General features: G+C 39.7%; 47 protein-coding genes (2 of these 47 cut by a window edge). 19 read left to right on the top strand and 28 right to left on the bottom strand.

Going from position 1 to position 57,671, the window contains the following annotated elements; translation table 11 throughout:
• From hpsL to glmM, 3 genes are all read right to left on the bottom strand, one after another.
• Window positions 1-951, bottom strand: the 5' portion of a protein-coding gene (hpsL, locus tag V7K55_RS24425) for a hormogonium polysaccharide biosynthesis protein HpsL (protein ID WP_334835388.1). 705 nt of this gene lie to the left of the window's left edge; the window shows 951 of its 1,656 coding nt (coding positions 1-951); its start codon is at window positions 949-951; the stop codon falls past the left edge of the window.
• A gap of 36 nt (window positions 952-987) precedes the next feature.
• Window positions 988-1,755, bottom strand: a complete 768-nt coding sequence (locus tag V7K55_RS24420) for a glycosyltransferase family 2 protein (protein WP_334835387.1) — start codon at window positions 1,753-1,755, stop codon at window positions 988-990.
• A gap of 399 nt (window positions 1,756-2,154) precedes the next feature.
• A complete protein-coding gene (gene glmM / locus V7K55_RS24415) occupies window positions 2,155-3,627 on the bottom strand; it encodes a phosphoglucosamine mutase (RefSeq protein WP_334835385.1) in 1,473 nt (490 codons plus the stop codon).
• Window positions 3,628-4,194: 567 nt separating this feature from the next.
• Between glmM and V7K55_RS24410 the strand changes: the two genes are divergently transcribed.
• Window positions 4,195-4,911, top strand: a complete 717-nt coding sequence (locus tag V7K55_RS24410; RefSeq protein WP_334835383.1) for a biliverdin-producing heme oxygenase — start codon at window positions 4,195-4,197, stop codon at window positions 4,909-4,911.
• A 219-nt stretch (window positions 4,912-5,130) separates the two neighbouring features.
• On the opposite strand, the gene V7K55_RS24405 is transcribed toward V7K55_RS24410, so the two are convergent.
• The 3 genes from V7K55_RS24405 to V7K55_RS24395 all read right to left on the bottom strand — a co-directional run bounded on the left by V7K55_RS24405 (window position 5,131) and on the right by V7K55_RS24395 (window position 10,014).
• On the bottom strand, window positions 5,131-5,241 hold the full coding sequence (locus V7K55_RS24405) for a helix-turn-helix domain-containing protein (protein WP_334835431.1): 111 nt from the start codon (window positions 5,239-5,241) through the stop codon (window positions 5,131-5,133).
• Between the two features lie 106 nt (window positions 5,242-5,347).
• Window positions 5,348-8,467 (bottom strand): efflux RND transporter permease subunit, encoded by a 3,120-nt coding sequence (locus tag V7K55_RS24400; protein WP_334835381.1) that lies wholly within the window; start codon window positions 8,465-8,467, stop codon window positions 5,348-5,350.
• A gap of 89 nt (window positions 8,468-8,556) precedes the next feature.
• On the bottom strand, window positions 8,557-10,014 hold the full coding sequence (locus V7K55_RS24395; RefSeq protein WP_334835380.1) for an efflux RND transporter periplasmic adaptor subunit: 1,458 nt from the start codon (window positions 10,012-10,014) through the stop codon (window positions 8,557-8,559).
• A 560-nt stretch (window positions 10,015-10,574) separates the two neighbouring features.
• Here V7K55_RS24395 and V7K55_RS24390 point away from each other — a divergent pair.
• The 6 genes from V7K55_RS24390 (at window position 10,575) to V7K55_RS24365 (ending at window position 17,217) form a co-directional block, all read left to right on the top strand.
• The gene (locus V7K55_RS24390; protein ID WP_334835378.1) at window positions 10,575-11,456 is read left to right on the top strand and encodes an Npun_R2479 family HD domain-containing metalloprotein; all 882 of its coding nucleotides are present in this window, start codon (window positions 10,575-10,577) and stop codon (window positions 11,454-11,456) included.
• Between the two features lie 123 nt (window positions 11,457-11,579).
• The gene (locus tag V7K55_RS24385) at window positions 11,580-12,695 is read left to right on the top strand and encodes an ABC transporter permease (protein WP_334835376.1); all 1,116 of its coding nucleotides are present in this window, start codon (window positions 11,580-11,582) and stop codon (window positions 12,693-12,695) included.
• Between the two features lie 662 nt (window positions 12,696-13,357).
• Window positions 13,358-13,957, top strand: a complete 600-nt coding sequence (locus tag V7K55_RS24380) for a DUF1802 family protein (protein ID WP_334835373.1) — start codon at window positions 13,358-13,360, stop codon at window positions 13,955-13,957.
• Window positions 13,958-14,423: 466 nt separating this feature from the next.
• On the top strand, window positions 14,424-14,960 hold the full coding sequence (locus tag V7K55_RS24375; protein WP_334835428.1) for a universal stress protein: 537 nt from the start codon (window positions 14,424-14,426) through the stop codon (window positions 14,958-14,960).
• A gap of 249 nt (window positions 14,961-15,209) precedes the next feature.
• On the top strand, window positions 15,210-15,575 hold the full coding sequence (locus tag V7K55_RS24370; protein ID WP_094345886.1) for a DOPA 4,5-dioxygenase family protein: 366 nt from the start codon (window positions 15,210-15,212) through the stop codon (window positions 15,573-15,575).
• 154 nt (window positions 15,576-15,729) lie between these two features.
• Window positions 15,730-17,217, top strand: coding sequence for a hypothetical protein (locus V7K55_RS24365; RefSeq protein WP_334835371.1), 1,488 nt, complete (start codon window positions 15,730-15,732; stop codon window positions 17,215-17,217).
• An 80-nt stretch (window positions 17,218-17,297) separates the two neighbouring features.
• Here V7K55_RS24365 and V7K55_RS24360 read toward each other — a convergent pair whose 3' ends face one another.
• The 11 genes from V7K55_RS24360 to V7K55_RS24310 all read right to left on the bottom strand — a co-directional run bounded on the left by V7K55_RS24360 (window position 17,298) and on the right by V7K55_RS24310 (window position 30,060).
• Window positions 17,298-17,624: a hypothetical protein gene (locus tag V7K55_RS24360; protein ID WP_334835368.1), complete on the bottom strand. Its 327-nt coding sequence runs from the start codon at window positions 17,622-17,624 to the stop codon at window positions 17,298-17,300.
• Between the two features lie 494 nt (window positions 17,625-18,118).
• The gene (gene coaE / locus V7K55_RS24355; RefSeq protein WP_334835365.1) at window positions 18,119-18,715 is read right to left on the bottom strand and encodes a dephospho-CoA kinase; all 597 of its coding nucleotides are present in this window, start codon (window positions 18,713-18,715) and stop codon (window positions 18,119-18,121) included.
• A gap of 20 nt (window positions 18,716-18,735) precedes the next feature.
• Window positions 18,736-20,325 carry a uroporphyrinogen-III C-methyltransferase gene (gene cobA / locus V7K55_RS24350; RefSeq protein ID WP_334835363.1) on the bottom strand — a complete coding sequence of 530 codons (1,590 nt, stop codon included), beginning with the start codon at window positions 20,323-20,325 and terminating at the stop codon, window positions 18,736-18,738.
• Window positions 20,326-20,406: 81 nt separating this feature from the next.
• The gene (locus tag V7K55_RS24345) at window positions 20,407-21,636 is read right to left on the bottom strand and encodes a tetratricopeptide repeat protein (RefSeq protein ID WP_334835360.1); all 1,230 of its coding nucleotides are present in this window, start codon (window positions 21,634-21,636) and stop codon (window positions 20,407-20,409) included.
• A gap of 302 nt (window positions 21,637-21,938) precedes the next feature.
• Window positions 21,939-24,113 carry a hybrid sensor histidine kinase/response regulator gene (locus V7K55_RS24340; RefSeq protein WP_334835358.1) on the bottom strand — a complete coding sequence of 725 codons (2,175 nt, stop codon included), beginning with the start codon at window positions 24,111-24,113 and terminating at the stop codon, window positions 21,939-21,941.
• 275 nt (window positions 24,114-24,388) lie between these two features.
• Entirely contained in the window at window positions 24,389-24,991 is a 603-nt protein-coding gene (locus V7K55_RS24335; RefSeq protein WP_334835356.1) for an IS630 family transposase, read from the bottom strand.
• Window positions 24,910-25,344 (bottom strand): helix-turn-helix domain-containing protein, encoded by a 435-nt coding sequence (locus V7K55_RS24330; protein ID WP_334835354.1) that lies wholly within the window; start codon window positions 25,342-25,344, stop codon window positions 24,910-24,912. Before V7K55_RS24330 ends, V7K55_RS24335 begins: the two co-directional genes overlap by 82 nt.
• A 224-nt stretch (window positions 25,345-25,568) precedes the next feature.
• Entirely contained in the window at window positions 25,569-26,042 is a 474-nt protein-coding gene (locus tag V7K55_RS24325; protein WP_334835352.1) for a tetratricopeptide repeat protein, read from the bottom strand.
• A gap of 3 nt (window positions 26,043-26,045) precedes the next feature.
• A complete protein-coding gene (locus V7K55_RS24320; RefSeq protein WP_334835350.1) occupies window positions 26,046-27,008 on the bottom strand; it encodes a homogentisate phytyltransferase in 963 nt (320 codons plus the stop codon).
• A 452-nt stretch (window positions 27,009-27,460) separates the two neighbouring features.
• Window positions 27,461-28,969 (bottom strand): acyl-CoA synthetase, encoded by a 1,509-nt coding sequence (locus V7K55_RS24315; RefSeq protein ID WP_334835348.1) that lies wholly within the window; start codon window positions 28,967-28,969, stop codon window positions 27,461-27,463.
• Window positions 28,970-29,079: 110 nt separating this feature from the next.
• Window positions 29,080-30,060 carry a magnesium transporter CorA family protein gene (locus tag V7K55_RS24310; protein WP_334835346.1) on the bottom strand — a complete coding sequence of 327 codons (981 nt, stop codon included), beginning with the start codon at window positions 30,058-30,060 and terminating at the stop codon, window positions 29,080-29,082.
• A gap of 437 nt (window positions 30,061-30,497) precedes the next feature.
• Here V7K55_RS24310 and V7K55_RS24305 point away from each other — a divergent pair, with 437 nt between their 5' ends.
• From V7K55_RS24305 to V7K55_RS24295, 3 genes are all read left to right on the top strand, one after another.
• A complete protein-coding gene (locus tag V7K55_RS24305; RefSeq protein ID WP_334835345.1) occupies window positions 30,498-30,797 on the top strand; it encodes a hypothetical protein in 300 nt (99 codons plus the stop codon).
• A 496-nt stretch (window positions 30,798-31,293) separates the two neighbouring features.
• Entirely contained in the window at window positions 31,294-31,737 is a 444-nt protein-coding gene (locus V7K55_RS24300; protein WP_334835343.1) for a DUF4079 domain-containing protein, read from the top strand.
• Between the two features lie 724 nt (window positions 31,738-32,461).
• A complete protein-coding gene (locus V7K55_RS24295) occupies window positions 32,462-32,896 on the top strand; it encodes a tetratricopeptide repeat protein (protein ID WP_334835341.1) in 435 nt (144 codons plus the stop codon).
• A 648-nt stretch (window positions 32,897-33,544) separates the two neighbouring features.
• Here the strand turns inward: V7K55_RS24295 and V7K55_RS24290 are convergent.
• On the bottom strand, window positions 33,545-33,754 hold the full coding sequence (locus V7K55_RS24290; protein ID WP_334835340.1) for a helix-turn-helix domain-containing protein: 210 nt from the start codon (window positions 33,752-33,754) through the stop codon (window positions 33,545-33,547).
• A 434-nt stretch (window positions 33,755-34,188) separates the two neighbouring features.
• Between V7K55_RS24290 and V7K55_RS24285 the strand changes: the two genes are divergently transcribed.
• Entirely contained in the window at window positions 34,189-34,839 is a 651-nt protein-coding gene (locus V7K55_RS24285) for a hypothetical protein (protein ID WP_334835338.1), read from the top strand.
• A 717-nt stretch (window positions 34,840-35,556) separates the two neighbouring features.
• On the top strand, window positions 35,557-38,412 hold the full coding sequence (locus V7K55_RS24280) for a tetratricopeptide repeat protein (RefSeq protein ID WP_334835336.1): 2,856 nt from the start codon (window positions 35,557-35,559) through the stop codon (window positions 38,410-38,412).
• A 253-nt stretch (window positions 38,413-38,665) separates the two neighbouring features.
• Here the strand turns inward: V7K55_RS24280 and V7K55_RS24275 are convergent, their stop codons facing one another.
• On the bottom strand, window positions 38,666-40,723 hold the full coding sequence (locus tag V7K55_RS24275; RefSeq protein ID WP_334835334.1) for a tetratricopeptide repeat protein: 2,058 nt from the start codon (window positions 40,721-40,723) through the stop codon (window positions 38,666-38,668).
• A gap of 371 nt (window positions 40,724-41,094) precedes the next feature.
• Between V7K55_RS24275 and V7K55_RS24270 the strand changes: the two genes are divergently transcribed.
• Window positions 41,095-42,000, top strand: a complete 906-nt coding sequence (locus V7K55_RS24270; RefSeq protein WP_334835332.1) for a hypothetical protein — start codon at window positions 41,095-41,097, stop codon at window positions 41,998-42,000.
• Window positions 42,001-42,194: 194 nt separating this feature from the next.
• Here V7K55_RS24270 and V7K55_RS24265 read toward each other — a convergent pair whose 3' ends face one another.
• From V7K55_RS24265 to V7K55_RS24245, 5 genes are all read right to left on the bottom strand, one after another.
• Complete coding sequence (locus tag V7K55_RS24265) at window positions 42,195-44,051, bottom strand: aspartate kinase (RefSeq protein WP_334835426.1); 1,857 nt, start codon at window positions 44,049-44,051, stop codon at window positions 42,195-42,197.
• Window positions 44,052-44,277: 226 nt separating this feature from the next.
• Window positions 44,278-44,847 carry a Uma2 family endonuclease gene (locus V7K55_RS24260; protein WP_334835330.1) on the bottom strand — a complete coding sequence of 190 codons (570 nt, stop codon included), beginning with the start codon at window positions 44,845-44,847 and terminating at the stop codon, window positions 44,278-44,280.
• Window positions 44,848-44,857: 10 nt separating this feature from the next.
• On the bottom strand, window positions 44,858-44,992 hold the full coding sequence (locus V7K55_RS24255) for a hypothetical protein (RefSeq protein ID WP_334835328.1): 135 nt from the start codon (window positions 44,990-44,992) through the stop codon (window positions 44,858-44,860).
• 33 nt (window positions 44,993-45,025) lie between these two features.
• Window positions 45,026-45,874 (bottom strand): ATP-grasp domain-containing protein, encoded by an 849-nt coding sequence (locus tag V7K55_RS24250; RefSeq protein ID WP_334835325.1) that lies wholly within the window; start codon window positions 45,872-45,874, stop codon window positions 45,026-45,028.
• A 217-nt stretch (window positions 45,875-46,091) separates the two neighbouring features.
• A complete protein-coding gene (locus V7K55_RS24245; protein ID WP_334835323.1) occupies window positions 46,092-46,967 on the bottom strand; it encodes a hypothetical protein in 876 nt (291 codons plus the stop codon).
• A gap of 135 nt (window positions 46,968-47,102) precedes the next feature.
• On the opposite strand from V7K55_RS24245, the gene V7K55_RS24240 reads away from it, so the two are divergent.
• Window positions 47,103-48,020, top strand: a complete 918-nt coding sequence (locus V7K55_RS24240; RefSeq protein WP_334835321.1) for a metallophosphoesterase family protein — start codon at window positions 47,103-47,105, stop codon at window positions 48,018-48,020.
• Window positions 48,021-48,299: 279 nt separating this feature from the next.
• On the top strand, window positions 48,300-50,216 hold the full coding sequence (locus V7K55_RS24235) for a DNA cytosine methyltransferase (protein ID WP_334835319.1): 1,917 nt from the start codon (window positions 48,300-48,302) through the stop codon (window positions 50,214-50,216).
• On the opposite strand, the gene V7K55_RS24230 is transcribed toward V7K55_RS24235, so the two are convergent.
• Entirely contained in the window at window positions 50,194-51,306 is a 1,113-nt protein-coding gene (locus V7K55_RS24230) for a hypothetical protein (protein ID WP_334835316.1), read from the bottom strand. The two genes, V7K55_RS24235 and V7K55_RS24230, sit on opposite strands and share 23 nt — an antisense overlap.
• A gap of 31 nt (window positions 51,307-51,337) precedes the next feature.
• The gene (locus V7K55_RS27600) at window positions 51,338-51,541 is read right to left on the bottom strand and encodes a helix-turn-helix domain-containing protein (RefSeq protein WP_442949112.1); all 204 of its coding nucleotides are present in this window, start codon (window positions 51,539-51,541) and stop codon (window positions 51,338-51,340) included.
• Between the two features lie 411 nt (window positions 51,542-51,952).
• Here V7K55_RS27600 and V7K55_RS24225 point away from each other — a divergent pair, with 411 nt between their 5' ends.
• Window positions 51,953-52,246: an antibiotic biosynthesis monooxygenase family protein gene (locus V7K55_RS24225; RefSeq protein ID WP_334835314.1), complete on the top strand. Its 294-nt coding sequence runs from the start codon at window positions 51,953-51,955 to the stop codon at window positions 52,244-52,246.
• A gap of 52 nt (window positions 52,247-52,298) precedes the next feature.
• Here V7K55_RS24225 and pcrA read toward each other — a convergent pair whose 3' ends face one another.
• Both pcrA and V7K55_RS24215 read right to left on the bottom strand, forming a co-directional pair.
• Entirely contained in the window at window positions 52,299-54,620 is a 2,322-nt protein-coding gene (gene pcrA / locus V7K55_RS24220; protein ID WP_334835312.1) for a DNA helicase PcrA, read from the bottom strand.
• A gap of 136 nt (window positions 54,621-54,756) precedes the next feature.
• Window positions 54,757-55,458 carry a glutathione S-transferase family protein gene (locus tag V7K55_RS24215; protein ID WP_334835309.1) on the bottom strand — a complete coding sequence of 234 codons (702 nt, stop codon included), beginning with the start codon at window positions 55,456-55,458 and terminating at the stop codon, window positions 54,757-54,759.
• 460 nt (window positions 55,459-55,918) lie between these two features.
• Here V7K55_RS24215 and V7K55_RS24210 point away from each other — a divergent pair, with 460 nt between their 5' ends.
• The 3 genes in view from V7K55_RS24210 to V7K55_RS24200 are tightly spaced (at most 28 nt apart) and all read left to right on the top strand, a layout consistent with a single transcriptional unit that may run on beyond the window.
• Complete coding sequence (locus V7K55_RS24210) at window positions 55,919-56,887, top strand: sodium-dependent bicarbonate transport family permease (protein ID WP_334835307.1); 969 nt, start codon at window positions 55,919-55,921, stop codon at window positions 56,885-56,887.
• Between the two features lie 4 nt (window positions 56,888-56,891).
• Window positions 56,892-57,203 (top strand): P-II family nitrogen regulator, encoded by a 312-nt coding sequence (locus V7K55_RS24205; protein WP_334835305.1) that lies wholly within the window; start codon window positions 56,892-56,894, stop codon window positions 57,201-57,203.
• A gap of 28 nt (window positions 57,204-57,231) precedes the next feature.
• On the top strand, window positions 57,232-57,671 hold the 5' portion of the coding sequence (locus tag V7K55_RS24200; RefSeq protein WP_334835424.1) for a carbonic anhydrase. 262 nt of this gene lie beyond the right edge of the window; the window shows 440 of its 702 coding nt (coding positions 1-440); its start codon is at window positions 57,232-57,234; its stop codon lies beyond the right edge, outside the window.

The raw sequence follows: 57,671 nt of genomic DNA, 5'->3' as shown, positions 1-57,671 counted from the left end.
TAATGGGGAAGGGTCGGCGAAGCCAGTAGCAAAGGTAAAAAAGGTGCTGGAAATTAGGAACCACGCCCATTGCCAAGGGGCTACAAATGTTCCTGGTAGACGAATCACTCCTTCTTCGGGACTATATAAGAGCGCTCCACCGAAATAACACCGGGCTTCTAGTGATGTGACAAATAGGGCATTTCCTTCAAGACCTCTAGTGCCTTTACATATACCAGTTAGTAATAACAGGTATTGAATAAATCCCAGCACACAACAAACCAGTATGAGGACAATCTGGAGGCGCGATAAAAAGAGAAAATCCCGCTTATCCCGAATTAGATAGTAAGCACAACCAAGCAAGGGGACATAGCCTAAAAATACCTTCAGTCCCAGAATTCCCATACCCAAAGGTATTTCTTTCTCTGCTTTTTCCAATAGTCCCACGCTAGGCGGGTTAAACTGCTGTCCACCATTGACAAATATTAGTGTTAGTATGCTGCAACCCAAGACAATATAAAGTGGGATTTTAATGCCTTGGGGAATAATTAGGGGTAATCCCTGCTTTCGACAAGTTTGCCAAAGTCCAATTAGCGCTGGAACATAAAAGGCATCTTTAGCTAATTGGAGTATGGGACTACTGCCCAAGTAGTAAGTGATAGTACCCCCAACAGGTACGTAAATGATGAAGGCATATAGCGCTTGGCGCGGGTATTTGTAGGAAAGGGACATGATGATTATCCCCAACACAGCAGGAAGTGCTGCTTTAATTCCACCTACGAAAAAAAGTACAATCCCAACGAAGACACCGCAAGAAGTGGCGGTGGTGAGTAAACTAATGAGTTCTTTACGTGCTAGGGCTGCTTTGCGTTTTTGGGCTAACTGTTCTTTGAGGCTTAGGGTAGAAGTTTCCTTGGAACCCTTTTTTTTCGACTTTTTAGATGTCTTGGATTTTGACTTTATTTTCGGCATAGTAGCGCTGTAGCCTATCAGCATCGGGGTAATACATTATACTTGACAAATCTTTTGGGATGGCTGTAAGTTGTACAATCCAAATTCGTCCTGAACTGATTGATTTAATAATTTGCGATTAAAAATGCTAAATCTCAATCTTTTTGAATTATCAAAAAGGTTTTCTCCTGTATCCAGGATATAAACTGCTCCGGCGAATGGTAATGATTTAATAGCTTTTCCTTTGTTCCTTAAAACATCTCTAACTTTGCCGTGATCTATATAATATCTATAGTATCCGTAGCCTCGATTATATTCAGCGCTTTCGGGTAAATAGTTCAAATCATAGCGAAGAATATTACAACTACCGCACATTTTATAAAAGTTTCTTCTTTTAATATATATGTGTTCACTCCCTTCCTGATATTTATAACCTTTATTGATAACCCATCCATCAGATTCAGGATGTTGTTGAATAAATTTGGCTAAGTTTCTGCTAACACAATCATCAGCATCAATTGCCATAGTGTGAGTCGGAGAAAATTGTCTAGCATAAATCAGTCCTTTCATGATTTTACGCCCTTTATCTGTATCTCCTTTAGCTACAGGGTCAGTCTCGTAGGGAGGAGAAAAATCAACTGTAATGTATGTGATATGAGAATTGGTGAATTCTATTTTTGGCTTTTCGTGACAAACAACAATAACGTGAAAGTTAGCTGAGGTTTGATTGCAAACTGATTTAACGCATCTTTCAAATATTTGTGTAACACGTTCCCAGGAATTGGAAACTTTTGCACTTTTAAGTGGGATAACAAAAACAAGCATGATACTATCCTTGAAATAAATATAGGAATCAGCTTTGATTTCTGGAATTACTTTGCTTAACAATCAATAGGCAACTGGCAAGAAGTATTTTTGGATTATACTGAACTTTTTCAAAAATAAAATATGAGTTTTATAGCTAAGAATCTCGAAGTAAATAATAACACGCTCAGACTGATGCCAAGAATAATTATGCTGATGTGGTAAATTTTGTGGATAAGTAATTAGCCGGACATAATATAGTAAAATCCGTTTTTATTGAAAGTATTTCTTTTTACTCTCCCTCTGCGGTAATAATAAAAATACAAATGTCACAGCTTCTCCAAATTAACCAGCCTTGGTTAATTTGGAGAAACTGTGACGAAAAATTGGCGCTTGTTAAGAGCTGAGATAATAGCTAATTTAGTCCATCAGATGTTGCTGGACTTTTGAAACTAATTCATTTGTCCAGTAGTTGGTAAGTTCGGCATTGGCGGCTTCTACCATGACTCTAATTACTGGTTCTGTACCAGAGGCGCGAACCAAGATTCTGCCGGAATTACCCATTGCTGCTTCAGCAAGAGCGATCGCTTGTTGCACCGGTTCGCAATCTTGCCATCCTAAACGGCGATCGCGATCTACAACTCGCACATTCCGCAATAGTTGCGGATATGTCTGAAAGCTTTGATCTACTAATTCACCAAGAGAAACACCCGCTTCTTTCACCAAAGCCGCTATATGCAAGGCTGTTAGCAAGCCATCTCCAGTAACAGCATAATGACGGCAAAGAATATGACCAGATTGTTCGCCACCTAACATCGCCCCAGTTCGCTGCATTTCGGCTTGCACGTATTGATCGCCGACTGCGGTACGAATCAATTTACCACCAATTTGTTGCCAAGCTTTTTCAAAGCCTAAGTTGGCCATGACTGTAGATACAATCAGGTTATCTGGCAGTTGTTGGTTTTGTTGTAAATGCCGTCCCCACAGGTAAAGAATGTAATCGCCGTTAACTTGTCTGCCAGTGTTGTCTACTGCTAAAACGCGATCGGCATCGCCATCGAAGGCAAAGCCGATGTCGGCGTTGTGTTCTTGGACTGTGGCGGCCAGAATATCTAGGTGGGTGGAACCACAGTTAACATTAATGCGATCGCCATCTGCTTCGTTATGCAAGCAGATCACCTCTGCCCCCATTTCCATAAATACTGATGGTGCTAACCCGACTGCTGCACCCCACGCCAAATCCAAAACAATCTTCATTCCCTGAAGATTTAGCTCACCGTTCAAGGGTTTTTTCAACGCCTCACTATAATGCCCCACTAACTCAAAACGCGAGTAATGCCGTCCGCAATTATTGACTCTAGCGATCGGTGATATTTTCCCACGCAGTCCCGCTTCTATTTCTGCCTGCAATATTTGCGGCAACTTTCCACCATTTGCGCCAAAAACCTTAATTCCATTGTCCTCTGGGGGATTGTGACTAGCAGAAATCATCACTCCGCCGATGGCATCACTGATGCTGGTGAGATAGGCAACGCAAGGAGTGGGGCATAATCCCAAATACCAAACCTCTAAGCCTGCTGCTGTTAACCCTGCACTCAAAGCCATTGCTAGCATATCGCTGGAGTTTCTAGAGTCCTGTCCGAGAATGACTGGCCCTATTTGAGTCGCATGGTTACGTAAAACAATCCCCGTCCAAAAACCAACTTGTAATGCTAAAGGCGCACTTAATAATTCTCCGACTCGTCCGCGAATCCCATCTGTACCAAATAAGGGATTTGCTGGTAGTGGGATTAAATTTAGCCCAAAACTGCTCTCCATCCCTTTGCCTAATCCTTCAGGTTCAGAAGCAGAACCCCCAGGAATGCCCGGTGTCCGAGTTATAGATGAAACCATATATTTAAACACTCCACACAATCACACTGAAAAATAGCACTTAAGACTTTGATTCAGCAATTTTGACATGCTTTTTCTCTTTAGAAATTCATTCTAGTCAAGCTATCTTTACGTAGTTATACTGAATTACTGCCTTTAGAATTGTAAATATTCCATGAAGTCAGTATTAGTTTTTACATTATTAGCAAAGTCTCCACATTTTAGCTAATTATTCGTTTTATGCCATCCACTTGAGTTTTGATTATCTGTATTAGTTCACACTTTGCAATGCTATTAATAAAAAACAAGTTGTAATAAATACTACTTCGTTTTATCACTAGTGTTTTTCAGGAAAGCTGAGATGAAAGCGGAAGTTACCTAATAACAACAAAAAAATCAAAATACCGAAATGTAAAGTTATATTCTCATAGTCTTGCTGCGGTGTAAAAAACTACAAAATAATCGCGGCTTAAAAAATTTTAATATAAATTCTCATCAAATAGTTTTAAGGTAACGTTTTAATGGCTTTTTTAGCCGTTCGGAAATTAAAACTCCGGCAGTTACCTTTTTAAAGTTGAGAAATTTAGCATGAGCAGCAATTTAGCAACCAAATTACGTGTAGGCACTAAAAAAGCCCACACAATGGCAGAAAATGTAGGCTTTGTCAAGTGCTTTTTAAGAGGAGTAGTCGAGAAAAACTCTTACCGGAAACTAGTTGCTAACTTCTACTTCGTCTACTCAGCGATGGAAGAAGAAATGGAAAAGCATAGCCAGCACCCAATTCTTTCTAAAATAAACTTTTCCCAGCTAAACCGCAAGTATACCTTAGAGCAAGACCTGGGTTATTACTTTGGTGCTAACTGGAAAGAGCAAATCAAACTATCTCCCGCAGGTGAAGCTTATGTACAGCGCATTCGGGAAATATCTGCAACAGAACCAGAACTGTTAATAGCTCATTCATATACTCGTTACTTGGGTGACTTATCTGGGGGACAAATTCTCAAAAACATTGCTGTAACGGCGATGAATTTGTCTGATGGGCAAGGAACGGCTTTTTATGAGTTTCCAGAAATTCCTGATGAGAAGGCATTCAAAGCGAAATATCGCCAAAATTTGGATGAATTACCCCTTGACGAAGCGACAAGCGATCGCATCGTTGATGAAGCAAACGCCGCTTTTGGCACGAACATGAAGCTATTCCAAGAATTGGAAGGCAATTTGATCAAGGCGATCGGTGTAATGTTGTACAATAGCCTCACACGGCGACGGACACGCGGCAGTACTGAACTCGTCACTGCTGAGTAACTGTGTTGAGATTGCGGAGTATGGTGTGTGGAATCTAAGCCCAGATAGCCTGATGAAGGATAATTCATAGGTGTTTCTGGGGAAAGAGCGATTAAAGCTCAAAATATTTAGGGGCGATCGCCTTGTGACTGCTTTTGATATGTGAAAGCAAGCATGGGGAGATTGCCCCTCAATTATGATTAAAGGAATTAGGAGTCATTGGATTTTAATTTTGGGATTTTAAATTTTTCTTTCAATCCGAAATTCAAATTTACTAATTAATGATTGGCTACAACCTAGTTTTTGTGCTGCTTTTGAGAAGCTACCACAATGATCTACTGCTTTTAAGATTTTAAGGTATCATCTACTTGTTCTGGCAGTTGTCGCAGTCCAATCAAAACTTCGGTAAGGGTGGCGGCTAGTTGATAATCCCGCACAAACTCATCTACATCGAATATTAACGCGATGATTTCTTACCAAAGCCATAGCGGAATCTATCCATAATCCAATTCTGGAAGTTGTCAATGTAGCTAAATATGACTGGTACTACCACCAGTGTTAGCAGAGTGGAAGTTGTGAAACCGCCCATAATAGCAATTCCCATTGGTTGACGAACTTCAGAACCCGCACCAATTCCTAACGCTAGGGGCAGAGTCCCGGCGATCGTTGCTAGAGAAGTCATCATAATTGGACGCAGACGTGACACGCCCGATTCTATGAGTGCCTGACGCTGGGTTTTGCCTTGCTGCATATTTATGATTGTGTAGTCAACTAGCAGAATCGAGTTTTTGGTGACAATTCCCAACAGCAAGATGATACCAATTAGGGCATAAAGTCCCAAGGGTTTTTGAGCAACCATCAACGTTACCAGTGCGCCACCTAAACAAAAGGGCAAGGCAGCCATAATCGATAATGGATGCAGAAAGTTGTTATACAGCAGCACCAGAATTGCATAGATACACATTAATGCCAGCCCCAACGCGCCACCAAAGCGCCCGAAAATTTCTTGCATAATTTTGGCGCTACCAGAAGGTTGCTGTACTACCCCTGGTGGTAAGTTTTGCATCACAGGTAGTTTGTTGATTGTTTCTACAGCCTCTCCCAAAGAAATCCCTTGCAAGTTGGCTTCTACGGCAACTTGACGGGCGCGATCGTAGCGGTTGATGGTAGCAGGGCCGCTACCAAAGCGGATATCTGCAACTGCTATCAGGGGAATCAATCTACCATTTTGACTGGGGACTTGCAGATTTGTGATTGTGTTGATATCAGCCCTGGCTTTCGGGTCGATTTGGATGCGAATGGGGATTTGGCGATCGCTTAAATTAAATTTTGCCAAGTTGGCCTCATTATCGCCGATGGTGGCAAGGGAAGCTGTCCGAGCGATCGCTTGTACTGTCACTCCCAAATCTGCTGCCCGTTGCGGGTTAGGAATTACTAAAATCTCTGGTTTAACTAAACTCGCAGTCGAAGACACTTCTACTAATCCGGGTAGCGATCGCATCTGCTTTTCTAAGGCATCAGCAGCTTGAGTCAATGCTTGGGGATTTTCACTTCTGAGAACAATTGATAAACCTTTCCGACTGTCCCCTGGTGACTGACTTTGAAAACTAATTCTAGCTCCTGGTATTTGCTCAAAGTCAGGGCGGACTCGATCCTCAAACTGTTTTTGGGAAATATTTCGTTCTTCTCTGGGTTTGAGATTAATGGAAAGGGTTGCAGAATTGATCTCTTCTGTCGCTAGTACGCGTTCAACTACTGGGTCTTTTCGGATGATGTCAGTGGCTTGTGTGACTACCTTGTTAACATCTGCCAAAGTGGAACCAGGAGGTAGTTCTATAGATACGTTAGAAATACCGAAGTCGCCATCATCAACAAAACCTTTGGGAATCAAGGGAACCAACGTCAGACTGGCAATAAAGAAAGCTAAAGCGATCGCCATTGTTGTCAATCTATGGCGTAACGCCCACTGGAGGAGCGATCTATAAGGTTGAAAGCCTTGATGCTTTTCATCTCCAAGTTTTCTACTTCCATTGCCACCACCTGGAAGTGTAAATTTAAAATTAAAAATTTTGATTACTCCCCCTACCCCTCTCCTCTCTTCCTTTAAAAGATACGCCCCCATCATCGGCGTAACCATCCGCGCTACAAGAGTTGAAAAAATTGTGGAAACGGCAACAGTAACACCAAATGGTTGGAAAAACTGCCCCGGAATTCCACCCATAAAAGCAACGGGCATAAATACGGCAATAATCGTTGCTGAACTTGCGATTACTGCTAATCCTACTTCGTCGGCAGATTCAAAAGCAGCATCCCAAGCTGACTTGCCCATAGCGATATGGCGTTCCATGTTTTCAATTTCCACAACGGCATCATCTACCAAATTGCCCACCGCCAACGCTAATGCCAACAAAGTCATGTTGTTAAGGGTGTAACCAAGGGCTTGCTGCACCGCAAAAGTGGGAATTATTGACAAAGGTAAGGCAACAGCCGTAATTAATGTTGCTCGCCAGTCCCGCAAAAACACTAAAATAACGATGACAGCCAGCACCGAAGCTTGAATTAATTCATCAATGGTGCTTTGGTAAGATTGGCGGACAATATCAGCCCTAGTAAAAATTAAATCCAGCTTGACATCTGCGGGAAGTGTTTTTTCCAGTTCTTTAACTGCGGCTTTCACTCCTTGTTCCACTGTCACCAGAACGCTGCCAGTACTACGCAACACCTGGAAAGCCACCACAGGTTGATTATTTAAGGTGGCAGCTTGGCGCACGTCGCCAAATTTATCTTCTATCGTTCCCAAACTGGATAAGGGTACAGAACCACCTTGTGGTAAGAGGATTTCGTAAGTTTTCAAAATATCTACACTGGTGGCACTTCCTAATGTGCGGATACTTTGTTCGCTACCGCCAACTTCAGCCCGTCCACCAGGTAAGTTAATATTCAAAGTGCGGATTTGGTCGTTTACCTGGGTAGCGGTGATACCCAGAGATTGTAAGCGGTTTGGATTCAGATTAATCCGAATTTCTCGGTCAACTCCACCGATCCGCTGAATTTGCGCCACACCACGGACTCCTAATAAGGCGCGGCTAATGGTTTGATCGACAAGATTGCTTAATTCTTCTACAGAACGCCGATCTGATTTAACTGCGTAAGTAATCACCGGGCCGCCGGCAAAATCCAGACGTTCCACAACTGGATCGTTGATATCTTGGGGTAAATCTTGACGAATTTGAGCGATCGCATTGCGGACATCATTGGTGGCGCGATCGCTATCTGTACCCAAAATAAAATTGATTGTCGTCTTAGAATTTCCATCGCTAACAGTGGAAACCATAAAATCGATATTACCCAACCCCGCCACAGCATCTTCAATTTTTTTCGTCACTTGGGATTCGAGTTCTGCCGGCCCCGCGCCCGGTTGGGTGACTTTGATCGAAACTGTTGGTATATCTATATTTGGGTTAATATCAATCCCCAAGCTGATGAAGGAGAACCAGCCCACCACTGTCAAAATTAAAAATAAAACTATCGTGGGAACAGGTTTTTTGATCGACCAAGCTGAAATATTAAAGGACATGAGGAAATTTTAGATTTGTCATTTGTTATTAGTCATTTGTCATTAGTCATTTGTCATCAGTTATTTCTCCCAAATCTCCCCATTCCCTTTTACTTTGCGACTCGAACCTTATCGCCATCTTTGAGATAGCCTGCACCATCAACTACGATGCGATCGCCTAATTGCAAGCCACTCTTGATTTCTACTTTGTCATCATTTGCAGGATCTCCTAACTCTACTTTCTGGGTGCGGACTATATCTCCACTTGATAAGGTGAATACAATTACACTTGAGTCTGCTTGAGACTGGACTGCTTTTTGCGGCACTACCATCGTCATCCCAGAGTTAGTAGTAATTGCAGCATTAGCAAACATCCCTGGTTTAAGTAAAGTTGTTGGCGGTAAGTCAATTTTGACTGTAGCCTCACGCCTTTGATCGTTCACCTGTGGTTGGATGTCTCTGACTCGTCCCTGCGATCGCACGCGCCGATCGACATCTGAAGTAATTTGCACGGATGCGCCAATTTTCACCTGATTTAATTGAATTTCGGGAACCTTCGCCTGAAGTTCTAACTTTTCATCTCGGATAATCGAAAATAGCTTTTGTGTGCCACCAATCACAGTTCCCATCTGGGTTTGCGGCGGTACACCAGTCACATCACCGACTCTAGCAAGTTTCTCCGCGATTACTCCTGCAACCGGCGCACGTACCACAGTTTGTCCCAACTGAGTTTGGAGTTGTTGCACCTTAGCAGCACTGCTTTTGACATCGGCTTTGGCTTTGTTGATGATAGCTTTGGCGTTAACGATATTCGCCTGGGCGCTACCAATATTCGCCTGGGCACTACGCAGATTTTCTTGGGATAGATTCACAACTTGTATGGCAGTTTTTACGGCGTAGGAACGAGTATCGAGTTCTTGGTTACTAATCGTTCCAGAGTCAGCGAGTTGTTGATAGCGCTGATAATTCTTGGCTGCTTCTTCTAGCTTTGCCTTAGCTTGGGCTAAATCTGCTTGTTTTTGCTGGACTATGGCTTTATTTGATGCCAAATCTGCTTGCTTGGATGCCAAATCTGCTTGTTTCGATTCCACATCGGCTTGTTTTGATTCCACATCTGCCTTTGCTTGGCTAATTTGATTTTGCAGTATGGAACCATCTAACACCGCCAATACTTGCCCTTTTTTGACAAAAGCCCCTTCTTTGACATCTACCGGGATACTTTTGATTTGTAAACCGTTTGTCTGTGGTAAAACCGGAATTAAATCACTCGCGGCTACAGTTCCAGTAGTTTTAAGGGTGCGGACAACACGGGCGGTTTCTACTGTGGCGATGGTGACTGTCATCGATGGGTTAACTTTTTTATCTGCTACCGGGCTTTGTTGACGGGATGGAAGACGACTTAATACACCCATCCCACCAAAGGCGATCGCAATTCCTAAACCAGCACCCAAGAATAATGGCTTCAACCATGCCCTGGTTGGTTTTTGATCTGATTTGCTTAAAAAGCTAGCATCTTCAGAGATTACGGGTTTTTTCACCTCAACTTCTGAAATACTTTCATCGCTCACAGTCCCACCTCCACTTTCTGTCTATGCATACCAATCTTGGTATTTTCTTAAGAAAACTTGAACTTTATTTACTTCCCATCAACTATGACCCATTTCATAGCTGATGTCCTTGCTATGCAACAGTATATTATAGAACTTTTTTTCTAAGAGAAATTACCAAATATATATGTTTAAGAATTTTATGTAGATATTAGGATATAAAAATTATCCCATCTCATCTAGCTACTCCAGGTCACACACTATATGCGTTTAGATCACCGCCAACCGATGCTTAATATGAAAGACTAATAAAACTAATCTAAATTTATTTAATTACAAATTGAAAAAGCAATGTATTCTTATACACTAAAAATTTGCTCTGTCTACGCAACCCATAATTTCTCTAAAGCCTTAGTGTTGTTAGAAAGCCATGTATCCAAGCATAGATAAAGCTAGCGTTCACAGCTACACGTGAGTTACAAAAGAGCAAACTCCATAATTCCAGCCAGGGTGGCCCTGATGATGGAATTTTGAAATCAATCAAATCAATAAATAATTGGTATTTACCAGAGTAACCAGATATGTTCAATGCCACTGAAATTTTAATTGATGCCTTTGTAGATGAAATACGAGAAGGCTACCGTCGCACTTATGGCTGTTTCAAAAATGATTATCAAGACATTATCGCCTGGGCTGGTAACATGGCTTTGGAAAATATTGCCAATAGTGATGCCCTTTATCACAACGTTGAACATACCGTTCTTGTTACCCTTGTGGGGCAAGAAATCTTACGTGGCAAACACATCAGAGAGGGCGGTGTTTCTAGTGAAGACTGGTTGCATTGTATCATTTCCTTGGTCAGCCATGATATTGGCTACGTTAAGGGAGTTTGCCGACAAGATCAAGAAGCAGTAGGCTTATATTCCACAGGTAAAAATGGCAAAATGGTTTCTGTCGCTCCTGGCGCTTCTGATGCCAGTCTCACGCCGTATCATGTTGATAGAGCCAAGCTTTTTATTGATGAACGTTTTGGAGGTCACAAGTTAATAGATGCTGAGGCAATTAAGAGCAATATTGAATTAACTCGCTTTCCCGTTCCTGCGGCAGAAGATCATCAAGATACAAAGTGCTTTGCTGGGTTAGTCCGGGCGGCTGATTTAATTGGTCAACTAAGTGACCCGCGTTATCTGAAGAAAATTACTTCATTATTTTACGAGTTTGAAGAAACTGGTGTAAATAAAGTTTTGGGTTATAACACCCCTGCCGATTTACGGAATAACTACGCTAAATTTTACTGGAATGGTGTCTATCCCTATATCCAAGAGGGACTGCATTACCTGTCATTGACACAACAGGGCAAACAAATTCTGGCTAATCTCTACTCAAACGTGTTTGTTGTAGAACACGAAAAACAACAGCAAGAACAGCAGCGTTATTTAGAAAAGTTAGGAGTTGCAAGTTAGGAGTAGAGACACGATTAATCGCGTCTGTACAGGAGTTAGGAGTTGAGAATTATTAATCATGAGTTATGAATTAAGATAAAACTTTAATAACTCATAACTTATAACTCCTAGCTCCTAAATACTATGGATTGGTGGCGACGACTAAAGAGAAATCCTTTGGCACAATTTGGGGCGATTTTGCTGTTAATTTTCTACATAGCAGTAATTGCAGCAGATTTCGTGGCTCCTTATGACCCTTACGCCTCACAGCCCAATGGTTCATTGCTACCCCCAACTCAGATCCACTGGGTTTCTCAGTCAGGACAGTTTATCGGGCCCCATGTTTATCCGACGACTCAGGGAGACACAAATTTAGAAACAGGCGATCGCAAACTCATTGTAGACTTCAAAAAGCCATCAACCCTGGGTCTATTTGTCTCCGGGACAGAATACCGATTGTTACAGATGAGTTTGCCATTACCTCCGAAGTGGGATGAAGTCACAATCTTTCCTGGTATTCCCTTAAATTGGCATTTATTTGGCACAACAACTGGCGCAAAAATCAACATCTTGGGTACTGATGACCAAGGACGCGACCAATTTAGCCGCTTGTTGCATGGCGGTCGCATTAGTATGTTTATCGGGATTTTTGGTATTATCATCACCTATCCCCTCGGTTTGCTCATCGGTGGAATTTCCGGTTATTTCGGCGGTGTGACCGATAGCGTCATCATGCGTTTGGCAGAAGTGCTAATGACTTTCCCTAGTATTTATCTTTTGGTGACTTTAGGAGCAGTCTTACCAGCTGGTTTAAGCAGTACCCAGCGCTTTTTGCTAATTGTGGTGATTACTTCGGTTATTAGCTGGGCTGGTTTAGCACGGGTCATTCGGGGACAGGTACTATCAATTAAAGAGCGAGAATTTGTCCAAGCGTCACGCGCGATGGGTGGAAACCCAATTTATATCATTCTCCGCCACGTTTTGCCGCAAACGGCTAGTTATGTAGTTATCTCTGCTACTCTTGCAATTCCCAGCTTTATTGGTGCAGAGGCAATATTGAGTCTCATTGGTTTGGGAATTCAACAACCAGACCCTTCTTGGGGCAATATGCTTTCTCTCGCTAGCAATGCTTCAATTTTGGTACTGCAACCCTGGTTAATTTGGCCGCCTGCTGTACTGATTATTCTCACAGTCTTAGCATTCAACTTACTCGGTGATGGGCTAAGAGATGCCCTTGACCCCCGCAGTTTGAGAAGATAATCCTTCAACGAGTCGCGCCAGGATTCTCCGACTTCGGCGTAGCAAGTCGGGGAGGAATGGCGCTCCGGGACTCCTTGCCACACTGAGAAAATTATAGTATCGCAATAAAATACCAAAAACCTGGTCGAGGTTAACCAGGTTTTATCGAGTTCACAGGTTTCAAGTTGTTAAACTAATTTAAGTAATTGAAAGTTAATGACTAAGGTGGACTTAAAACTAACAAACTCAGCGTAATTGCGTTTTTCCGCTTTGGGATTTGGTTTTGCCTTTTACATTAGGCTTTTACCACTGGCATAAATTTATCTGCTGAAGTTTGTTTGGGTTGATGACAGGAGACACTAAGTCATTTACCCTTTTAGTTTGATTTTGTTTTGTTTGGTGTCTTACTATTTAAAATATCACCTAGTTTGGAAGTTACAACTCTTCGTTTACTAAAGTTGACGTTTTGTCAGATTTTGCAATCTAGCTCTAGATATTTAATCCCCAACTATCTTTTTAAGAGAGGTGTAATTTGGACATCATAAGTACCTAGCGTAGGCGTAGCCTCTCGTAGAGAAGCCTGTCATAGACATCGCTTTTCCATAACTACTTGCTAATTCATTTCTCTGGATAGTTTCGCACTTTATCGGTCTTAGCTTGAAATAAAATCAGAGTTACAGTAGATGCTGATGGAATTGACTACAACTTTTCATGCCCTCAAAGAATGGGCTGTCACCATAAACGCCTTAGAAAGTGGCAAAACAATTATGTTGCTCCGCAAAGGTGGTATCCATGAACGAAATGGACATTTCCAAGTTGCCCACAGGCAAATTTTGCTTTATCCTACTTATGAACATCAACAAGCTTTCATGCTGAAAGCGGAATATGCTAATCGTGTCTATCCGGTAACATCAGGTTGGCATCCTGAAACAGTTCGTATTGGTAGTTGGGCTGAAATTACCGATATTTTGCCAGTTAGTGACGAATTTATTGTCAACGCCTTGCTTCCTTTCCATGTTTGGAACGAGCATTTTATTAGCGATCGCCTCAAATGGAAATCACGCCAGCCCCTTTATATTCTCCTCCTGCGGACATATCAACTACCCCAAGAGCAAGAAATTCCTTATTATCCTAAATACGGCGGTTGTAAGTCATGGATCGATCTAGATCGACCAATTGACTTGCAAGGAACAACACCAGTTTTATCTAACTTTGCATACACCCAATTAGTAGAGACAATTCGCGGGATTATTGGCGATAAGCTGTATGCTCCATCCTTGTAATAACTAGTACCGCTTCTCTAGGAGACGCTAAGGGTTTTAGGCATTTCAAGGTAAAAATTTTTGGTCAAAAATTCCTCTGTAAGCTCTTTTCTCTGTGTTCTCTGCGCCTCTGTGGTTCAATAAAATACTTTTCTACCGCAGAGACACAGAGAACGCAGAGATTTTAAGAGTCACCTTTAAATGGCTAGTTGTATAATTTATAAGTTGACAAAAAAGCCAACAAGTGCATAAAGAGAATGCAGAAAAAACAAGCGATCGCTTCATAACTCAAGAAAAATGCTTACTTTCTTAACAAGTTCCTCAAATTGTTTTGCTATAAGTATAAATATAGGGCGAAAATCTTTAAGAAATTTAAAATTCAAAAGTCGCTAAACATAGTTGAGGGATTGATCGTTTTTGACAATCCAACATCTGGAAACCCGAAACCGTAAAGACCAATTACCAGTAAAATCGGAGGTCTATTATGATGTTTAAAAAGATTCTAGTTGCATTAGATCGCTCGGAAATAGGACAACAGGTTTTTGAAGAAGCGTTGGGTTTAGCAAAGTTAACACAAGCTAGCTTAATGCTAGTGCATGTCCTATCGCCAGAAGAAGAGGGTAGCCCTTACGTACCTATATTGTCTAATTTTGACTACTATCCAGGATTGAGCAATCAAAGCTTTGAGTTATACCAAAAGCAGTGGGATACCTTTAAAAATTTAGGAATCCAGATGCTGCAATCTTTCTGTGCCCAAGCGAACACAGCAGGAGTAAGTACAGAATTTACACAAAATGTTGGTAATCCTGGCCGGGTTGTTTGTGACTTAGCCCATAGTTATGGTGCTGACCTAATTGTTATGGGGCGGCGGGGTCATTCTGGGCTAATGGAACTACTTCTCGGTAGTGTGAGTAACTACGTTCTTCACCATGCTCTTTGTTCAGTTCATGTTGTGCATCTTTCAGTTGCTGTTAAAAAAGATGGAGTTGTCAAAAAAACTATAAGTACTTTAAGCGTTAACTAACTACTACTTTGTCAAACTATAGGATTACTATTTGATTTTTGAACAAAATTAGGTATTGTAGGATGTGTTAGAACCAAGTTCGTAACGCACCACAATCTATGGCTAGGTACGTTACTCCGGCGGCTATGAGCTACATCCTCAAAGCTGAAAGCTATGATAGGAGAGGGGCTAAGATGGAGCGATCGCTTTTTCAGTGAAAAAGAAAAAGTCTGCTATGCAAAATTAGAGTTGAGAGCGAAAAGTGGATCTATGAAAGAAGATACTATCGAGATCGCTGGTTTTCATGCTCATGTTTACTTCGATACTGCAAGTCGAGATGTAGCCGCGCGTGTCCGTGAAGGATTGGGCGCTAGGTTTGAGGTGCAACTCGGACGCTGGTTTGATAAGCCCATCGGGCCACACCCAAAAGGAATGTATCAAGTTGCTTTCTTACCGAATCAGTTTGATAAAGTCGTTCCCTGGTTAATGCTCAATCGTGAGGGATTGGATATTCTCGTCCACCCTGAGACAGGCGATGCTGTCGCAGACCACGCGGTTCATTCTTTATGGTTAGGAGAAAAGCTAGATTTGAATATTGAGTTTCTTCGACAGCTTAGTTCGACTGTATCTAATTAAGGGAAGTAGCTCACTTGATTGGGTAAACAAAGTTCTGGTCTGAGGCGTAAAACTTTATTATGAGGACTAAAGTTCCCACTATAAACCTTTAATGATTTACGCCATCCTACTCATGCGATCGCAAGAAAGGGAAGATAGATAACTGTTTATTAACATGGCCTTTGACAATATAAATGAGGCATCTATTTTACATAATGCTATGCTGTTAATCAGTATTCTCATAAAAATAAATTTTTTGATGAAAAATATCTCTGCGAAGGAAAAAATTGCAGGCATTTCTCTATTTGGCAAACCTAATTTCAGAGTCACAAAAAAACAGATTTTATTTAGTATCCTGATTCTATGCCTTGGTTTGCTGGCACTGGGAAGTTTCTGGTTTAAATCCAGATATAAATTTGATAATCAGATGAGTGTAAAACTACAAGAATTATCTAACGTTGATTATCCCGCCAATCCCGCACCTTTAAGCAAAAACTTTCAAAGATATTCTCAGAGAAAATTAACAATTATCAAGAGAGATGATACACATTTCGATTTTGTGTTTGAGCCAACAGACACAAAAACGGCAAAAATAGTTATAAGAAATGTTGATTTAGAGCTATTAGTCCCGAAAGCACCCGAATGGGTTAAAAAAGATCGAGGTTTAGAAATAATCGCTTTTACAGACCGAGAGTGGAATAGACAACAGGTTAGTTTTCCTGCTAATTCACCAAATATAGAAGTTATTGGCGGAGACGGTTTTGAAAAGCAAAACCTCGTAGAAGTAGCTTTGGCTAATAATTGTTTAAATGCTGGATTTTGGGAAATTTTACTTTTCACTAAAGATGATGGCAATAAATCCCTTTATTATCAAAGTTGGTTTACCTTCCCAATGGGACATTACAAAAATATTTTTGAAAAAATTAATAATATTTCTTATTGGCAACATTGGTGGAAATTAGAACACTGGCAAGATCCAAGTGGCACAATAGTCAAAACTAACCTTCTGAGAAATGTAATCGATCAAAAAGAAGTTACTACTCAATTTCCCCTTGATGAAAAGATAATTGTATCGGGAGAGCAAACTAGAAAAGTTAGAACTACGCTAGCAACAAATATCACAAAATGGAGAGATTTTTACGACACTAAAAATGAAATTAAATTTGCCAGTTTTCGATCACCAGGATTTTACGATCAAAACAAGCCTTGGGGAAATCAATATTGGAGAATAGGCAAATTTGACAAAGCAATTTTAAGAAACGTTAAACCGATTGGCGTTGCACAAAATTTACAAGAGATAGAGTTAGTATTCACCGATACTAAAACTAATGAACAAAATCGATTATTCATCAGTGGTATCGATCTTAAAAAGCTTCCTAAATTGCCTGTAGAAGAGTATCCTAAAGGCTTATATATGCCGATGGGGATTGGGATACCTCCTTTTTATCAAAGCTACGATGACTTAACAAAAAACCATCCAGATGTCACCCCTTACTTCAGTTTTTTACTAGATTCACAGGAGCGGTGGATAGATCATCACCATTTAGCAGTTGATGGTTCAGTGATGCATCTTGATAAAGATAACCCAAACCTTTTGCATCTTTACTTGCTATCTTACGAAAGGAATACTTTGATAGCTCATTTTTTGATAAATTTAAAATAGATAGATTTCTTCTCTTATTCTCTAGTAAGAGAAGGAAAATCTTCATAGATGGAATTCAAGTCATTGGTTAATTTTAATATTTAGTCAATTGGTACTTGCTTAAGCAAAGCTATCCACATATCAGACGGATCTGAATAATAATCAACTTCTTCAACTTGATATTGATAAGATTCACAACCTTCTCGTAAGATAATGCGATCGCAGGGTTTAATGCCTTTACTTACTCCAGTCATGTATCCTAGCATTCCTTCATTTATGCGCTCAAATACGTAGTCGCTTCCATAAACTAGCTGGCTATAATCGTGTATTTTATTCTTCTGCTTTAATTCGTTTCCTGGAAAGCTAACTAGAGCTAACTTACTTAAAAAACTAAAACTTAAGTTCATACCTGTCCCGATCAAAGACATAAGTGATGTTCTCCCAAAGAAGAAATCTATAACGAATAGTTCTAGACTCAAAGTGAATCTCAATCCCTTTCAATCACCAATCTAGAATCGAACAGGTGGACAATCTAGTTAATAATCAACCACATTGACTGCTAGTAAAGGCAATTTATCACCCAATGTCTAATTAAGCAATTTGTTGAGAAGGTACTTAATAATAATCTTAAAAGAAGATGAATAATTTCCAATTAATTTTTCTTAAATCTTAATTTTTAGTTATTAATGCTTGAGTTAATGTCTGAAATTAATGTTTTTATTTTACTTCCTGATATCTCTTGACCAACAATCATTTAAATTTACAGTACCATCAATCGCAGCTTCAACTGTAAAATCACCGAATTGTTGGACAAGATTGGGTCAGATATGACATTCTTTTACTTAACTAGATAATCTTAAATTGATAAAGACTTTATGTCTTGAGAATGTTATCTATGTATATTTTTTAAGATAAATAGGATTTAGTTCCTACTTGTGCTTTTTAGAGCTATATCTACCTGCTTAAGTAGTACTTCTAGGGTGGAGGAGTTATCTAAAACTACATCTGCATGAGCTACTTTTTCTTCGATAGATAATTGGCTGTTGATCCTGGCTTTTGCCTGTTCTCTATTTAAATGGTTTCGCTGGATCAATCTTTGTAGTTGTTGTTCTTGGGAACAACGCACTACCCATATTTCTGTAACCAAATCAGTCATTCCTGCTTCAAATAATAGAGGCACTACTAACACCAGTGTTTCTGAGGAAGATAGAGAAATTGCTGTGAGGAAGCGATCGCGTACATCAGGATGAATCAAATTATCTATCCAGTTGCGTTCATCTTGACGATTAAAGATAATTTCGCCTAGCTTTTGGCGGTTGAGGCTGCCATCTGGAAGTAAAATTTTTTCGCCGTAACGTTGAGCGATCGCACCAAGAATAGACGAACCTAAAGATACTGCCTCTCTTGCATAAATATCTGCATCCAGAATGGGCAGGTTATAAGCACTAGCCAAATAATTGGTGACAGTGGTTTTGCCTGTGGCAATACCTCCGGTTAAGCCGATTATACGTTTTGTCATTTGTCATTTGTCATTGGATATTAAGAATTGGTTGCCCATGTTATTAGTGCTTGGGTTAAACCATCTAAGGTGTATTCTTGGGCTTCTACATCTACACGCCCGAATAAAGCATGACAGGTTTTAGAGGTTTGAGGCCCGATAGAGGCAATACAAACGCCCTCTAAGAATTCACTAGCGTCAGAGTTATTGGAAAATATCTTGTCAGTAAGCTGACAGAAAAATTGCACAGTTTTAGAACTGGCAAAGGTAATTACATTTACCTTACAGTTTTGCAGAGCTAATTCTGCCGCAGGTGGAACACCACTAGGACAACAAGATTGATATGCAGCAACTTCAATTACTTTTGCTCCCTTGAGAGTTAATTCCTTAACCAAAACTTCTCTTCCGCCGCTTTCGACTCTGGGAAATAAAACCTTTTTACCATCCAGTTCCTCTGGGAAATTTTCTACTAAAGAATCGGCAACAAAGTTGGGGGGAATAAAATCTGCTTGGAGAGAATATTGTTTGAGACTATGGGCTGTTTTCTCACCAACTACAGCAATTTTGACACCTGCTAAGGCACGAGTATCTTTACCTTGGGCGATTAGCCTTTCAAAAAAGTAATCTATGGCATTGGTAGAAGTGAGAATTAACCAGTCGAACTCAGATAAATGAGCGATCGCATCATCCAAAGCTACCCAACTGGAGGGCGGGCCGATTTCTAATGTAGGCATTTCGATGACTGATGCACCTAATGCGATGAGGCGATCGCTAAATGTACTTGACTGTCCAACTGAACGTGTCACCAAGATTGTTTTGCCAGTGAGGGGTTGGGTAGAGGCGGAGAGGTTGCTTAACATTGGAGTTTGGGGTGTAGTCGAATCCTGACAACCTATTTTCTCAGGTTGTAAGTACTTATTTAGCCCAACAACTTCGCCAACAACAATTACCGCCGGGGAAAGTGATAATCCGGTGGTTTGTTCCAAAATATTGCCTAATTGCGCTGTCCAAATTTGTTGGCGAGGAGTTCCTGCCCAACGGATGATGGCAATGGGTGTTAAGTGCGATCGCCCGTGACGCACCAGCTGATGTACAATCTCTGGCAGATGTTGCCCTCCCATCAAAATTACCAGTGTCTCTAAGCGTGAGAGTGCCTCCCAGTCTAAAACCTCTGGTTCATGGGCTGTAAGCACTGCAAAACAACGACTCAACACCGGATCTGTGAGGGGAATTCCTGCTAACAACGGTGCTGCAAGGGCTGAAGAAATCCCTGGTACTAGTTCAAAATCACAACCAGATGCCTTTAAAGCCTTAATTTCGGAAGTACAACGACCAAAAATCAACGGATCGCCTGATTTAAGCCGTACAACTTGTTTCCCTTGCTGACAATGCTTTACTAGTAACTTATTAATTTCACCTTGGGTTGTGCTAGGTTTACCACCGCGTTTCCCAACATCTAACTTTAAGCAATTAGGTGGTACACACTGCAATAATTGAGCATCTACCAAAGCATCGTAGACTAAAACCTGAGCAGCAGCTAAGAGATTGTAAGCTTTTACCGTTAGGTATGCCACATCTCCAGGCCCAGCACCTACAAGGTAGACTTTGCCCCTTTCTTCAATCTTTGCCATTTGTCATTTGTCAATAATCAATAATCAATAGTTCTTTTTCCCCTGCTTCTTTCCTAGTCCCCAATCCCCAGTCCCCTTGATTCAATTCGTTCGGATATTAATTTTTTGGATTAACTGATCGACTTGCTCAACCATTTCCTTGTTTTGTTCAGCTTGGAATAACTCTCTGGCTTTTTTGAGATTAACGATCGCTTCTTCTAGCTGTTGTTCTCTTCCTAAAGTGATTCCCAAATTATAGTAAGTGAAGGCATCGTTGGGTACAAGGCTAATGGCTTTTTTGTAATGTGCGATCGCTTCTTGGGGTTTACCTTGATCGTCCATCGCATTTGCCAAACCTGTGTAAGCTTGTGCGTGTTTGGGATCGAGGCGAATTGCTTCGGTATAATCTGCGATCGCTTCTGCAAGCTTGCCTTGAGCGTAAAAAGCGCTTGCTAAGTTATAGTGAGCGTCTGCATAGTTAGGTTCAAGGCTGAGAGCTTGCTTATATTGGGCGATCGCTTCTTCTAGTTTGCCTTGAGCGTAGAGAGTATTTCCCAAGGCATTATAACCTGCTGGATTTTTTGGATCGAGGCGAATAGCTGCTGTATATTCGGCGATCGCTTCTGCTGGTTTTCCTTGAGCATATAAGGCGTTCCCTAAGTAATAGTGAGCGTCTGCATACTTGGAATCAAAGCTAATGGATTTTTTGTACTGAGTAATTGCTTGTTCTAGTTCACCTCGATCGTACAGAGTATTTCCCAGACGCGTGTAAGTTGGAGCATAACTGGGTTTGAGGCGAATAGCTGCTGTATATTCGGTGACTGCTTCGGTTAACTTGCCTTGAGCGTAGAGGGCATTTCCTAAGTTATAGTGAGCGTCTGCAAAGTTTGGCTCGAGTCTGAGAGCTTTTTTATATTGAGCGATCGCAGCTTCTAACTGATTCTGTCTTGCTAAAGTCAAACCTAGATTAAAGTAGGCTCCAGACTCTTGAGGATCGAGGCTGATGGCTTTATTGTATTGTGCGATCGCTTCTTGGGGTTTGCCTTGATCGTCGAGAGTGTTTGCCAAAGCAATATAAGCTTGCACAAAGTTGGGTTCTAGTTCAATCGCTTTCCGAAAAGCCGCTTCTGCTCCTTTGAAATCTCCTTGTTTATAGAGATTAGTTCCTTGCTCAAAGTTAGCAACTGCGTTTTTGTTTCCCGGAAGTGCTGCTCGATTTGAGTCTGGAATTTTTGATAAAACAATCCCAACATCTTTACCGAAGGCAGCATTCTCATTACTCAAACACAAGCAGATAATAGCTGCTACCAGTAGATTCTTGTTTTTCAGCATTTTTATTACCTTATCTGCTTGGTTTACATGTAATACTCGCACTGCCTTTCTATCCCGCCTCGGAATCAATTCCGAGTCTCATAACTTAAGTCAACGCTTAGTAGACTTTCGCTATCAGCCCTGAACTTCATTTCTGGAAGGGATGTCAATGAGTGCAACAGTTCCATTCTGACAAAAATATGGCTAGAGGATTTTTCGACTTGTGTATACACAGTAGGGCAGCAAAAGCGTAGCTCTAGCAGGAATTATAAGTTATTAACCTAACTTTATACAAGTATCCGCTCATAATCGATAGAGTTTTATTATGAATAAAAAGTCGTTTTCTCGATAATTGCTGACACTTTTGTTTCAATAAGTTGAGCAATGGCTGCAATTAATTCCTCTGGGTTAACAGGCTTGGATAAATGCATTTGAAACCCAGCTTTTAGTGCTTTTCCCTTATCATCGTTTCTCGCAAAGGCGGTCAAGGCAATTGCTGGAATTTGTCCACCTTGTTCTGGTGTCAAAGTTCTGACTTGATGTATTAACATATAGCCATCCATTTCAGGCATACTAATATCACTGACCAACACATCTGGTTTTACTAGTCCTAGAGTTTGTAATGCTTCATAAGCGGAAGATACCGCAATGACAAACGCTCCATCTTGCTCTAGCACAAAAGCAATAAAATCTCGTGAATCATTATCATCATCCACAACTAAAACCCGAACCCCACCGAGCGGTAAGGAGCTAGGAGTTAAGAATATAGAGTCGTTTTCTTCATCCGTCAGGCTTGGGCTTTCATCTGGCAGAAGCGGCAAACTAACAGTAAATATTGCCCCTTTACCCTCACCTTCACTCTTTGCTTTGATGATACCGCCATGTATTTCGATGATATTACGCACAATTGCTAATCCCAGTCCTAATCCACCAAAATTTCTTGTAGAGGTGCTATCTGCTTGGCGGAAGTAATCAAATACGAATGGCAAAAATTCAGCACTAATTCCCTTACCTGTATCGCTAACTATGATTTGAGCATAGCCATCAGCTTGCTCTAGTCGCACTTCTACTTTTCCTCCCCTGGGTGTAAATTTGATGGCATTATAAACAAGATTCCAGACGACTTGCTGCAAACGAGTCGAGTCGCCCATAACTTGTCCCACATTCGGTTCAAATACTGTATTCACCTCAAGCAACTTTGTTGCTGCCGCTAAATGCATTGTCTCTAGTGCAGATAATATCGTAGACTCTAAGTTAATCTTCGTAATATTCAGCGTTAGTTTGCCCTGTAAAATTCTGGAGATATCCAGCAAATCTTCAATAAGTTGAACTTGTAAAGTGGCATTCCGCTCGATAGTGGCTAATGCTTCTGCTGTTTTTACTCGGTCTAATCTGCGAGTTTGCAACAATTTTGACCAGCCGAGAATTGCGTTTAGTGGAGTGCGTAGTTCGTGAGAGAGGACGGCTAGAAATTCATCTTTAATTCGATTAGCTGTTTCTGCTTTAGCTCGTGCAAATTGTTCTAATTCCAGCAGGTGTGCCCGTTCTTCAAGGATTTGTTTTTGTTCGTGAATATCCGTACATGTTCCAAACCACTTCACTACAATGCCTTGCTCGTCTTTGAGCGGTAAACCTCGCGCTAGCTGCCAACGATAGGAGCCATCAGCAGCCTGTTTGAAGCGATATTCATTGTTATACATAATGCCATTCTTTACGGCATTAGACCACACCTCATCAGCCTTCTGGATATCATCTGGATGCAATGCAGCCAACCAACCAGAACCCAAGGACTGCTCTAATGTTAACCCTGTATAGTCGCACCAATTTTGATTAAAAAAATCACATTCACCGTTAGGCTTGGTTGTCCATACAAGTTGAGGAATTGCCTCAGCTAGGTAACGGTAGCGTTCTTCGCTTTGTCGGAGAACTTCTAAAATGCGTTGGCGTTCAAGGATTTCTTGTTGTAATTGCTCGTTGGTTTTGGTAATTTCATTGGTGCGAATAGCAACCATTTCTTCTAGATGATTTTGGTATTTTCGCAGTTCCTTTTCAACCCGTGAGCGTTCGGCTATTTGTATTTGAAGTTCTTGATTTGCCTGTTCTATTTGAGCAGGGCTAGGAAGTGCTAGTGCTTGTGGAACTAGAGACACAAGTTTTACTGCTGTAATTACAGATATTGTTGCAGTTACTGCCTTGACAAACCCCGATACCCAATAGGTTGGATACCAAAGTGTCCAAATCTCTATTAAATGAGCGGTTCCACAAGCGACGATAAATGCAATAAACAGCAGAAAAATCCAATCAAAGGGCAAATCCTGCCGTTTACGGACAAAGTAAAATAGTGTAGCTGGGATCGAATAATAAGCTAGTGCAATAAACGCGTCAGATAATATATGTAGCCAAACTAAATTTGTTTGCCATAGATAGCAGTGTCCATGTGGAATAAACGATCCTGATGTAAAAATAACAGTCCACAATTCTGATATAATTTCTGACATAAGTGCTTGATTATTTTGAATATATAAAATTTACTACTAAATACTTTTTTTATCAGCCGAAGTTGTTTGCACCTTTGAAATTCACTATTATCCTATCTTGAGATAGGAATAAGAGAATGAGTGAACGAACCGCACACCCCTGCGGGGAAGCAAGCTATGCGTAGCGTCTTGTAGAGAAGAGCGCAAAGGTAAGAGGGTTATAAAAATTTTTTGCATTAGTAATGTGAACTTTTTAAAAATGGGCATGCTGCCTCATATTGCAATTATAGCGGTTCTCAGTTGGGTGCAATATAGTAACAGCAGTGGGTAAACCACCCAATAATGTCTTTCGTAGTCACAGCATTGAAAGCATCTGTAATCGCTTGATCTAATTCTTGATAAGTTCTAGCAGCAAGCGAACGCAAAAATTCTTTCACTTTAGACCAACAGTTTTCAATTGGTGAAAAATCGGGAGAATAAGGAAACAAGTAGACGAGCTTTGCGCCAACACCTTCAATAGCTTCTCGGATACCTGCTACTTTATGAGAACTGAAGTTATCCATAACAACAGTTGCGCCTGGCCAGAGACTTGGAACCAAAACTTGAGTGACATAGGTTTGAAATGCTGAGGCATTAGTACCGCCAGTAAAAGTCATGGCAGCAATGATGCCTTGTGTTGACATGGCTCCAATCATTGTCACATTTTTTCCCCGAGCATTAGGACAATCACCATAAGCACGACTACCTTGAGGCGAACGAGCAAAACGTCTAGTCATAGAAATGTTAACTCCTGCCTCATCGATAAATATCAAGTCCTCTAACAAGACTGAGCCAATGGTTGTCCAATACTCTGCTCTGAGTTTTTGAACTCGTTCTGTGTATTTTTCGCTGGCGTGCAATGTTTTTTTTTGCGTGTCAGATTCAACTTTTGGGTAATTCTGCCCATTGTGGAGCGACTAACTTTGACACCTGTCCGCTCTTTTAACCGTTCACACAACTCCACCAGAATTGCATCATTATCTTCTTCCACTAAAACAACTACCAGTGCCATCTGTTCACTACTGAGTTTAGCTGTGTTACCCCCTCCATGTGCCTTCGGCTCAACTGTCCCACTACTTCGATATCGCTTCAGTAATTTCTGGATAAAAGTTAAACTCACACTAAATCTTGACGCGAGGTTTCGTTGAGAACCTTCTTGATTTTTATACGCATCAATTACTTTTTGGCGGAGGTCAGTGGAGTATGCTTTCATCCTAGATGCACTTTGCTATGACTTTCATCATCTTCCCACATCTTGTATTTCACTCAAACGAGAACCGCTATATAAGGGCTATGAAAGGAGTGGTCAAACTCGCGAAAATTGCAGACATGAGTAAATTTCCAAATAAAAACCATTCTCACCATAAGAATGATGGGAATGGTAAAAAAGTTAGGAGACGAAACAGGAAAATTTAATCTCTGCAATTCTTACTCAATTTAAGATTGACTTGACTTAATACTCATTTTATCTAACAGTTGAGCGATTTTTTGAGCTTTTTCAGGTTGGCGTTGTTTTTGCAATAAATTTTTTGCTTGTAGCAGGTTGGTTTTAGCTTCATCTTCTCGCTCTTGCTGCATGAGAATATTCGCCAGACGCAAGTAAGCATCAGGGTTTTTCGGACTGCGGCGAATTACTTCTTGGAATAATTCTGTTGCTTCTTCTCCTTGTCCTTGCTGGTTTAAAACATCTCCCAAAAACAAACGCACTACATCATTAGTAGAGTTGAGGGAAATCACTTTGCGAAAGGCTGCTTCTGCACCTTGGTAATCTTTTGCTTGAGCAAGATTGATTCCTTTTTGAAACAAGTCTGAGGTAATCAAAGTTTTCCAAGCGAAATAGCCCAGGATTGACAAACTCAAAACAACTACAAGAGCAGCGATAATAGAACTGGTAGGAAAGGTTTCTAGCATTGTCTAAGCCAAAAAGCAGGCGATAGGAAAAATCAGATATTCCATAAAAAACAGTTTCCAGATAAATTGGTAGAATTGAGCGATCGCACTTTTATCTTGTAAGTCTACCGTCGAACTCCGCAACCACATCCAAGCCAACAGCCCTAAATGAGCAACTACCAGAAAGATGGGGTTAACTGAGGCGATGTGTAGCACCCCAACTAGAATTATTCCCAGATAGCAGATAGTTATCACCCAAAGAGCCAGATTAAACACAGCTTGGGAGCCGAGCTTGATGGTGAAAGTAGTAATATTGTAAAGGCGATCGCCTTCTATATCGGGGATATCTTTAAAGATGGCGATCGCAAAGGTAAACACCAAAATAAATAACGTCAGCACCCATACCACAGGCGGAATTGTTTGGCTTTGTTTCAGCGCCCAACTATAGTGCAAATACAATCCTAAATTAACAATCGTGCCGCGCACCGAAAAAATACACAGCGCCGCCCAAAATGGAAACTGTTTTAAGCGAATTGGCGGTAAAGAATAAGCAGTACCAATAGCCAAACTAATTGCTACCATCCCAAATAAGAATGGCCCAGTTAGCCAAGCCACAACTAACGCCAAAATCCCAGTAGACGCGACAATTAATTGCCCAGTCTGTTGAGAAAACTCACCTGATGCCAACGGTAAATGAGGTTTATTAATCTTGTCAATATCAACATCTTCTAATTGATTTAGCCCTACAATGTAAACATTGCCACATAAACAAGCAATCCATGCACCGAAGACAGGAAGTAGGGAGTTAGGAAATAAAGAAACAGTATTATTACTAATAGCAATGGCAATTAAATACAAACTCAACACACTCAGACTTGTGCCAATAATTGTGTGAGGGCGAGAGAATTTCCAGAAAGCGTATAACCAATGGAGATATGATTGAACAGGTTTGCGTGGCAAAGGGCTGTTTTGAGAACTCTGGCTCATGAGTACCTTAGATTCAGATTCCGGCTTATTGTTAACTCTGACTTTTCACGGGATTGGGAAAACCTCACCTCTATTCCTCTTTCCTGCTCTTGAAAAGCTTTGAATTCTCTCCATTCCCTACAAAAGTTGGGGGCTGGGGGATTAGATTTCGTGTTAACTTTTCCCATTGCATGAATTGTCAGATTCTTAACCATTGTTACAGAATTTGGTCATTAACAAGAGCTTTAGTATTGGACTTTGCACAAAAGAGCTTATTCGCGTAAATGATCCGCGAACTTCCCTTTTTGTCCAAAGTCCAATATGCAAAAGTAATGCAGGTTTGCTTATTTGTTGCAAGAGTTAAGCTTTGTTTCTACATCATCCAACAGATAATCTCGCGCCTACACCCCCATAGTAAACTCAAAGCTAGCTAACTTTAAACTCCAAGTCTAATTTAGCGTTGACGATCGCTATCAGCAAAATAATTCAACCACTGTCGGCTTAGTCACTTTCCCCATCGCGTTGCGCGGTAATTCTTCAACTATCAAAATTTGGGTTGGCACTTTATAAACAGCTAATTGCTCTTTTGCCCAATTCCTAAAAGATTCTAATGTTAAAGTTTGTGACCCTTGTAATATTAACACAGCACACACCCGTTCACCCCATTCTGGATCTGCAACCCCAACTACTGCACATTCTTGAATATCTGGGTGCGATCGCAATACTTCTTCAATTTCTAAAGCTGAAACTTTATATCCTCCGGTTTTGATGATATCCACACTCATTCGTCCCAGAATCCGGTAATTCTCGTTCTCAACTACGGCGGTATCTCCAGTACAGAACCAGCCATCTTGGAAGGCTTTGACGGTTGCTTCGGGGTTTTGCCAATATTCGAGAAAGACTCCGGGCCCTTTAACTTGGATTTCTCCTGGTGTTCCTGTTGGGACTAACTTTCCGTTCTCATCGACTAATCTGACTTCAACTCCAGGTAGAGGCTTTCCTACATATCCAGCCAAACGTTCACCGTGTAAAGGGTTCGATAGCGCCATACCAATTTCCGTCATCCCATAGCGCTCAAGCAGAAAATGGCCGCTAATCCTCTGCCATTTTTCTAAAACTTGAACTGGTAATGCTGCCGAGCCAGAAACCATCAGACGCATCTTAGCACAGCCTTCTGACATGGTTTTTTGACGTTCTTTAGAGGCATTTTCCCAAGCAGCAATGAGCTTTACATAAATCGTTGGTACTGCCATAAATAGGGTTAAGTCACCGTCACAAATTCGCCTCCAAACGGTTTCGGTATCAAACTTGCTCAACAGATGACACTCCGCCCCAGCCCATAAAGCACAAGTCAGTACGTTAATAATTCCATGAATATGATGTAGTGGCAGTATATGTAAAATGCGTTCGCGCAGCGTCTCCGCAGGAGAATCGCTAGATGTCCATTCCCAAGCGGTGATTAAGCTAATCACTTGCGCTTGAATATTTTGATGAGTTGTAACCGCACCCTTGGGTTTACCTGTTGTACCGCTAGTGTAGAGAATCAAGGCGCGTCTAGTGATATCTACCTCTGGGAGACGAGCAATATTAGATGGGAGTGTTTCTGAGGTGAGGAGAAATCGCAAATTGTGTTCTTTGGCAAGCAAACGCAGTATACCTTCAAAATTGGGATGAGCAACAATAATCGATGCTTCCGAATTGGTAATTACATACTCCAATTCTGGGCGCGGGTGGGAAACACACAGAGGTACAGCTATGCCACCAGCACGCCAAATTCCCCATTGAGTGGCTACATACTCAAATCCAGGCGGGATGAGAAAGGCAACTCGCTCCTCTTGTAAATCTTCTCTATTCTGAAGAAGAGTTGTTGCTATTTGACTGGAAGTGTGGAGCAAATCTCGATAGATAAACGATCCATCCGTTGTAGTAATGGCTATTTTCTCGCTGTGTTCTTCAGCACGAATAATTAATGGTAGATTCACGTTTATTTACCGTTTTAGGGTTGATGTAGTCTACTTACAGAAAGCATATAGCAATACAAAATGAGATGTAACTTTTACTATTCCAGCAATCCTTTATAACTTAATAGATGCTATAACCAACGTTGTCTTTTAGCATAGAGAATACTACAAATCACAATTGATGCCATTACACAGATTACAACAGGATAAGACCAAGGTTGCTCTAATTCCGGCATATATTTGAAGTTCATACCATAGAAACCAGACATGAAGGTAATTGGTAAGAATATGGTCGAGAGGATAGTCAGACGATTAATTCGTTCGCCAGTTTTGCTAGCAATATTATCGCGTTGAATTTCCATTAATTCTGACATCCAGGCTCTCAAGGCTTGATATTCTTGCCATAATTTATCAACTTGATAAACCAATTCTTCTTTGAATAGTTCTTTTACTGGCTGGGCTATCCATTGGAAATCTTCGTAATCCATAATAGCCATAAGCGATTTAATACTTTGAAAATTACGCCGCCCTGAACGAGTAGATTGCCTCATTGTGGCAATTCTTTGGTATGTTGATTCATCACCAGAATCATCTAAAACTTCATCTTCTATATCATCAAGTTTTCTAGAAATATATTCAAATACAGTATTATAGTTATTCAAAATCTCTTTAAAAATCAGATAAAAAATATAGTCAATCCCCAATTTATTAACATCAAGAGGGCGCTTTTGCAGATTATTAGCGAGAATACTTAAAACTTTGAGTTCAGTAATTTCAAATGTAATTATAAAACTTTTACCGACTACAATATTGCCACGGGCAACCTCAAATTCATGGTTTTTTATTTGAGCAGTTAGAATTTCATAGCTGTCGAATAAACAATCTTCTATATCTTCATCAATTCCTAAAGGGGAATGGTTAAAAATCATGTTAACACGAGATGGATTGAGTTCAAAGTGCTTGACAATTTTGGCTATCCCAGTGCGATCGCGGAAGTGAACACAGCGCAACCAAATATTCTGGGAAGCATCAATTCTTTTCAGTACCGTATCGACATCCCTATGGGCGAATATTTGCAGGTTATCTGGATAAAAAGTAAGGAGAATTAGCATATAGCAATCCTAATTGAGTCGTGAAAAAATACGGTGACTCATGAGAACTATTGTAAAAGTATTTTGTGGTATAATTGAACCTTTGACCATTTTTGATTAGGACAATGATATCGCAGTTAGTTTAAAACGAATCGAACGTCTGACTTATCTTTTTGGTGAAATTGGTATTAATCTACGCCAATCAAAAATATTAAATCTGGAGATTGGCACTATCAGAAACCACACTATTTAGCAAAAAAGTTTTGAGTTTTCCCAAACAAAAAATCTTTCCCAAGCTCTCTATCGGAGATTATAAAAGGCTTTTAAGTGTATTTGACCATATTTGTATGTTAATACATCAAAGTTATAACATTACATGAGACCCAAATATCAAAACTTAGTCTTAAAGCTTTGATATTTGGGGGCTTTGGAGTTTTCTGACAAGTCTAATTAATTGCATGGATGTTGCCAACGATAAGTATCATGTAGTTATGAAACCATGTAATGGGGGAAATTCTGGACAATATTTTCATAAAAATAACCTTCGGGGACTTGGTGGGGGAAATTACTTGGTAAATTTCTTGTCAGACTATACTGGTGATAATTTTTGTATGGATATTGATGATAATAGTTATAATGTAGTGATGAGAAAATGTGATAGGAACACTGGGCAAAGCTTTGCAAACTTAAACCTCTTTCGACAAGATTTAGATAATAATTATGCCTTTGCATTTCACGTAACAAATACAGATTTCTAGTGGTAGTGCGAGGGGATCTGCGACTAGGAGCAAACTAAACAGTCTAAACAGTTTAGTTTATTTGAAATAGTGTTCTCTTCGCTGACACTTGTTGTGCAAAAGAGACTTTTCTTTGGCAAGCTGCCAACCTTCTCCACGAGACGCTACGCGAACACAGAGGTCAACTGAATCGAAGTTGTTAAATGTGACTAAGTTGATGTTAGCGGAAATTAGAGCTTAGTTGTTGCCAATTCTGGACACAAACCTGCACAAAATCTGTGTAGAATGTCTACGCAGCAAGACATTAAACTAAGCGTAATTTTTTGCACAGATCCTCATTTCGCCCCTTTATCAAGCAGGGCTGTTTCATTCCATCTCAAACAGGATTTGTCAAGATGGTTAGCAATAAAAATCATAAGTATGGGTGGCGACGAAATAGACTTTTAAGCACATTAACTAATAGCTAATCGCTCCTTGAGTATATCTACAACTATTAATAATTAACCCGTGGAATTTGATGAAAAATCTATTAACATTTTCACATCCAATTTTGATGTCTGGCTTGTTAGGGCTATATGGTTACACGGCATATTTAGGGATGCGATCGCGTCGTATCCAAAAACCTGGTGATGAACCAAAGAATCGAGGTAAGTCTGCGATATCTCACCATAAAATAGGTTCTGTATGGCTAGCACTGATGGTCTTTGGCGCGATTTTGGGCTTAACTGTCACCTACATCAATAATAGAAAATTGTTGATTTCTCCTCATCTATGGGTTGGATTGGGCATAATTTTGTTGATTAGCATTGGGGCGGCACTTGTTCCCTTTATGCAACAACGTGACTCCCAATGGGCACGGCAGACTCATGTCATTGTCAATATGCTAGTTTTATTGTTGTTTGCTTTTGAAGTACTATCAGGTGTGGCGATCGTTCAGCAAATCTTGAGTTTTAAGGGCTAGAATTTTTACAGAGTCAAAAAGAATACTGTCGAGTGTCAAATTATTTGTCCACTTGTTAAATTAATGACATCAAGAATGTAAAACTCAGCAATCTACTAACTTCAGATGTTTTGAAATAAATCTTCTGATAAAAGTTATCTAATTTATGGATGAGCAGTCATTTACGTTTGAGCAATTGAGACAAGTAAGTGGGCAAGAGTAAATCAAACTATGTTACGTAATATAAAAATAATTTAATTAGCTCGTAGTAAGGGCTTCAGCCCTTACTACAAACCTTTAATTATTCACGCCCACTTACTTAGCGTGAACGTATGACTAGTACAACAAGGCAAAAGTAAAAAGAAAGAACGCTGATTTTGTAAGATATCTAGCGATTTTAAATGGGTGGGTTATTTACGCCGTGTTGTACTATTAATTATTTTTGGTACTAAAGACAATGATTTGGCAAGTGGACAAATAATTTGGCATTCGACATTTCAACCAAAAAATAGAACAGTTTTATTTAGAGGATAACAATAGCGTGACTCGAAATCACAATCGCCCGTTCGTTAAATTCGTTTTATTTTTAACGTGTCTTGCTTTTCTGGCTATTCCTTTATGTCAGATATTGATGGTCTTTAATTATAGCCCCTTATCAAACACGAATTCTACTAGCGACAGAAACTTTCTTGTCGCTGATCTAAAATCACTATCGCGAGATCAAATACAATTTTATGAAGAGCTTTTGAAAAAGTACAAAAATTATGACGATGTTTTGGAAGAGATGACGAAATTCCTAAGCAATTCGCCACACCCAGAAACGGCCATTAAATTTTTGCAAGGTATCTTCAAGAGTGCCAAGGAAGCCAATAAAACTTTGCTGAAAAGTGAAAGAGTGGATGCAACTGCTGTGTTGATACGACTTGCAATAGTTCAGGCTTCCCAGAAGAATTATACACAAGCAATTTCTAAATTAAGACAAGAAATTGACGAAGATCCAAAGGATTTTCGTCTTTGTTTGTACGTCGGGATATTTTTGAGGCAACAGGGCAAATTCACAGAAGCAAAACCTTGGTTTGATAAAGCTAAGGCTTTAGCACCTGCTAAGTATCAAAAAAAAATCAAAAAAGAAGAAACTAAACTATACTCCAATACGGTTCAGTTAAGGCTGAAAGTATGATTGGTAATGCGAAATGTAAGAGTTTCAACTCCTATTCTAGTGCATCAGTGCTTTGGCTTCTTAGAACAAAATTTTGATACAGATTTTTAATGCATACTTGCCTTGTCAAGTTTTATCCCTCACGACAAGCTAGCGTTAAGAAGTAAAAAGTAAAAAGATAATCCCCATAAATAAATTCAGGGGATTTAATACAGCACTTCCTGCTGCTATGAGGTACAGATACTTGGGATGCTATTAGTAGTCTGTCAAACTAGTAATGAAAAGTTTGTAGTAAGCACTTTAGTGCTTAGAAAATAAGGACTGAAGTCCTTACTACGAACTTTCTTACCCGACTATTAGCACAGAGCAACGATAATTCGATCAATTAGTGTATCTCATAACTTCGGGAAGTGCTGTAATGACGTATTGTTTCTTGGACTACGTGTCTCGAAACAAATGTTTTTATTTCGTTCCATAAATAAATTTAGCGAAAAGTTCTGTAGGCGGGTTTCCCGCCGTAGGAAACTTTTCAAGACAGGGGCTTCAGACCATTTTTCTTTCTCTTTCTTTTGCCTTTTTACTTTTTACTTTTGCCTTGTTCGGTGAACTACCGTAATTACACTACCTCATATATCCATCTCTGACCCCCGATATAGACTATATCGGGGGTCAAACATTATGACAACATCGAGGACAAAACTTAACCCCTCTAACCTGAGATACTTCCTCACTCTTGATTACAGCATCTAGATACTCTTGGGGTACACCAAGCGCTAGAGCTAAACCTTGAAGCGTCCTGCGATTAATTTTGACTGTCAGTCCTCGCTCGATTTTCCCGACAGAGCGTCCATGTATCCCAGCAGCATCCGCCAACTCCAATGGCTGTTAAATTGAGTTTCTTCAACTACAAGATTTAGAAAAAAAGTTTTGAGTTTTCCCAAACAAAAAATCTTTCCCAAGCTCTCTATCGCAGATTCTACAAGGCTTTTAAGTGAATTTGACCATATTTGTATGTTAATGCATCAAAGTTATAACATCAACTTGTACATGAGTTGAGCGTTTTATGTTCTTTTGGATTAGACACACTCACATTTTCTGTACTCAACCCCTAGCGGCTGCTATATGTTTAGCCGTAAATCCGTTTTCAATGCGTAAGTGCTAAAGCCAATTTAGTTTTGAAGTTTTGTAGTAAGCAAAGCATTTTAGTGCATACAAATTTTAGTGCATACAACAATTAGCACTAAAGTCCTTACTTTGACGAAGCATCCAGTTTGGGTATCAAAATGCCAACTATTTAAGGAGATAAAACAGTTATGATGGAAAGATTTTTTGCAAAAATTTTGTATGTTGTAGTTAAGTTTCGGATTTTCTTCTTAGCTTTACTATCAACTGTTATATTCATTAGCGCTAATTTACTTTCAGTAAACACGACTTATGCTCAAGACGTACCTTCCAAACCTTACAATCTATATAGTATCCCTAGCGACAAATGTTTATTGACTAGTAATACATCTTTGGGTGATTGTATTGATAATTTTGGTGTAACTATTCCTAGTGCAGCATGGGTTTTTACACAAATTACAAGAAAGGACATTAGCATTGGCTTTGACCCAGATGAAGGGACTAGCGATGAGACTGCCTTTTATGCAATATCAGATCCTAATCGTCAGATATGTCTCCAAGCGAATAATAATTTCACTGTCTCTATGGGTGGTTGTTTGGATAATGTTGCCGGATCTAAACGTGAAGACCTTGAACACCAAGCTTGGTTTCTCAGAGAAAAAGTAGATGTTAAAGAGAATCGACTAAGGGTTTATAAAAACGTTGCCTTGGGTAAAGGTAAATGTTTAGACTTAAATAATGCAAATCAAGCTACGATGTCAGATTGCCACATCATTAGTAATACTGACAACGAAGCGTGGTATGTGAGACCAGTAAATCCAATCAATTCCGTAATTCCGTAGTCCAAAAACTTTTCGGTTCCTCTATATCAATCAGAACTAGTCATGCGGCGACTCCAAAAATTTGAGCAACAAATTTTACAAGAGATGCGATATCTCCTTTTTTCACTCCCTTAACAAGACGTGAGTTAGAGGCTGTTTGAAAAGTCCGGGAAGGTATAATTTAGCCCTTCTGATGGGCTTAACTTCAACGATAAATCAAGGTTCTAGCCCTATACTGAGATGCTTTACTGTGCTAACTGTTAGGTCAAACGACCCTTTTCAAACAACCTCTTAGACAGCTCATGTAGTAACCGCCTAATTAGCGTAAGTTGTGAAACCTCTCCCTGGCTTTACTACGCAAAATCTTCCCTCTCCGACTCGGAGAGGGAAAGACTTGAACTTTAGTGTAGTTTCAGTAGACCGAAAAGTTCTGCGATGGCTACGCCCGCAGAAGGCATCGCTTTGTAATGAATACCTATTTCAGTGCAAGTCTGCTAGAAATCTGTGCTTTAAATACTTGCACTGAATGAGCAATTGAGATAGCGTGAATGTATGACTATATAACTATATAATATAATTATTTTTGCTACTTTTTTGCTACTCTACTTTTTTGCTACTAAAGACAATGATTTGGCAAGTGGACAAATAATTTGGCATTCGACAGATTTTTACCTACGGAATTTCAGAACGCTCAAAACTTTTTTTCTAAATCTTGTGGTTCTTGATGGTGATATTTGGATGAACAAGCGACACGCTAGCTACAAGGATGGGATAGAAATTTCTAAAAAATTGATCGAGGCTTTATTCACTGTTACTGAAAAATGCAAATACGAAGAGCTAGAGAACTATTTTAAAGCTTTTTGGGTTGATAAAACTCCTGATGAGGGTCATTATAAGTTATGGGTAAGGTATGCGACGTTAAAAATACTTGCCAAACTAGTGGTAAAAAATGATTCAGATAAAGAAAATACTGAGGCAATTCGGAATGCAATCCTTTGTCTGTCGAACCTAGATATCCTAGAAGACAAACGTGAAACAACTCATCCCAAAAATAAAACAAGCAGTCCTTATTGGCATTTCGTTTTGAAGTTTCGCTACAACAGTGACAAAAAAGAAGAAAACATTGAATGGTTGTTTGGCTCCGATAAAGAAGATGGAGAATGGAAGAAGCGCCAAGCACAAGCTAAAAAATCGAAGGCTGGTAAAATTTATGAGTCTACTGTAGATGAGGTGGAAGAGAAGAATACCGAACCGGAACCGATAAAGTTAAATCCCCCCTATAACCTTTTATTTGGACTGTCTGTTAACTTTGTAGGACGAGAAAATGAGCTTGTGACATTGCATAAAGAGTTTCAAAAGCCAGGTTCAATAAGAAGAATATCTGCTATATCGGGGATGGGAGGTGTAGGCAAAACGGAATTAGCAACACAGTATGCACGAAGATATGAAGTAGATTATTCGGGAGGTATCTGTTGGTTAAATGCGAGAGGATCAAATTTAGCAGCAGAAATTGTGAAGTATGCTACTGAGAATATGAATTTGTCAGTACCGCAGCAAGATTCTCAGGGAAATCAACGAAGTCTTACTGAACAGGTAGCTTACTGCTGGAGAAACTGGCAACCACAGCAAGGAGAAGTGTTGGTAGTCATAGATGATTTGACAGAATTAGCAGATTGTCTAGAATTATTGCCAGAATCTAATCGTTTTCGTGTATTAATAACAACACGAGTAAGAGGAATAGACATCAACATTCAAGAAATATGTTTAGATGTGCTGTCAGAAGAAGAGGCTTTGCAATTGTTAGAAGCCTTATTGAAACCGGAAGGCAACTGGGAATTAGAAAAAGCTAAAGAGTTATGTGAATGGTTAGGTTATTTACCTTTAGGTATAGAGTTAGTCGGACGGTATTTAAAGGCAAAACCTTTGTGGGATATAGCTAGGATGCTAAAGGAGCTAAAAGCACAGCTATTGGAAAATGAAGCTATCAACCCCCAGGAACAAAAATTGCAAAAAACAAGTTTAAGTACAGCACATCGAGGTGTAAAAGCTGCATTTGAATTAAGTTGGCGGGAATTTGATGAGAAAACACAAAGTGTTGCTGAATTATTAAGCTTATTCGCACCAAAAAATATTGGGTGGGGATGGGTAAAAGATATAAGTAATTTATTAAAATGGGTTGTAATTGATGTTGAAAGTGCTAATGAACAATTATATAAGTTCCATTTTATTCAAAAAGTAGTTGAATTTGATAAAAATTATAAAAAGAGTGAATATTATACAATTCATACTTTAATTCGAGAATTTTTGAAAATCAAGCTAGAAGCCTCAGAAGAAGTAAAAGAGTTGAAACAGTGCTTTGTAGATATTTTTGTAGTAATTGCTAAAAAAATTTCTTATTCACGAACTCAAGAGGACATTAAAGGAGTAAAAGATGCAATACCACATTTAGAAGAAGTAGCAAAAAATCTTGTTGATGTACTCAGTGATGAAAATTTAATTTACCCTTTTATTAGCTTAGGTATGTTTTCTGAGCAACAGGGTTTGTACAAACTAGCAGAACCTTGGTATAAGGAATGTGTATTAAAAGTAGAATTACGTTTAGGAAAAGAACATCCCGATTTCGCTACCAGTCTAAATAACTTAGCTAATATTTACAGATACCAAGGGGACTATTCTAATGCTAAATCATTGTATGAGGAAGCATTAGCGCTAAGAAAAAAACTGTTTGGAGAGGAGCATCCTCATATCGCAACCAGTTACAACAACTTGGCTCTACTCTACAAAAATCAAGGGCAGTACAAAGAAGCAGAAACACTCTACGTCAAAGTTTTAGCCATAACCAAAAGGTTGCTGGGAGAGAAGCATCCTCATACCGCAATCAATTGCAACAACTTGGCAGCACTCTACTTTGCTCAAGGGCGGTACAAAGAAGCAGAAACACTCTACGTCAAAGTTTTAGCCATAACCAAAAGTTTGTTTGGAGAGAAGCATCCTCATATCGCAACCTGTTACAACAACTTGGCTCTACTCTACAAAAATCAAGGGCGGTACAAAGAAGCAGAAACACTCTACGTCAAAGCCTTAGCCCTAAGCAAAAGTTTGTTTGGAGAGGAGCATCCTGATGTCGCAACCAGTTACAACAACTTGGCAGTACTCTACTTTGCTCAAGGGCAGTACTCAGATGCCGAACCGTTGTTGCTCAAAGCATTAAAATTAAGGCAAAAGTTGCTAGGAGAAGAGCATCCTGATGTCGCAAGCAGTTACAGCAACTTGGCTCTACTCTACTTTGCTCAAGGGCGGCACTCAGATGCCGAACCGTTGTTGCTCAAAGCATTAAAATTAAGGCAAAAGTTGCTAGGAGAAAAACATCCTGATGTCGCAAGCAGTTACAACAATTTGGCTCTATTCCGCCAAGCTCAAAGAAGGTATACCGAAGCAGAATCCCTGTTGCTTGAAGCCTTGAGAATTGTTGAGCGAACATTAAAAGAAACTGATCCCAAAACAATTACTGTTCGTAAAAATCTGGAATTACTGCAAAATGAAATTTCACAAAAACAACCTAACTTGAAACTTTGGGAAGGCTGGATAATTTGAGTCCGAAGAGCGTTCGGTACGAGAGCATCCACTTTTGGCAGATCAACTTTTTTAGACTAACCATACAGTAGGCTTTTTGACACCGAAGAATTATGTTTCTTCCAAAAATGGATGCTCCCGATCGCAGCTATTCGCAAATCTTTCTATAGTTTTTTTTTCTGGATTGAACCCTCAGCCTTTTAATCTTCATCTACTACGTTACGTTTTGCTCTGAGATTATTAGCAATTTCAGCAAAATCTATTGAGTCGTGACTCAATTTTTTTCCATTCTCCCTGATTTAGGATGAGAAGTTTTCGCTGGTGATGAATTATTTTGCAAAATTGCAATTTCTCTCTGTGCATCTTGATAACTATCTTTTTCGCCTTGCTGTTGGAACAGTTTGGCAGCTTTTTTGAAATCTGCGATCGCACCCTGTTTATTTTTCTGCTTGGTGCGAATCACACCCCGGTTATAATAAGCTAAGGCGTTGTTAGCATTAATTGCGATCGCTTGTGAATAATCCTGATTGGCAGATTTTTTATTTCCTAGTTCGAGATAGGCGTTACCACGGTTGTTGTAAGCTACTATATTATTAGGATCTAGTTTCAGAGCTTCGGTATAGTCTTCAATAGCACCCTTATAATCTCCGAAGGAAAAGCGATGTATACCTCTGTGGATATAAGCGGCAATAAATTTAGGATCGATTTGTAAAATAGTATTGTAATCTTCAGTAGCTTCGACTTTATTTCCTAGATCGCTATAAACATCACCTCGATTAAGATATGCTTCTATATATTTGGGATTAATGTTAATTGCGTCTGTGTAATCTTTAATGGCTGCATCTTTTTGTTTATTAATAGATTGAGTTAAAGCCCTTTGATAATAAGCTTTAGCATCACTAGGATTAATCTTAATTACTTTATCAAAATCTTCGATTGCTTCAAGTCTTTGTCTGAGGCGACGGCGGAGAATCCCTCGCTGTAAGTAGGCTTCAGTATACTGGGGTTTAAGAGCGATCGCTTTGCTAAAATCTCCCATCGCCCCTTTATTATCCTTCAGTTGAACGCGGGTTAACCCCCGTCCATAGTAAGCATAAGCATCCTCAGAATTTAACTTAATCGCTTGGGTATAGTCTGCGATCGCTTCTTTATATTTGCCTAATCCCGAAAAAGCAAACCCTCGGTCAAAATAGGCATTAGCATCTTGAGGATTAAGTAAAATGGCTTGACTCGCATCTGCTTCTGCTTGCTCGTAGTCTCCTAATCGATAATAAGCATCGCCTCGCCTATTATAAGCCAAAGCATTTTTTGGATCTAATTCAAGAACGTGATTGAAATCTTCAACTGCTCCTTCATAGTTTCCTGCCTCATATTTATTTACTCCTTCTTGATATAATTGTTTTTGAGCATTACTTACAGGTTTTGGCGAATGCAAAAACCACACTCCTACCCCAAGTGTGGTTAAGCCAATTATCCCGGCCAAAACTATTAATAATTTTTTATCGTGCTGTTTTGGCTGAACTTCAAAATTTGTTAACTTTTTCAGATCGTCTAAAACTTCAGTTGCATACTGGTAACGCTTACGGTAGTCAAAACGCACCATTCTATTAATAATTTTTGCTAATTTACTGTTAACTTTTATATTTTTGTTCCGCCAAACTATTTCACCTATCAGCCGATTTTTCTGATTTCGCAAATTAGATATTTCGTTTGCAGGTAAACCTAGAAGTGCTGCGATCGCAACTATACCTAAAGCATATAGATCGCTGTTATACTTAACGTTACCGTTAACTTGTTCTATAGGCATATATTCGAGATTATCAATGGTATTAGTGATGGCTTCATTCAAAGTGCCAAAATTAACCAAAACTAACTTTTTATCTGATTCCCGACGAATAATATTTGCTGGTTTAATGTCCCGATGAATTACGCCATAGCTATGTACAATCACCAAAATTTCTAATATCTCTGATAAAAAATTAATTACTTGGTCTTCCCTCAGAGGTTGTCCCTGGATAATTTCGTCAGTTAAAGGATTCCCAGGGATAAATTCTTGAACTATATAAAATTCTTCGTTTTCTTCAAAGTAAGCAATTAGCTTCTGAATTCGATCGTGTTCCTGCCCTAGTTTTTCTAAAGTTGCTGCTTTACTGGCAAACAAGCGGTGTAGGCTGGTTAGAGTTTGAGGATTGCTACTAGGATTACGTAACTGTTTTACTATAAATTGGCTCTCCGGAAAATTAGCATCCTCCACTAGATAGGTTTCTGGCACTTCCCCATCATTCAGAACTTTTAGTATTCGGTAACGTCCATCTCGTAAATGAATAGGCATCAATTAATATAGATATATAAATCTTTTGATTATAGCTTACGTGTTATTACTGGCAACTAGTTTTTTTTGTAAAAAAACATTTATTCAAAAAAAGTCAATTCCCTTCTGGTAGATAAAAATACTAATTATTAGCTAATGCCATATATTGCTAGTAATATTTTTCTTTTTTAAGAGAATTTGGCAGACTTAATCCGCCTACATATTGCCAGGCTTAAGTAAAATTTTTCAGTTAAACGAGGCTCAGGAAAAGAGGTGAACATATATGGAAGCATATTTTGATCGGGGCTATTCAGCAATCTCACCCATGACACCTAATCCTCAAATAAGGTAAAAAAATAACAGTTTAAATTATCTAAAACCCCAGATAAAAATTGAAAATAAACGTATTTGGGCGAAAAAAAACCTTGGTAGCTACTGCGAAGCGTCAATTGCTCAAGGCGCTCAATTATCGCGATATTGCTGCTATTAATAGCTTGATTGAAGATTGGCAAAGGATTTTGGGAGTAGAAAAGTTAACTGATTTGATTATTAATGAGGTAATGATCGAATGCGACTCTGACAGTCACAGTTGGTTTTGTCAGATTTTTCTTGGACAAGCTCAATACGAACAGATGGAGGAAAAAGCTCAAAGTAACGTCTTTCAAATTTTAGTGAGTAATTATTTGGAACCGGGCAAAGATTTTAGCTCTGGGCCCGATCGCAGCATTATTATAAGCGATCGCGCCAAACAAGTCTTACTTAGCCAAGTGCCACAGGAGCATCAGGCAGCATTTGAGTCACAGTTAGAGTCTTCGCCAGTTTTAGATCCAGTTACCACCATTGAACAGCTGTTAGGGTGTGCATTTTTTACCAATTTAACCGAGATTGCCATCCAACAAATGGAGTTACTGAGTAATTCTCAAGCAGCCGCCTATCTAGGAGTGCTGTTGGCTGGATTAGTATCGCGTCATCCTCAACTTCAGGATGTTGACTTTCCTACAAGATTTATTGCCAATGCTCTGCAAGAACTATCGCAAGAACGAGCAATGGCAATTTTGAACGATCCAGAAACAAATCCCCAGTTCGATGAAATTATTATTTTTGGGCATTTATTAGCAGCAATGGGAGATAAAGAATATCACCGGATTGCTGAGGAAGAAGGCGGCATCAGCCTCAATCAACTCAAAAAACTTGATTTAGTTTGGTGTGGTGAACGTCGGCTTTCAGAAATGGTTGCCATGATGGAAAAATGGCATCAAAATAATTGTAATGGGCTACGCCCCGCGACGCTAACGTAATCACGTTAGCGCAGCATTAGCAAGTCAGCGATTGTCATATCATGTCCGCTTGATTGCTTATTAGATGCGAAGAACCCCACCCCGCCAAAGCTATGCTTTGTCTCCCCTCCCCGCTTGCGGGGAGGGGTTCTTTTCTTATGGGTAATTTAGCGGACATGATATCATTAGTAATTACAAATTATTAAAATTCAGTTCTACGCTGGCACAACAACTTTCTCACTACCAGCTAGTCCAAAAGCGGCATGAATGACTTGCAAAGCTTTAACACCTTCCTCTTGTGCTACTACACAACTAATTTTAATTTCTGAGGTGGCAATCATTTGAATATTAATTTGGTGTTGGGCTAGCGCTTCAAACATTTTTGCAGCAACACCTGGTTGTCCTATCATACCCGCACCGACAATACTCACCTTAGCGATCGCACTATCTAAAACAACTTCACCCCATCCTAACTCTGCTGCTACTTGAGTAAGCATTTCTTTGGCACTTTCCCCGTCTATCCGCGAGACTGTAAAGGCAATATCTCGCCGGGGAACACCATCAATCACCCGACAGCGCTGAGATTGAATAATCATGTCAACGCTGATATTATGCTGTGCTAATAATCCAAACAGCTTCGCCGCCATCCCTGGCCGATCTGGTAATTGGCGAATAGCAAGACGCGCTTGATTCAAATCTAAAGCAACGCCACGAACGGGCGGACAATTGGGCAGGGGGGCGGAGGGGCGGAGGGGCAGAGGGGAATCTATACATGCACTCTCCCCTGCTCCCCTGCTCCCCTGCTCCCCTGCCTCAATTTCAAAGGCGGCGCGGAGTGCGGTGACGGCGCGATCGCATTCTGCGGCATTGACTACGCAACTTACTTTCACTTCGCTAGTGGAAATCATCTGAATATTCACGCCAGCTTCGGCTAGGGTGGCAAACATCTTTGCAGCTACACCAGGACGGCCAATCATTCCTGCGCCTGCGATGCTGACTTTGGCAATGTTATGTTCTAGCATTACCTCGGCTTCGTCAGATTTGGGGTTAGATGGATTTCTCAGTGCTGGGGCGATCGCTGCGGCTACGGCTTCTGCCCGTTTTAAGATTGGTGTGGTGACAGTAAAGGCAATGTCATTGCTGTTACCTTCATGAATTGACTGAATAATCAAATCTACGTCTACTTTTTGCCGAGAAATTTCGCCGAATAACCTTGCTGCTACGCCTGGTTTGTCAGGTACGCGCAACAAAGCCACCTTCGCTTGGTTAGTGTCAAATTCTACAGCATCTACCGGACGGGCAATTTCAAGATTGATTAGCGATCGCCCTTGGGGTTGGGCTGATGTTACCCAAGTACCGGGAGCATCTGTCCAGCTAGACCTAACTACAAGGGGAACACCATAGTTACGAGCGATTTCCACAGCGCGGGGATGCAACACTTTTGCACCCAAGCTAGCTAGTTCCAACATTTCATTGCAGGTGATAGCATCCATCAATTGGGCTTCGGCAACTAAGCGCGGGTCTGTAGTTAAAATCCCTGGAACGTCTGTATAGATTTCACAAAAGCTTGCTCCTAATGCGGCTGCGATCGCCACTGCCGAAGTGTCAGAACCACCGCGCCCCAAAGTTGTAATTTCCATTTCCCCGGCGTTGGATGTACCTTGGAACCCTGCTACAACAACAACTTTACCTGCATTTATGTGGCGAGTTAGGCGAGTAGTTTCAATATGCAAAATTCGAGCGCGGCTGTGTTCAGCTTCGGTAACAATTCCTACCTGAGCGCCAGTCATGGAAATTGCTGGTTGTCCGAGTTCCTGCAAAGCCATGCTGAGTAAGGCGATGGTTACTTGTTCGCCAGTAGAAAGCAGCATATCCATTTCCCGGCGGTTAGGATTGGGAGAAATTTCATTAGCGAGTTTGACGAGTCCATCGGTGGTTTTGCCCATAGCCGAAACCACTACTACCAGAGAGTTTCCAGCTTGGACAGTTTTATAAACACGTCGTGCAACAGCTTGAATGCGTTCCACCGAACCGACAGATGTACCACCGTATTTCTGAACTATGAGCGCCATAACTTTTATGCAATCAATTGTGTCTGTTTTGCTCAATGCCTCCGCCGGGTTATAGCGTTTCTTAATCATACGAGTTACATCATAGCCCCCTCCTCGCTTGCGGGGAGGGGGTTGGGGGTGGGGTTCTTGTATCTCACCAGACTGGGAAACGCTATAGGAAGCGTTGAAGATATTAATAGATATTTAGTTTACTAAAAATTGTGTAGCATACCCAATCATCAGTTGATTATTCAAAAACTACATCTTCGTAAAGTGCTGCCATTGTTTCCTCAAAATCCACGCTGTTGAGTCGAAATGATTGATGTTCTGCTGTGTAGGATTGCAAAACCCACATTCCTTGATCGTTGCGTCGAAAACACTCGACTCGCTGACGTTTGGTATTAATTAATATATACTCTTGCAGACTTTCCAGTGTTTGATAATCAGCGAATTTGTCGCCCCGGTCAAAGGCTTCTGTAGAATTAGATAAAACTTCGACAATTAAACAGGGAAATCTTTTATAACCTGGCGTTTCTCGATCTCGTTCGTCGCAAGTAACCATCACATCGGGATAATAAAAGCGATTTAGAGATTCAATTCTGGCTTTCATGTCAGCGATGTAAACACGACAACCAGAACCGCGGACATGATTACGGAGGAGAGCGGCAAGGTTAAGAGCGATGGTAACATGTGCTTCAAGCGCTCCAGCCATTGCGTAGATGTAACCGTCTATATATTCATGCTTGATATTGCTCTGTTCCTCCATTTGGAGGTACTCTTGGGCGGTGAGGTAGTTTTGTTGGGGTGAGGCTATCATGTTGAAACTTCTAAGTTAAAGTGATGCTGATTTCTAGGGTAGCGTTTGCGATCGCTTGTAGATTTCGGCGTTGCTGAATCACGGGATGAGTTTGTTTAATGCGGAATAGTTTTTCAATGCTTTCAACTGCCAATTTATCGCGCAAATAACTTGATCATCTCTGTACGTTGTTTTTGGTTTAAAATTCCTTGGCTTCCTTTTTGTTAAGGCTAATGAGCATTTTTTCAAAAACCCTCAACACTGGCTCCTCTCCATTGTCTCTAGTGAAAATAGTATAATTTGGGTGAGAATTGATTTCAATTAACCAATATTGGTTATCCCGATCTAAGACGATATCTAAACCACCATAATCAATGTCTAATTCTTCAAAAACTGGTCTAGCAAAATTAGCAATCTCAGACAATATTTGTGGATCGTTGATATACTTTGCTTTTGCACCATCCCAATGGAGAGGGCTGAGGTTGCCTACAAAAGTTGCATTAGTTACATCTTTTTCATAGAGTAGAACTAATTCTTTATTTAAAAAAACGGCTCGATACTCAGATTTTATGTGAATAAACTCTTGAGCGATCGCAACGTAATCATACTTTTTATTATTAATATTAAAAATCTCTTTTAAAGCAGTTTCAACTTCATCTGTATTCTGACATAAAAAAACGTTATGTCCACTTGAGCCAGAATTACGTTTAACAATTACAGGCGTTTCAAATTTTTTTTTGATTTCTAATATAATATCTTCAAAACTAGGAAATTTTAAGTAAATCTTATATTGCAAGTCACAAAAAGGGGAAAGAAAGCCTACTGTCCGAGGAAGTTTAACTTTTTTCTTTAAAATATGATAGGTATATTCCTTGTCTTTGATAATTTGTGCTACTGCTTGATTGATTATTGGAGTACTATAATTACAAAAGTAATGTTGTTTATTATTCAGTTTTATTCTTACTAAGTTTTCAGCCGGATGAATAATCTCATAGCTGATATTTAAATTTTCACAAGCCTTGAGCAATAGCGAAAGGTTATCTAACATAAATACTTGAAGTTAAACGTCACAATTAAGTGTTGATATAAATTATCGCAGAACACATACTTTACTTGAATGGATGGATATAGCATTTACTAATCACATGAGGTACATCATAGTCCCCTCCTCGCTTGCGGGGAGGGGGTTGGGGGTGGGGTTCTTGTACCTCACTCAACTGAGAACCGCTATATCAATTCAACACTTTTTATAATGTGCTTACGAATTACGAATTATTTGAACTTGTTGTTTGGCGTTTAAAAATTACCATTTCAGTACCGACAACTGGGTTACGCGCTATCAGCTTATCTTGAGAGTCGATAATTTCTAAATGGGTAAAATCAAGTTCTTGAGAGCGTTGTAATATCTCCGCAGCTAGTTTGTCCTGCTGAGATTCTTTGAGAGTGTACCAATCGTCACTAATTTTAATAGTCAAATTACTCGTGCGAAAGTTCGCTTGAATTGACTTTATCAGACCAGAGGCAATGCGATCGCTAGTTTCAGCTACCTGATTCTCAATAGCCGCAATCAAGGCTTGTTCTGGTGTCAATTCTATGACTGGTGTCGGTGTTGGCGTGCGAATTGGTTCTATTTCCGGTTTGATTTCCGGTTCTGGCGGCGGCGTAATTTCCTCTGGTGGCTGTGGCGGCGGCGGTTCTGGTACGACTGACTGCGGTGGAGTTGCGATCGTTGGTGTTGGTGTAGGAACCTCTTCAACCGGTGGAACTGTGGCTACTTCAGTAGGTTTACCAGTTAAGACAATCGCAGTTGTCCAAACAAAAATTACAGTAATTGCAGTAACAATTCCCGTTAAAGCTATATCTGATAACTTTGTTGACAAATTTGATGGTAAAAACAAGCGGATTGTCCTTAAAAGTCCACCCCATCGCAACTGAAACTGCTGCAAAAAACTGAGTGTTTCCTCAGTACCCGGTGGAGGTGCTGTCTCCAGTTTCTCCACCGTTGTTTCTAAAACCCCAATCGTCCCTTGGAGAAGTTGGATAATTTTAGCCTTCCAAAATGGCTGAACTCTCTGGTAAGGTTTTTGGGGAGGTTGATTTACCTGCTCATCCGTCGGTTTTGACTGATTGTCTTGTGACATGGAACTTTCACCAAAAGCAGCGAATCAAAGACAAACAACGTACATTATTACTGGTGCTGCCTTCTTCTGCCTTAATGTATCACTTCATTGCTCATTGTTTCCGTTAAACTAACTATTTATTAAATTTGGTGACTTATGAACCTGAAACGCCGTCAATTTATATTTTTAAGTAGCCTCAGCGCCATTGGTACAGGATTTTTAGCCTGGATGTTAGCTCATCAAAATCATCAAAGTGCTGATATTAGCGATTCAACAACAGCTATAGCCGCAAACCCAGCCAAAAAAGACTTATCATTACGTTTTGTGTCTGTAGCAGATACGGGAACTGGCGCTAAAGGACAGTATGCCGTGGCTGGAGCGATGAATGCGTATCATCAGAAAAATCCTTATGATTTAGTCGTTTTAGCTGGAGATAACATTTACAATAACGGCGAGATTGAAAAAATTGGCGAAGTTTTTGAGCGTCCTTATCAACCTTTGCTCAAGCTTGGTGTGAAATTCCAGGCTTGTTTAGGCAATCACGATATTCGTACTGCCAACGGTGAGCCACAAATCAAGTATGCTGGCTTTAATATGAAGGGACGTTACTATACATTTAAACGTAATTCAGTACAGTTTTTTGCTTTAGATACTAACGGTAATGCTGATTGGAAAAACCAGCTAAGTTGGTTAGAAAAAGAATTAAGTCTTAGCAATGTTCCTTGGAAAGTGGTGTTTGGCCATCATCCAATTTATTCATCGGGTCAGTATGGGAGTAATCCAGATTTTATTAAAACTTTCACTCCTCTATTTAAAAAATACGGCGTTCAACTTTACATCAATGGTCACGAACACAATTATGAACGCACTCGTGCTATTGATGGTACGACTTACTTAATTTGTGGCGCAGGTGCTGGTAATCGTCCTGTAGGGCGTTCTGATTGGACAGAGTATTCTACCAGTGATTTAAGTTTTGCTTCTTATGAGGTGTATAAAGATAGAATAGAAATAAGTGCGATCGCTACTAATAATCGCGTTTTTGATAAAGGGATTATTCAATTAAAATCAGCGTAAGTATGATGAAAGTCAAGCGTTTTAAAATGCAATCCTTTCGCCGAATCAGTGATTTGACGCTTGATTTTCATGGGGAGCATCCACTTTTGGAAGAAACATAATTATTTGATGACAAAAACCCTAATATATGGTTGGTCTAAAAAAGGCGATCTGCTAAAAGTGTATGCTCCCTTTTCATGAAGCTTAACCAACTGTAATTATTGGTATCAGCGTCGAACTACTATACCACATCAGCCCTCCTTTTCCATACTCTTTTTTTTGCGAAACTATTAATATTTTATGACAAATCTTAAAAATACTCAAAATAGTCAAACTACTGTTATTAGTTTATTCTCAGGGTGTGGAGGTATTGATTTAGGATTTCAAAGACAAGGATTGTCAATTCTTTGGGCAATTGATAATGACTTAGACTGCGTAGAGACATATAAAAAAAATATAGGCAATCATATTATTAATAGATCAATTTGTGATGTTCATTCAAGAGAAATTCCTGATGCCGATATAATTGTTGGTGGATTCCCATGCCAAGGCTTTTCAGTAGCCAATAAATTTCGTTCGAAAGATGATGTAAGAAATGAACTTTATCATGAAATGTTAAGGGTAATACAAGATAAAAAGCCTAAATGGTTTATGGCCGAGAATGTAAAAGGTATTTTAAGTCTAGACGACGGGCTTGTTTTTCAAAAGATTTTAGAAGAATTACAAGAAGTTGGTTATTATGTAACCTATGAACTGGTTAATATGGCTGATCATGGAGTTCCACAAATTAGAAAACGAGTTATTATTTTAGGTACAAGAAACGACCTCCCTACAGAAGCTAGAGTCAAGCATCCATTGCCAGACTATTCTGAAAAAGATAAAAATATCAAAAAATGGATTACGATTAATTCAGCATTGGAAAAATTAGAAAAATTGAAACCAACTACGAATTTAGTAGGCTCACAGTATAAAGTTTCATATAGAAACTACACGGGACATAGACAAACCAATGGTGATAAACCATGTCCGACAATTATCGCTAGAGGGAATGGCAAGGGTGGAGTATGTGCAATTCCACACCCTAACGGAATACGGCGATTAAATGTTAGAGAATCAGCATTTATTCAAACTTTTCCATCCGATTTTGAATTTACAGGAAGTATAACCTCAATGTATCGCCAAATTGGTAATGCCGTACCTGTATTATATTCAGAAAAAATAGCACAAGAATTTATAGAAGCCAATGATAGATTAAAAACTTTTATAGAAAAACAAGATAGAGAAACTAAAAAAATCAATATTGTTTCTTTATTCTCTGGCGCAGGAGGAATGGACTTAGGATTTAAAAAAGTTGGGTTTGATATTGTATGGGCAATTGACAACTTTGAAGATGCTGTGCAAACATACCGAAAAAATATAGGTAATCATATAATTAATAGTAATATTGAAGACTACAACCTAAACGAGATTCCTGATTGTGATGTTCTTATAGGTGGATTCCCATGTCAGGGTTTTTCAATAGCCAATATGAAACGTAGCATTCATGATAATAGGAATATTCTATATGAATATCTTGTAAAAGTAATACAAATTAAAAAGCCTAAAATTTTTATTGCTGAAAATGTCAAAGGTATTCTTAGCCTTGATGAAGGGAAAGTTTTTAAGAATATATTAGAAGATTTTAATAAATGCGGATATAAGTGCAAATATGCTATTTTAAATGCCGCGGGCTATGGAGTTCCACAAACTAGAGAAAGAGTTATTATTTTAGGACAGAGAGAAGATATAACAATAGAAATCGACTTTCCTCCACAACCTAGTGATTTTAAATCGTATATATCTGTGGGACAGGCACTTTCAAATTTTCCTGATCCTGACAAGAAACACAATTTGAAAAATCATGTATATTCCAAATTTAAACTAAAGTTTAATGGGTATATATCAAATAGACGTATTAATCCTGACTTACCATGCCCAACAATTACAGCTAGAGGCGATCATAAAGGGGGAGCAATGGTAATGCATCACCCTTCAAATAAACGTAGGTTAACGTGCAGGGAAATGGCTTATATACAAGGCTTTCCTCTCGACTTTGAATTTATTGGCTCAATGACATCTGTTTACCGCCAAATTGCGAACGCACTACCCTGCCCTGTTGCAGAAGCAGTTGCATCTTCGGTTTACAAAGCACTGACTAATAATTGTCTGAATTGCTAGTGTGGTTTTGGAGAAGCAGTATTATTTCGTTTATTACTTGAGTAATCGATTTTTTGTGAGCAATAGCATACCTCTCAATATCCTCAACTATTTTTTTCTGCTGAAATTTTTCTGGGTATGCCCAAGGGCTATTCTCCCAATCGTAGGTTGGAGAAACCTTCTTGGTAAATTCCCTCTTTCTTTGGTTACAATAAATACATAAGGTCATTAGCTTTTCTTTATAATTTTCACCTGTTAAATTTTCTGGCTGAACAATTGCTGGAATTCTATGATCGGGAGACAAAAATTTAATGTTTTCATATTTTGTATGACATAATCTACAGGTGTTGTTATGAAGACTGAATAATTCAAGTTTCCATGAATGCTTGATAGTTGATCGAGAAACTTGTAAACTAAGGTTTTGTTGAACACTAGTTAATCTATATTTTTCCTGTCTTCTTTCACGCTTAGTTATTAAAGTTGGGTTGTCACCCTCTCTTGTCCATCCTTGGTTTCTAAAATAATCAATTATCTTACTAGGATCTCCATATAATCGAGAAATTGTTGTATCGTTATTGCCAATAGTAAGTTTGCTTATATTGTGAGGCTGGTATTTTTTTTCAATGGAAACTTCAAGCTCATCTCTAGTATGAAATTCGGTGTCATATAGAATACATAATCCACAAATTTCCCGTCCACGAGATTTGAACAAGTATTCATTCCAATGAGATTTATTTCCTATTTGAAACTGATAATATTTATCTGTTTTTATTTCTACAGGGACGGTAATATTTTTAATTGCTGTATTTAAAGTTTCTGCCAATTCTTCAAAATTAAAATCGCTAGAGACTTGTATTACACCTTTAAAATTTGTATCAGATAATCTTTCCCATTCTATGGTTGATGGCCATCCTTTTATTTCAACATCGAGACGTTTTTGTTTTCGCCAAATTGAATTTTCATCAGGCTTAAAGGAATGAAGTAAACAAGAAAATAAATTCAAAGTTTCAAAAATATTAGCCTCTCCCTTCTTGGCAAAATCTAGATTTAAAATATTTCCATCATTTATTGTTAAAGTAAAGCAAAAGCCTGTATGTTTTAAATTTTTCATTAAAAATTAAGCAAACCTTAAACAAATCAACCTAACTCAGGGAACTGTCTTGAGAATCTGTTTGTTGAAATAAGATTTCAACTTTACAGTTTAAAATTTGTGCTAGTTTTTCTAACCCGTCGATAGTAGGAGCATTAATACCACGCTCTATCAAACTTATAAACTCAACTGAATAGCCTGATAGTTCAGCCAAGTTTTCCTGAGTTAATCCTTTTTGCTTACGAATGGTAGCAATTTGCTGACCAAGTTTTTTTTAGCACTTTTACATAGACAAACTTTGTCTCTGACAGTACATTGAGACAGCAAATAGCACAACGTAGTTTAACTACGGGTTAAGGCTATAATTGTTGGCAAAACCTAACCCAATACTGCTCGGTTAAGGAAATAAAGTAGGCTAAAACCCTTGAAATAGCGTTGTCTATAATCCCAAAAAGAGGCTTAACCGAGCAGTATTGAAACCTAACCTAACTGGTATAAAAATAGCGAAGACATATTTTACTGCACCGCAAAGCTTAAAAACTCTGCTGTGAAGGAGTTACAGAAAAAATGCTTTTATCACAAAAAAACGGCATTGAGCCGAGATAGCGATCTAATTGGCAAAATATTAATTAACATAAGATTAGCTTAATTTTCAACACGAAATTCTATGATTCTTGAGGCAGTGATGCTTCTTGTTAAACCTGGTCTGCAATCCGATTTTGAAGCTGCTTTCAAAAAAGCTTCTAAAATTATTTCTTCAATGGATGGATATTTATCCCATGAATTGCATAGATGTATAGAAGTCCAAAATAAATATTTATTACTTGTCAGATGGGAAACTTTAGAATCTCATACTGTAGAATTTAGAAGTTCTACTGAGTATCAAGAGTGGAAAAAACTTCTGCATCATTTTTATGAGCCATTTCCCACTGTTGAACACTTTGAAGAAATTGAAATATGAAAAACAAGATCCCCAACTTTTCAAAAAAAGTTGGGAATCTATGGCTTTGTTTTCAAATTTTTTGCAACTGTGCTACTCTTGGGTCAACAATTTTTTGTCCCAAGCTGGCAAATTTAATTGCTACAGACATTTTATTACCTGTTCCGAAGACATGAGTGATTTCACCAAGCCCAAAAGTTTTGTGTAATACTCTATCGCCTACTTGCCAATTCTGGGTTGCGTCTTGTTTTTCACTAGAAGTAGAGGCACTTTTGGTATAGCTTTGACGACTTGCGCGTTTGGTAGATAATAATTCTTCTGGTAATTCGTCGAGGAATTGCGATCGCATCGCAGGTTCACGAGAACCATACAAACGCCGTTCCCGCGCGTGTGATAAAAATAACCTTTCCTGAGCGCGAGTAATCCCCACATAACACAGGCGGCGTTCTTCTTCCAAAGATGCAGGATCACTTAGCGATCGGTAGCCAGGAAATAGCCCTTGTTCTAATCCCACCAAAAATACTACGGGAAATTCCAAACCTTTGGATGCGTGCAAAGTCATCAAAGAAACGGCTGTCTGCCCTTCTTTTAAGTTATCCAAATCGGAACTTAGGGCGGCACTACTCAGAAAATCTCGGAGGGAAATTTCTTCGTTTTCTTCTTGAAATTGCAATGCAGCGTTATAAAGTTCCTGGACGTTTTGTACCCGATCTGTAGCTTCATCTGTGCCTTGATTCATCAAATCTTGAACGTAACCAGAATCTTCTAGTATTCCTTGCAAAACCTCAGTCACCGGAAGCGTGCTGACTTGTGCTTGCCAACGGCTGATCGTTGTGGCAAAGTTATTTACAGCTTTTGTCGCCCGTCCAGCTAATGTATTAACTGATGTTTCATCGCTGAGTATTTCCCACAAAGTTGTCCCTAATTGCTGAGATGCGTTCATCAAAGCATCAATAGTGGTTTTGCCAATTCCTCGCCGGGGAGTATTAATAACTCGTAATAAACTGACTGTATCGGCTGGATTATTTATCGCTCTTAAATATGCGATCACATCTTTGATTTCTTTGCGATCGTAAAACCTCATTCCCCCCACAACTGTGTAAGGAATTTGATATTTCACCAACAATTCTTCAAAGGGACGAGATTGGGCATTCGTCCGATAAAGTATGGCAAAATTACCCCAGTTTAACTCTGGATTTTGCTGTTCTAAAGTGCTAATTTGATTAATAACAAATGCCGCTTCTGCAAGTTCTTCATCGGCTTTGTGACAAGTAATCTGCTCACCCGGCCCCCGCGTCGCTTTCAGGACTTTATCAATCCGTTGGGTGTTATTTTCAATTAATTCATTAGCTGCTTGCAGAATGTTTTCACAAGAGCGATAGTTTTCTTCTAGCTTAACCATAGTTCGGGTATCATCATCTACCAAACCATCGCCAAAGTCTTCCTGAAATCCTAGCAAGATGGTGAAATCTGCCATCCGAAAGCTGTAAATTGATTGGTCTGCATCACCGACAACGAAAACTGAGCGATTTTCCCATTGCCATTCACTCTTTTTGGTTTCGCCATTAGTAACTAATAAATTAATCAGTTGATACTGAGTGCGGTTAGTATCTTGATATTCATCTACGAGAACATGGCGAAACTTGCGATGCCAGTAACCCAATACCTGCTCATTTTGTTGAAATAATCTAGTAGGTACAAGAATAAGATCGTCAAAGTCGAGAGCGTTGTTTTGTGCTAACTTATCTTGATATAAATTGTAAACTTGAGCAATCACTCTTCCACGATAATTGGGTTGTTCTTGCTCAAATTCTTGGGGCGATAAACCTTGATTTTTCGCATTACTAATAGCGTAGCGAACAGAACGGGCATCAAATTTCTTATCGTCTAAATTTAGCTCTTTATTAACAATTTCTTTGATTAGACTGATTACATCTGATTCATCAAAGATCGAGAAATTGCGATTCCACTTGCGTCCTTTTTCGTCTACGTATTTTTCAATGTCAAAGCGGAGAATGCGAGAAAATAGACTGTGGAAAGTGCCACACCATAAATCTTTGATAGTATTTTTGTAAACTTGCGATCGCAATTGCGTTTGTTGATATTCTGTCAACAATTCCAATCGCTGTCCGTGTTGTTTCATCGCCAGTTGTTCCGCAAACAGCCGTTGAATCCGTTCTTTCATTTCCCGCGCGGCTTTGTTGGTAAAAGTAACCGCCAGGATATTTTCTGGATCAACATGGTGTTTCAGAATTAAATTCGCAATACGATAAGTCAGCGCTCGTGTTTTGCCGGAACCTGCGCCAGCAACAACTAACAACGGGCCGCAGTAATGTTCGACAGCTTGACGTTGGCTAGGGTTAAGGTGACTGAGAAAGTCGATGGTTGTTGTCATAGATGTGAAAAAGCGATGTCTCTGACGGGCTACGCCTACGCCTGGGGTCACATCAATAGAAAGTCGCTATTGCCCAGATTACAACATCCTAACGAAACTTGGTCAACAAAGATTGGCAATATTCTTAACCAGAATCTTACTCATAAGCTAAGACTTTACGAGGTTCGCCATCAAAAGTATCAAGCATTCGATCGCGCCAGTTCAAAATCGGATCATCTGTTACAAGTAAGGGAAATGGGCTAACGCTGCGTGCCCACTGAAAAGCGCTAAACACCACATAATCTGCCCAAGCTGGTGCTTGTCCAGCTAAGAAGTTTTGGTGCTGGAAAGTTCGACGCAGTGGGGTCAGACTATTACGAAATGTGACAACTCGTTGTTCGCGATCGGCAGAGATTGCTTCCAAGGTTGCACCAAAAGACTTTTCGCGTGTTTGGCGGAAGTAGTCTTTGTCTTTTTCATCTAGGTGCGAATAAATATCTGTGATAATCAATCGCACAATTTCCGGATTGAGTACTGCTTCCACCCAATCAGTTGTAAATCGGGATAACGATTTTCCAACTTCTCCACCAAATAGTGATGGGTAACTAGGGTAACTCTCTTCCAGATATTGAGCGATCGCCCAGGAATCGTAAACAACTTGCTCGCGATCGATTATTACTGGTACCTTACCCTGTCCTGAGAAGGCAATAGTTTCCTTTTCAGTAAAACGCCAAGGTACAGTTTCAAAGGGCAATCCCTTATGGAGTAGAGCCAGCCGCACGCGCCAGCAGTTAGGACTAAAACGGCGATCGTCCTCAGCCCCTGCCAAATCGTACAGCCTAATTTTTGTCGCTTGCATGATTGATTGTATTCCTGAAAGTTATATGCTGTCCTGACGATGAAGCCTAGATTACTTCTAATTGAGGACAATTTCGATCAAGCATCATCTTTCCAGGATTTACGCCCAAAATTCCCAAAACTATAGAATTTGTGTCGGGGTAATTTATGAATTGCTACGATAATACGTTAATTTTTCTACCCTAGATAGGTTATTCAGCAATTATTCCTGCGCTTTCTGTCGTAAAATCAGCGACGGGGAATCCAAGATCAAAAAATGCTAGGTAAGCCCTCACTTTTTCTGTTCTTAGCTCTGCTTAATACTTAGGCGATAAGTATTGTCACCAATAGGACGATTCAATCCTTGAGTACCCAAATGACATCGGGTAGCTATACACAATACATCACGATTCAACCGTTAAGTTTTTAAAGATGAAAAATTTCTTTAATTTCAGGTTTAACCAATACAAGGATGGGTGGATATGGATCTTAGCTTAATTGTATCCAACATTTTGAATCCGCCAATCCTCTTTTTCTTTTTAGGCATGACTGCTGTTTTTGTCAAGTCCGATCTAGAAATTCCTGCACCAATACCCAAACTATTCTCTTTGTATCTGCTGTTTGCCATTGGTTTTAAAGGAGGGGTAGAACTAATCAAAAGCGGTGTAACTCAGGAAGTAGTTCTAACACTCGCGGCAGCAATGATGATGGCTTGTGTTGTGCCAATTTACACCTTTTTTATCCTGAAGTGGAAATTGGATACTTACGATGCGGCGGCGATCGCAGCAACCTACGGCTCTATCAGTGCTGTCACCTTCATTACAGCTAGCACTTTTTTAACTGAGCTTGGCATTGCTTTTGATGGTTATATGGTGGCAGCCCTTGCCCTGATGGAATCTCCAGCGATTATAGTTGGTCTAATTTTGGTGAATATATTCACCGTCGATGGAAAGCGAGAGTTTTCGTGGCCGGAAGTTTTGCAAGAAGCATTTCTTAATAGTTCAGTTTTTCTATTAGTCGGTAGTCTCTTAATAGGTGTTTTGACAGGAGAACGCGGTGGGAAAGTATTAGAACCCTTTACTCAAGGGTTATTTTATGGTGTTCTCACCTTCTTTTTACTTGACATGGGATTGGTCGCTGCGAGAAGAATTAAAGACTTGCAAAAAACCGGAATTTTCCTGATTTTATTTGCCATACTAATTCCAATACTCAATGCAGGTATTGGGTTAGCGATCGCTAAATTCATTGGTATGCCTCGCGGAGATTCGCTGTTGTTCGCTGTATTGTGTGCCAGCGCTTCTTACATTGCTGTTCCAGCAGCTATGCGGATGACTGTTCCAGAAGCAAATCCCAGCCTGTATGTTTCTACCGCTCTAGCGGTGACATTTCCGTTCAATATTATTGTGGGAATTCCGTTATATCTCTACGGAATTAACCTGTTTTGGAGCTAATAATATGCACGTAGTTAAAAAGATAGAAATTATTGCCAACTCTTTTGAGCTTGCCAAAATTTTAGATCGTTTAGACAAGTCGGGTGTACATAACCATGCCGTAATCCGAAATGTTGCTGGCAAAGGATTACAAGGAACGACAGAAGATTTAGATATGACCATGCTTGATAATGTTTACATCCTCGCGTTTTGTATGCCAGAAGAACTCAAACGTGTTGTAGAAAATATCAAACCACTTCTCAATAAGTTCGGAGGTACTTGCTACGTTTCGGATGTGATGGAAATTCGCTCTGTCAGATGTGTCGCTTCGATGTAAAAAAATTATAAATTCAATGAAGTATTTCATGGAACGTCGTGACTTTTTGAAATTGGGAATCACCGGGGCATTTGGAATGGCGGTAACTGCCAGCGATTTCCTGTGGCGCGTGGAACAGGCTAAAGCTGGCGAAATGCCTCAAAACCTCCCTGAATCTCTGAATCCCGATGCCGCATTGCAAAAGCTGATAGAGGGAAATCAGCGATTTATTCAGCATCACCCTCAATACCCCGATCAATCTGCACTGCGGTTGCAGGAAGTTGCTCAAGTTCAACATCCATTTGCAACTATTCTTAGTTGTGCTGATTCACGAGTCCCCGCAGAAATTGTTTTCGATCAAGGCATCGGAGACATCTTTGATGTTCGCATTGCCGGAAATATTGCCACACATGAAGCGATCGGTAGTATTGAATATGCCGTTGTCTTATTAGGTTCTCCACTGCTGATGGTGATGGGACATGAGCGTTG

The organism is Nostoc sp. (genome assembly GCF_036919895.1).
In the GTDB taxonomy this organism is placed as follows: Bacteria; Cyanobacteriota; Cyanobacteriia; order Cyanobacteriales; family Nostocaceae; genus Nostoc.
This window is presented reverse-complemented; position numbering and strand designations above follow the sequence as displayed.

Excerpts from the sequence above, each read along its gene's own strand:
- V7K55_RS24370 (WP_094345886.1), top strand. The coding sequence starts at position 15,210 with ATGAAAGAAGATACTATCGAGATCGCTGGTTTTCATGCTCATGTTTAC.
- V7K55_RS24375 (WP_334835428.1), top strand. The coding sequence starts at position 14,424 with ATGTTTAAAAAGATTCTAGTTGCATTAGATCGCTCGGAAATAGGACAA.
- V7K55_RS24380 (WP_334835373.1), top strand. The coding sequence starts at position 13,358 with ATGCTGATGGAATTGACTACAACTTTTCATGCCCTCAAAGAATGGGCT.
- V7K55_RS24390 (WP_334835378.1), top strand. The coding sequence starts at position 10,575 with ATGTTCAATGCCACTGAAATTTTAATTGATGCCTTTGTAGATGAAATA.
- V7K55_RS24300 (WP_334835343.1), top strand. The coding sequence starts at position 31,294 with ATGAAAAATCTATTAACATTTTCACATCCAATTTTGATGTCTGGCTTG.
- V7K55_RS24210 (WP_334835307.1), top strand. The coding sequence starts at position 55,919 with ATGGATCTTAGCTTAATTGTATCCAACATTTTGAATCCGCCAATCCTC.
- V7K55_RS24365 (WP_334835371.1), top strand. The coding sequence starts at position 15,730 with ATGGCCTTTGACAATATAAATGAGGCATCTATTTTACATAATGCTATG.
- glmM (WP_334835385.1), bottom strand. The coding sequence starts at position 3,627 with ATGGTTTCATCTATAACTCGGACACCGGGCATTCCTGGGGGTTCTGCT.
- V7K55_RS24275 (WP_334835334.1), bottom strand. The coding sequence starts at position 40,723 with ATGCCTATTCATTTACGAGATGGACGTTACCGAATACTAAAAGTTCTG.
- V7K55_RS24260 (WP_334835330.1), bottom strand. The coding sequence starts at position 44,847 with ATGATAGCCTCACCCCAACAAAACTACCTCACCGCCCAAGAGTACCTC.
- V7K55_RS24320 (WP_334835350.1), bottom strand. The coding sequence starts at position 27,008 with ATGAGCCAGAGTTCTCAAAACAGCCCTTTGCCACGCAAACCTGTTCAA.
- cobA (WP_334835363.1), bottom strand. The coding sequence starts at position 20,325 with ATGGCAAAGATTGAAGAAAGGGGCAAAGTCTACCTTGTAGGTGCTGGG.
- V7K55_RS24205 (WP_334835305.1), top strand. The coding sequence starts at position 56,892 with ATGCACGTAGTTAAAAAGATAGAAATTATTGCCAACTCTTTTGAGCTT.
- V7K55_RS24400 (WP_334835381.1), bottom strand. The coding sequence starts at position 8,467 with ATGTCCTTTAATATTTCAGCTTGGTCGATCAAAAAACCTGTTCCCACG.
- V7K55_RS24215 (WP_334835309.1), bottom strand. The coding sequence starts at position 55,458 with ATGCAAGCGACAAAAATTAGGCTGTACGATTTGGCAGGGGCTGAGGAC.
- V7K55_RS24420 (WP_334835387.1), bottom strand. The coding sequence starts at position 1,755 with ATGCTTGTTTTTGTTATCCCACTTAAAAGTGCAAAAGTTTCCAATTCC.
- V7K55_RS24410 (WP_334835383.1), top strand. The coding sequence starts at position 4,195 with ATGAGCAGCAATTTAGCAACCAAATTACGTGTAGGCACTAAAAAAGCC.
- V7K55_RS24225 (WP_334835314.1), top strand. The coding sequence starts at position 51,953 with ATGATTCTTGAGGCAGTGATGCTTCTTGTTAAACCTGGTCTGCAATCC.
- V7K55_RS24385 (WP_334835376.1), top strand. The coding sequence starts at position 11,580 with ATGGATTGGTGGCGACGACTAAAGAGAAATCCTTTGGCACAATTTGGG.
- V7K55_RS24325 (WP_334835352.1), bottom strand. The coding sequence starts at position 26,042 with ATGCTAGAAACCTTTCCTACCAGTTCTATTATCGCTGCTCTTGTAGTT.
- V7K55_RS24245 (WP_334835323.1), bottom strand. The coding sequence starts at position 46,967 with ATGTCACAAGACAATCAGTCAAAACCGACGGATGAGCAGGTAAATCAA.
- V7K55_RS24305 (WP_334835345.1), top strand. The coding sequence starts at position 30,498 with ATGGATGTTGCCAACGATAAGTATCATGTAGTTATGAAACCATGTAAT.
- V7K55_RS24330 (WP_334835354.1), bottom strand. The coding sequence starts at position 25,344 with ATGAAAGCATACTCCACTGACCTCCGCCAAAAAGTAATTGATGCGTAT.
- V7K55_RS24265 (WP_334835426.1), bottom strand. The coding sequence starts at position 44,051 with ATGGCGCTCATAGTTCAGAAATACGGTGGTACATCTGTCGGTTCGGTG.
- pcrA (WP_334835312.1), bottom strand. The coding sequence starts at position 54,620 with ATGACAACAACCATCGACTTTCTCAGTCACCTTAACCCTAGCCAACGT.
- coaE (WP_334835365.1), bottom strand. The coding sequence starts at position 18,715 with ATGACAAAACGTATAATCGGCTTAACCGGAGGTATTGCCACAGGCAAA.
- V7K55_RS24310 (WP_334835346.1), bottom strand. The coding sequence starts at position 30,060 with ATGCTAATTCTCCTTACTTTTTATCCAGATAACCTGCAAATATTCGCC.
- V7K55_RS24235 (WP_334835319.1), top strand. The coding sequence starts at position 48,300 with ATGACAAATCTTAAAAATACTCAAAATAGTCAAACTACTGTTATTAGT.
- V7K55_RS24280 (WP_334835336.1), top strand. The coding sequence starts at position 35,557 with ATGAACAAGCGACACGCTAGCTACAAGGATGGGATAGAAATTTCTAAA.
- V7K55_RS24250 (WP_334835325.1), bottom strand. The coding sequence starts at position 45,874 with ATGTTAGATAACCTTTCGCTATTGCTCAAGGCTTGTGAAAATTTAAAT.
- V7K55_RS24340 (WP_334835358.1), bottom strand. The coding sequence starts at position 24,113 with ATGTCAGAAATTATATCAGAATTGTGGACTGTTATTTTTACATCAGGA.
- V7K55_RS24360 (WP_334835368.1), bottom strand. The coding sequence starts at position 17,624 with ATGTCTTTGATCGGGACAGGTATGAACTTAAGTTTTAGTTTTTTAAGT.
- V7K55_RS24285 (WP_334835338.1), top strand. The coding sequence starts at position 34,189 with ATGATGGAAAGATTTTTTGCAAAAATTTTGTATGTTGTAGTTAAGTTT.
- V7K55_RS24230 (WP_334835316.1), bottom strand. The coding sequence starts at position 51,306 with ATGAAAAATTTAAAACATACAGGCTTTTGCTTTACTTTAACAATAAAT.
- V7K55_RS24345 (WP_334835360.1), bottom strand. The coding sequence starts at position 21,636 with ATGCTGAAAAACAAGAATCTACTGGTAGCAGCTATTATCTGCTTGTGT.
- V7K55_RS24240 (WP_334835321.1), top strand. The coding sequence starts at position 47,103 with ATGAACCTGAAACGCCGTCAATTTATATTTTTAAGTAGCCTCAGCGCC.